The organism is Pseudomonas sp. GW460-LB5 (genome assembly GCF_059423245.1).
In genome coordinates this window covers 1-55,783 of the sequence record NZ_JBWKXT010000026.1, presented here as the reverse complement: position 1 = coordinate 55,783, position 55,783 = coordinate 1, and the positions used below count along the sequence as shown (strand labels likewise).

The window sequence follows — 55,783 nt, the reverse complement described above, 5'->3', positions numbered from 1 at the left end:
CTTTTGCTTACAAACAATGCAGAAGAAACTGTCATCAAAAATTAGTTTCATAGGAAATAAGACAATGGCTGAGCGTCAGAACGGTACCGTCAAGTGGTTCAATGACGAAAAAGGTTACGGCTTCATCACCCCAGAAAGCGGTCCGGATCTGTTCGTGCACTTCCGCGCAATCCAAGGTAACGGCTTCAAGAGCCTGAAAGAAGGCCAGAAAGTGACCTTCATTGCTGTGCAAGGCCAAAAGGGCATGCAGGCTGACGAAGTCCAGGCAGAAGGCTGAAACTTCTATAAAAGAGCCCCTGCGTTGACGCGCAGGGGCTTTTTTTTGCTTGCAATTCCATAGAATGAGCCTTTTCCATTCGGAGCTGCCCAGCGATGCCCAAGCCCCACCTTCTCCCACAGGGTGACTTCCCCGCCGCTGGCTTTGGCCGACGACTGGCCGCGATGTTCTACGACTTCCTGCTGTGTACTGCACTGCTGATCGTGACCGCCGGTGCCTACAAGCTGATCCAGATGGCGATCATTGGCGAAGCGCGCATGCGTGAGCTGACCGAGGCCGGTGCACTGGATGGCGACCCGCTACTGTCGACGGTACTGCTGTTCGCCTTGTTCGGCTTCTTTGCCAAGTTCTGGACCCATGGCGGGCAGACGCTGGGCATGCAGGTGTGGGGCGTGCGCGTGCAGAATGCCGATGGCTCAGCCATCAGCCTGTGGCAGGCATTGTTGCGCTTCGTGGTATCCATTGCCTCATGGCTGTGCCTGGGGCTGGGTTTTTTCTGGGTGTTGATCGACAAGCGAAAGCGTGGCTGGCATGACATCTATTCGGAAAGCCAGCTGGTGCGGGTACCGAAGCAAAAGAGATGACTTGAGCGTTGTGTTGCCTGCTCCGGCCATAGGGCCATCAGCCACAAAAAAGCCGACTCTGAGGTCGGCTTTTTCATGCAGCTCAGGCCATCAACCCGCCCGACGCAACAGCCAGACACCGGCCAAGGCACAGATCCCCGCCGGGATCACCACCGCCAGCAGCGGCGGGAAGCCGAACACCTGGCTAGAAGGCCCCAGCAGGTCCTGGGCAATACGGAACACGAAACCCACCAGCACACCGGTGAACACACGCTGGCCCAGGGTGACCGAACGCAGCGGGCCGAAGATGAACGAGATCGCCATCAGCACCAGCGCCGCGGTAACCATCGGCTGCAGCACCTTGGTCCAGAACGCCAACCAGTAACGGGCATTGTTCAGGCCTTGGTCGGACAGGTAGTGGATGTAATCCCACAACCCGGTAATGGACAGCGACTCCGGCGCCAGGATCACGGTATTGAGCAGTTCTGGCGTGAGCGAAACGTCCCAGCGCTCCTGCGGCGCGCCGACCACTTCGGTGTGGTCGCCACGGAAGTAGGTGGTACGCACGTCGGCGAGCAGCCAGTGGTCGTTCTGGTACTGCGCGCGGCGGGCGAAGCTTGAGGTGACGATCTTGCGCTCGCTGTCGAAGCGGTAACGGGTCACACCCAGCAGCAGGCCGTTGGGCTGTACGGAGTTGATGTGCACATATTCTTCACCCTGGCGGTGCCACATGCCGCGCTTGGAGCTCTGCGCCTCACCACCGCCCTGGGCCAGGGAACGGTCGGCCTGGGCCTTGTTCTCGGTCACCGGTGCCACGTATTCGCCGATCAGCAGCCCTACCAGCATCAGCACCAGCATCGGCTTCATCACCGCCCAGACGATGCGGCCGATAGACACCCCGGCCGCACGCATGATGGTCAGTTCGCTGCTGCTGGCCAGGCTGCCCAGGCCGATCAGGCAGCCGATCAAGGCCGCCATCGGCAGCATGTCATAGAGCCGCCGGGGTGCTGTCAGCAGGACGAAGTTGCCGGCCTCCATCAACGTGTAGGTATCACTCAGGTCGCCCATCTCGTCGATGAAGGCGAACAGCGAGGCCAGGCCGAGGATGATGCCCAGCACGGCCAGAATGGCCAGCAGCACGCTCTGGCCGATGTAGCGGTCCAGCTTACCCATGGGCCACCTCCGCACGACGGGCGGCACGCTTGAGGCGCAGCGGTTCCCAGTACAACAGGCCAAGGCCGATCAACAGGAACAGGCCGTGGACCCACCACATGCCCAGGCCAATCGGCAATTTGCCCTTCTCGAGGGCACCACGTACGGAAATCAGCATTGTCAGGTAAGCCATGTACAAAAGAATTGCCGGCAGCAGCTTGAGGAAGCGGCCCTGACGGGGGTTGACCCGGGACAGCGGCACCGCCAGCAAGGTAACGACGAATACCAGGATCGGCAGCGACAACCGCCACTGCAGCTCGGCGCGCTCTCGCAGGCCCTCCTTGCCGATCAGCTCGGAAGTGGGAATGGCTTCGCGCTCGGTCACTTCTTCGGCCACTTCCGGTTTGGGCAGCTGCACGCCATAGGTGTCGTACTTGATCGCACGGTAATCGGCCTGACCAGGATTGCCGTCATAGCGGTAGCCGTTTTCCAGCACCAGGTAGCGGTTACCGTCGGCCTGGATCTCCTGGTGACCCTTTTCAGCGACCAGTACCGACGGGGCACGGTCCTTGGTCTTGTCCTGGTTGAAGCGCTTCTCGGAGATGAACACCCCGGACAGGTTGACGCGGTCGTCCGACAGCTGCTCGGTGTAGGTCACCCGCGAACCGTCACGCAGGGTCTGGAAGCGGCCCGGCACCAAGGTGTCGAACTCGGTAAGCGTGTCCTGCTGGGCAATGATCTGCTGCACCTGGGCAACGCCCAACGGCGCAAGGCTCAGGCTCAGCCAGGCCACCAGCAGGGCAACCAGGGCCGCCGGCGCCATGGTCAGCCCCAACAGGCGCTGCTGGCTCATACCGGTTGCGGACAGCACGGTCATCTCGCTTTCCAGGTACAGCCGCCCGTAAGCCAGCAAAATGCCGAGGAACAGCCCCAGAGGCAGGATCAGTTGCAGGAAACCCGGCAGCCGGAAGCCCATGATCAGAAACAGCACGCCCGGATCGAGCACGCCCTGAGCGGCCTGGGCCAGATATTTGATGAAGCGCCCACTCATGATGATCACCAGCAGCACTGCGCTGACGGCGCTCAAGGTCACCAGGACCTCGCGGGACAGATAACGAAAGACGATCAAACCAGACACTCCTGGGTTGTCAGGGCGGACTGCCATGCAATGGCGCCAAACAATGACTTAGTACAGCCAAGACCAATGCAGGTTCGCCAAAGGCGAACCTCCATGTAAAGTGCGCGCATTATCCTGTGATTGACCGCGCCTGTCACTTGGCCGCGCATGAAGGCGCATATCGGGGTTGTCAGCACGCTTGCCGCAGGCTCAAACTGGCAGCTTTTCCGCTGGCGCGCGACTACGCGGCCAAGCCCGTCCTGAGCGCTGGAACACACAGCGCCACTTGTATCGATCATTCGGGGACCCTGACATGGAACTGGTTGTAAAAAGCGTAGCTGCTGCATCCGTAAAAACTGCCACTCTGGTCATTCCGGTAGGTGAAAACCGCAAGCTTGGCGCCGTTGCCAAGGCGGTCGACCTGGCCAGCGAAGGTGCCATCAGCGCTGTGCTCAAACGCGGCGACCTGGTTGGCAAGCCAGGCCAGACCCTGCTGCTGCAGAACCTGCAGGGCCTGAAAGCTGAGCGCGTGCTGCTGGTGGGCAGTGGCAAGGACGAAGCCCTGGGTGACCGCACCTGGCGCAAACTGGTCGCCAGCGTGGCCGGCGTGCTCAAGGGCCTGAATGGCGCCGATGCCGTGCTGGCCCTGGACGATGTCGCAGTCAACAACCGCGATGCCCACTACGGCAAATACCGCCTGCTGGCAGAAACCCTGCTCGACGGCGAGTACGTGTTCGACCGCTTCAAGAGCCAGAAGGTCGAGCCACGCGCCCTGAAAAAAGTCACCCTGCTGGCCGACAAGGCCGGCCAGGCGGAAGTCGAGCGTGCCGTCAAGCACGCCAGCGCCATTGCCACCGGCATGGCCTTCACCCGCGACCTGGGCAACCTGCCGCCTAACCTGTGCCACCCAAGTTTCCTCGCCGAACAGGCCAAGGACCTGGGCAAGGCGCACAAGGCGCTGAAGGTCGAGGTACTGGACGAGAAGAAGATCAAGGACCTGGGCATGGGCGCGTTCTACGCCGTGGGCCAGGGCAGCGACCAGCCACCGCGCCTGATCGTGCTCAACTACCAGGGCGGCAAGAAGGCTGACAAGCCGTTCGTGCTGGTGGGCAAGGGCATCACCTTCGATACCGGCGGCATCAGCCTCAAGCCAGGCGCCGGCATGGACGAAATGAAGTACGACATGTGCGGCGCTGCCAGCGTGCTCGGCACCCTGCGTGCAGTGCTTGAACTGCAACTGCCAGTCAACCTGGTATGCCTGCTGGCCTGCGCCGAGAACATGCCAAGCGGCGGCGCCACCCGCCCGGGTGACATCGTCACCACCATGAGCGGCCAGACCGTGGAAATTCTCAACACCGACGCCGAAGGCCGCCTGGTGCTGTGCGACACCCTGACCTACGCCGAGCGCTTCAAGCCGCAGGCGGTGATCGACATCGCCACCCTGACCGGCGCCTGCATCGTCGCCCTGGGCAGCCACACCACCGGCCTGATGGGCAACAACGACGACCTGGTCGGCCAGTTGCTCGACGCTGGCAAGCGCGCCGACGACCGTGCCTGGCAATTGCCGCTGTTCGACGAATACCAGGAGCAGCTGGACAGCCCGTTCGCCGACATGGGCAACATCGGCGGGCCGAAGGCCGGGACCATCACCGCAGGCTGCTTCCTGTCGCGCTTCGCCAAGGCCTACAACTGGGCGCACATGGACATCGCCGGTACCGCCTGGATCAGTGGTGGCAAGGACAAGGGCGCCACAGGCCGCCCGGTGCCCCTGCTGACCCAGTACCTGCTGGACCGCGCTGGCGCCTGATGCCGTGAGGCCGGTGGTGTCTAGCGCACCATCGGCCGGCGATGACCACCATGAGCAAAGTCGACTTCTACATCTTGCCCACCGACTCGCTGTCGGCGCGGCTCGATTTCGCCTGCAAACTGTGCGAAAAGGCCTGGCGCCTCGGTCACCGGGTCTATCTGCATTGCCAGGATGCCGAGCAGCGCAACGAGCTGAACCTGCGTTTGTGGCGCTTCAAGGGTGAGGCCTTCGTGCCCCACGACCTGGCCGAGCTGCATGCCGATGCCGGCGTGGCCCTTGGCCTGGATGACAGCGCGGGCGATCACCGCGACCTGCTGATCAACCTGGGGGCCGGCGTGCCGGGCTTCGTCGGCCAGTTCGAGCGCGTGGCCGAAATCGTGGTGGAAGAGCCTGGCATTCGCCAATCCGCCCGTGAACGATTCCGTTTCTACCGCGAACAGGGCTATGCTCTGCAAGACCACCGCTTACAGCGACTTTGACGACGATGGACAAGCCCTCCCCTTTGCCCGACTCCGCCCATCTGCTCGATGACCTCGAGTCGATCCGCCAGCTGCTTGGCGATGCCGACCTGCAACCGCCGCTGCTGACCGAGACGGTAGAGCAGATCCCGTTGCTGCTGGAAGAACCTGCCGGTCACCCTGCACCTGATAGCAAACCGATCGCTGTCGAGCCCGAGGAAGACCCGCAGACCCGCCGGCAGGACACCCTGCTGCACCTGGAAAGCGAGCTGCGCGCAGCGGCGCAGATGATCATGCAGGACGTGATCAACGACTTCACCCCGCATATCGAAAACGAAATCAAGCGCCGGCTGGATGCGCGGATCGAGCGCTTGATCAAGCGTACCGAGTGATATTCCGGGGCCGCTTTGCGGCCCATTCGCGGCACAAGGCCGCTTCTGCAGGCACCGCGATCCCTGTAGGAGCGGCCTTGTGCCGCGAATGGGCTGCAAAGCAGCCCCAGCGGCTGTCGCCTCAACACCCCAGCTTGGTTATACTTCCCGGCTTTCCCGAATAAATGCACAGGGTCCCGCCGCGCATGGATAAGACCTACCAGCCGCACGCCATCGAAACTTCCTGGTACAACACCTGGGAGTCCGAGAACTATTTCGCCCCACAAGGTGCAGGCGAGTCCTACACCATCATGATCCCGCCGCCGAACGTGACCGGCAGCCTGCACATGGGCCACGGGTTCAACAACGCGATCATGGATGCCCTGATCCGTTTCCGCCGTATGCAAGGCCGCGACACCCTCTGGCAGCCAGGTACCGACCACGCCGGTATCGCCACCCAGATGCTGGTCGAGCGCCAGCTCGAAGCCAAGGGCCAGAACCGGCATGACCTGGGCCGCGAAAAGTTCCTGGAAAAGGTCTGGGAATGGAAGGACCAGTCCGGCGGCAACATCAGCCGCCAGATCCGCCGCCTGGGCTCGTCGGTAGACTGGAGCCGCGAGCGCTTCACCATGGACGACGGCCTGTCCGAAGCGGTCAAGGAAGCTTTCGTGCGCCTGCATGAAGACGGCCTGATCTACCGCGGCAAGCGCCTGGTCAACTGGGACACCAAGCTGCACACGGCCATCTCCGACCTCGAAGTGGAAAACCACGACGAAAAAGGCCACCTGTGGAACCTGCGCTACCCGCTCGCCGACGGCGCCAAGACCGCCGAAGGCCTGGACTACCTGGTCGTCGCCACCACCCGTCCGGAAACCCTGCTGGGTGACGCAGCCGTTGCGGTCAACCCGAACGACGAACGCTACCAGGCACTGATCGGCAAGTTCGTCGAACTGCCGCTGGTCGGCCGCCGCATCCCGATCATCGCCGACGACTACTGCGACCCCGAGTTCGGTACCGGCTGCGTGAAGATCACCCCGGCTCACGACTTCAACGACTATGAAGTCGGCAAGCGCCACAACCTGCCACTGCTGAACATCTTCGACAAGAACGCCTTCGTGCTGGCCAGTGCCCAGGCCTTCAACCTCGACGGCAGTATCAACGAGCAGGTCGACACCCGCCTGCCTGCCCAGTACGCCAACCTCGACCGCTTCGTCGCGCGCAAGCAGATCGTTGCCGACCTCGACGCCCAGGGCCTGCTGGTGAGCATTGACGACCACGCCCTGAAAGTGCCGAAAGGCGACCGTTCGGGCACCGTCATCGAGCCGTGGCTGACCGACCAGTGGTACGTTTCCACCAAGCCGCTGGCAGAACCTGCCATCGCTGCCGTGGAAGATGGCCGCATCCAGTTCGTGCCCAAGCAGTACGAGAACATGTACTTCTCCTGGATGCGTGACATCCAGGACTGGTGCATCAGCCGCCAGCTGTGGTGGGGCCACCGCATCCCGGCGTGGTACGACGAGGCCGGCCAGGTCTACGTTGGCCGCGACGAAGCCGAAGTGCGTGCCAAGCACAACCTGGGCGCCGACGTGGCCCTGCGCCAGGACGACGACGTACTCGACACCTGGTTCAGCTCGGGCCTGTGGACCTTCTCCACCCTGGGCTGGCCGGAACAGACCGAGTTCCTCAAGAAGTTCCACTCCACCGATGTGCTGGTAACCGGCTTCGACATCATCTTCTTCTGGGTTGCGCGCATGATCATGCTGACCATGCACCTGATCAAGAACGAAGATGGCACCCCGCAGGTACCGTTCAAGACCGTGTATGTGCACGGCCTGGTACGCGACGGCCAGGGCCAGAAGATGTCCAAGTCCAAGGGCAACGTCCTCGACCCGCTGGACATCGTCGACGGCATTACCCTCGACGCCCTGCTGGAAAAACGCACCAGCGGCATGATGCAGCCCAAGCTGGCCGAGAAAATCGCCAAGCAGACCAAGGCCGAGTTCCCCGAGGGTATCGCCAGCTACGGCACCGACGCCCTGCGCTTCACCTTCTGCTCGCTGGCCTCCACTGGCCGCGACATCAAGTTCGACATGGGCCGCGTCGAAGGCTACCGCAACTTCTGCAACAAGATCTGGAACGCCGCCCGCTATGTGCTGGACAAGGGCGAGGACTGCGGCCAGAACGGCGAAGCCTACGAGCTGTCGCTGGCTGACCGCTGGATCATCTCGCAGCTGCAGCGCACCGAAGCCGAAGTGACCCGCCAGCTGGAGCAGTTCCGCTTCGACCTGGCCAGCCAGGCGCTGTACGAGTTCATCTGGAACCAGTACTGCGATTGGTACCTGGAACTGTCCAAGCCGGTACTGTGGGACGAAAACGCCCCGGTCGAGCGCGCCCGTGGCACCCGCCGCACTTTGGTGCGCGTACTGGAAGTGGCGCTGCGCCTGGCGCACCCGTTCATGCCTTTCATTACCGAAGAAATCTGGCAGCGTATCGCGCCGCTGGCCGGTATCGAAGGCAAGACCATCATGCTGCAGCCTTGGCCAGTGGCCAATGAAGCCCGTATCGACGCGGCTGCCGAAGGCGACATCGAGTGGCTGAAGGAGCTGATGGTCGGCCTGCGCAATATCCGCGCCGAAATGAACATCGGCCCAGGCAAGCCACTGCCGCTGTTCCTGAAGAACGCCAACGCCGACGACCAGCGCCGCCTGCAGGAAAACGAAGCGCTGCTGAAGAAACTGGCCAAGGTCGAGTCGTTCACCGTCCTGGGGGATGCTGATGAGGCGCCGTTGTCGGCCACTGCCTTGGTCGGTGACCTGCAAGTGCTGGTGCCTATGGCTGGCCTGATCGACAAGGATGCCGAGCTGGCGCGCCTGAACAAGGAAATCCAGCGTCTGCAAGGCGAAGTGCAACGCGTGGGCGGCAAGCTCTCCAACGCCGCCTTCGTCGACAAGGCACCGCCTGCGGTCATCGAGAAGGAACGCGCCAAGCTGGCCGAGTCCGAACAGGCCCTCGCCAACTTCACCGAGCAGCATGCGCGGATTGCTGCGCTGTAACTTGACAATGCTGACCTGACCCGCGAGGGCTTTGCCCTCGTTCGCGGCACAAGGCCGCTCCTACAGGGACGGCGCCGGTTTGAAGGGCGCCGCTATCCTGTGGGAGCGGCCTTGTGCCGCGAATGGGCCCACAGCGGCCCTCTGGCCAGCACCTGCAGCACCGGACCCGAGCATGACCCAAAACAAACCCACCTTGCACCCGCGCAACCGCCACCAGGGCCGTTACGACTTCCCCAGCCTGATCAAGGCCCACCCTGACCTGGCCCGTTTCACCATTACCAACCCACACGGCAAACCCAGCATCGACTTCGCCAACCCCGAAGCCGTGCGGGTGTTCAACCGTGCCCTGCTCAAGGCCCAGTACGGCATTCAGCACTGGGACATCCCCGCCGACTACCTGTGCCCGCCCATTCCCGGCCGCGCCGACTACATCCACGTGGCCGCCGACCTGTTGGCCGACGACAATGCGGGTGAAATCCCCAAGGGCGCCAAGGTGCGTGCGCTGGATATCGGCGTTGGCGCCAACTGCATCTACCCGCTGCTGGGCTACAGTGACTACCGCTGGCGCTTCCTCGGCTCGGACATCGACCCCGTGGCCCTGGCCTCGGCCAAAGCCATTGTCCAGGCCAATGGCCTGGGCAAGGCCATCACCCTGCGCCAGCAGGCCAACCGCGCGCATATTCTCAGCGGCTTGCTGCAGGACGACGACCGCTTCGACCTGACCCTGTGCAACCCGCCCTTCCATGCCTCGCGCGAGGAAGCCACCCGTGGCAGCCAACGCAAGTGGAAGAACCTGGGCAAGCAGGACCCCAAGCGCAAGCTGCCGGTGCTGAACTTCGGCGGCCAGAACAATGAACTGTGGTGTGAAGGCGGTGAAATCCGCTTTGTCAGCCAACTGGTTGGCGAAAGCGTGCAATACGCCGAGCAGGTGTTGTGGTTCACCAGCCTGGTATCCAAAGCCAGCAACCTGCCGGGTATCGAGGCTGCGCTCAGCAAAGCAGGCGCCAAAGCCGTGCGCATCCATGACATGGGCCAGGGCCAGAAGCAGAGCCGCATGGTCGCCTGGAGCTTCCAGGACGACGCCGCGCGCAAGGCCTGGCACGCCCGGCGTAAAACCCAGGCATGAAAAAACCGCGCCTGGGCAAGCCAGGCGCGGTTTTTGTCAACGCTTCAACAATTACTTGTTGATGGCATCGGTCAGCACTTTGGCTGGAACGAACTTGACGACTTTCTTGGCAGCGATTTCGATGGCAGCGCCAGTCGAAGGGTTGCGGCCGGTACGGGCAGGACGCTCGGAGACTTTCAGCTTGCCGATGCCTGGCAGAGTGATTTCAGCGCCGTTTTCCAGCTGGTCGGCAACGATCTGGCCCAGTTGCTCCAGAGCGTTCTTGGCGGTGGTTTTTGGCGCGGCGATCGATTCGGCGATGTCGGCAATCAGTTGGTCTTTGGTCAATGCCATGGTGGTGTTCCTTCCCTATCAAATTCGATGGTTATGCAGCGAACTACGACGTTATCGGGCCAGCCCCTTACAGTGGAGGGCCGCGCCAATTGCGTATGTAGATACATAAATCGGCGTTTGGTTCGACACGACGACAGCACGCTGCCAGCACTGCGCCACACGAGGGGCGCAAGACCGCGCAAAACTACCACAGGAATGGATAAATATCCGCTGCGCACTTCGATTTAATGCAGGTTTTTCGGGGGTTTTAGCCTAAAACGCAGAAAACTGAACAAAAAACGAACAACCGACATATCTGCCAACATACGGCCACTGCATCACCTTGTGTCTAGGGTAAACTTGCCAACTTTTGCAGCTCGCCGAGAATCCCATGCCAATCCGTCATTGCATCGTTCACCTGATCGACAAAAAGCCCGATGGCAGCCCTGCTGTACTGCATGCCCGCGACGCCGAGCTGGCCGCATCCGATGCCATCGAAAACCTGCTGGCAGACCTCAACGACAGTTACAACGCCAAGCAAGGCAAGGCCTGGGGTTTTTTCCACGGTGAGTCTGGGGCCTACCCGCTCAGTGGCTGGCTGAAGCAGTACCTCGATGAGGAAAAGGACTTCACCGCCTTCAGCCGCGTGGCGGTGGAACACCTGCAAAAGCTGATGGAAGAGTCCAACCTGTCCACCGGCGGGCACACCCTGTTTGCCCATTACCAGCAAGGCATGACCGAGTACCTGGCGATTGCCCTGCTGCACCACAGCGAAGGCGTGGCAGTGAACGCCGAGCTTGATGTAACGCCTTCGCGCCACCTAGACCTTGGCCAGCTGCACCTGGCAGCGCGCATCAACCTGTCGGAATGGCAGAACAACAAGAGTTCCAAACAGTACATTTCGTTCATCAAGGGCAAGAACGGCAAAAAGGTCTCGGACTATTTCCGCGACTTCATCGGCTGCCAGGAAGGCGTCGACGGCCCAGGCGAAACCCGCACCCTGCTCAAGGCTTTCAGTGACTTCGTCGAGAGCGAAGACCTGCCGGAAGCGTCTGCCCGCGAAAAGACCCAGACCCTGGTCGATTACGCCACCACCCAGACCAAGCTGGGCGAACCGGTCACGCTGGAAGAGCTGTCCAGCCTGATCGACGAGGACCGGCCCAAGGCGTTTTACGACCATATCCGCAACAAGGATTACGGCCTGTCTCCGGAAATCCCCGCAGACAAACGCACCCTCAACCAGTTCCGTCGCTTCACTGGCCGGGCCGAAGGCCTGTCGATCAGCTTCGAGGCGCACCTGCTGGGGGACAAGGTTGAATATGACGAAGAGGCTGGTACCTTGGTCATCAAGGGCCTGCCAACGCAGCTGGTCGATCAGCTCAAGCGCCGCAAGGACTGATCAGCTGCCTGCATAGGAGGCGACCAGCGCCTCCTTGGCCGACTTGCGCAGCCGCTTCACCAGGCGCTCCTGGCGCAATGCCTCGCCTTTGTTCGGCCACTGCTCCACATACACCAGCGCCTGCGCGGGGCTGGTCTTGAAATACCGCGCGCCCTGCCCTTTCTGATGCGCCACGAAACGCCGCTGCGGGTCGTCACTGATGCCGCAGTAGAGCGAACCATTGGCGGCACGCACAAGGTAGACATACCAGGGTTTCGCTACCGGTTGCGGCAATTCTTCACTCACGACGCCAGCTCTTTCGATGATTAATTTGGTGAGCCCAACGCTTGAGGGCTACATCATGTTCCGCACACTACCGCAAATACTGCTCGGTGCAACGCTGTCGACCATCGCCGTTACCGCCAACGCCTCGATCGGCGCAAAGGTCGCCCAAAAAATGCAGGCCAACTACGACGCGACCCCGCCACAATGCGAGGGCGAAGCCGTACCCGCCCATGCCTGTTCCGGGGTGCTGCTAAGGTCGACCCGGCCCTCGCCCGCGTATCACACCTGGCACCACAGCCCCAACTCCAAGGCCAAAGGTGCGGTGTCGTTTTCCTACCTGCGCGCAGATATTCCGGTGACCCGCCTGGCAGAAGATGGCCGCAGCGGTTTCACCCTGCACCCCATGCTGCAAAGGCCCAAAGGCACCCTGCGCTATGAAATGCTCTGCGCCATGCCCAGCGATGGCGATACCTGGGAACGCGGCTCCCGCGGCTGCGGCGACAACCGCCAGACGGCGGATGTCGAAACCGTCTGCCATGAGCAAGGCATCCTGACGGCCGAGGACTGGATCGCGCAGTTCAGGAAAACCGGTGACTACAAACAGCAATGTGCCTTCGACATCCAGCGCGCCCGGGTGCCGGAGCGGGCAGAGGCTTTCCACCAAAGCCTGCGGGTCAAGCAATTGTTCGCCGCTGAAATGCCATTCCCGTGGAACGAGGTGATGATCGGCGCGTGGGACGAAGCACGCTCCGGCAGCTTGCCCATCCAATCGTTCTTCTACATCGACGGCCCATACGGCGCGCTTGAGCAGGCTCAGGCGGACCAACGCGACTGGCACCAGACCCACGGCAGCTTCATTCCCGTCATCCGCATACAACTGCCGAAGTCACTGCAGGACGGTGCCAGGTTCAGCTACCACGACGGCGATCAGGCTGTAGCGCTGCCCTGACTGTGCTGGTAAGCGCGCAGGCCCTTGAAGGCCTGCTGGCGCACCTTGTTCTTGAGCATGGGTGACCACCCCAGCAACATACCCGGCACACCCAACGCCTGCCGCGACCAGCGCCACAAGTCGAAGGTATCGTCATGCTGGCAGATCAACCCATCGCGAATCACAAACCGTGCCTGGATGTCGTTGACCACAACACGGCCGGTCTGGCTGAACAGGTAGGTCGCCACCCAGTGCGCGCCGCCACTGCGCTCGTCGGCGCGCACACTGTCGAATGCCAGGGTGAAGTTTTTGGCCCGGGTAGTGAGCATCCGCCACATGTCGCCCACATCCCTGCCGCGCAGGGTGCCGAAAACCGGGTCGCTGAAAACGATATCGTCGCTGTAACAGGCCACCATGGCCTCGGCGTCCAGGCGCTGGAAAGCCTGGTAGAAGCGGGTGATCAGGTCGCGGTTGGCGTCGCTCATGGGGCAGATCCGTCCAGGGCTCGAAAACAGCACCATAATCTGCTCCGCAGGCTTATGCCAGTGCCGGCCCCACAGGGATCACGCTGCCCGCAAAATGTGTGCAATGCCAGCGGGAGCGGCTTTACCCGCGATAGCGCCGGCAGTGCCAGCACATGCCTCAAACTTTCTCGCAGGTCACCTGCACATGCAAAGCACGCCCGGCACCCAGCCCGAATACGATGGCGCCAATGCCCAGGACGGCAAAAATCCAGCCCAGTGCCGCCCAGCCCCCGGTGATGTCGTGCACCAGGCCCACCGCAAACGGCCCCATCGACGCCAGGGTGTAACCTACCCCCTGGGCCATGCTCGACAGGTTCGCCGCCACATGGGCATCTTTCGAGCGCAGCACGATCAAGGTCAGCGCCAGGGCAAAGGTGCCACCTTGCCCCAGGCCCAGCACCACGGCCCATCCCCACAACCCGGACAACGGTGCATACAGGCAACCGAACAGGCCGGCCAGGGTGATGAGCATGACCAGCACGATGGCCAGCCGCTGGTCCTTGCCACGGGTGGCCAGCCAGGGCGCACTGAGCGAGCTGACCAGTTGCACGATCACCGACCCCGACAACACCAGGCCTGCGTCGGTCGGGCTCAGGCCGCGGCCGATGAGGATCGACGGCAACCAACCGAACACGATGTACGCCAGCGATGACTGCAGGCCCATGTACAGGGTTACCTGCCAGGCCAGCGGGTCACGCCACAGGCCACGCACGCGATAGGCCACCTTGTGCAGGCCATGCCCCCGTCGCGCCTGCGGCAGCCACACCAACATGGCCAGCAACGCCGGCAACGCCCAGAAGCCCAGCCCCATTGCCCAGCCACCCTCAAAATGCTGGGCCAAAGGCACCGTCGCCCCCGCCGCCATCGCCGCACCCAGGCACAACGCCATGGTGTAGACGCCAGTCAGCGTGCCAGCATGTTGCGGGAAGTCGCGTTTGACGATACCTGGCAACAAGACGCCGATGATGCCGATGCTGGCCCCCGCCATCAGGCTGCCGAGAAACACCCCGACAGCCCCAAAGGCGCTTCGTACCACGATGCCTAGCGCCAGGGTGACGAGAATGCCGAGGATCACCCGCTCGCTGCCAAAGCGCCGCGCGAGCACCGGTGCCAGCGGGGCAAACAAGCCAAGGCAAAGTACCGGCAAGGTGGTCAGCAAGCCGGCCTGCGAGGCATTAAGCCCGAGGCCCTCGGACACCTGCCCCAGCACCGGCGCCATGCTCGACAGCGCCGGGCGCAGGTTCAATGCAACCAGCACCAGGCCAAGCAGCAACAGCCAAGGCCGCCGCAACACCACAGGTTGCTGCTGAACCTGCTCATCGTCAGCTTCGGCATCGATCAAAAGCTCATCGAGGTCGCGCTCGTTGCGCGGGGTGTTATGGGTTATGGATTCAGCCATGGCCTTCTCGGAGTCAGGATTCGATGAGGGTACGGCTCAGGCGCTTGGCCCGCTCCGCATCACGTTGTTCGATGGCGTCGAGGATCTGCCCATGCAGATCGAACGTGGCCTGGCAACGGGGCACGGTTGCCATGTTGTGCTTCAGAGCAGCCGCCACCACCCCGGCAAAGTACCGGTACAGCTCGCTTAACGCCGGGTTGTGCGCGGCATCGACCAGCCGCTGGTGAAATACCAGGTCGCACGCTACATATTCATCGACATCCCCGTGAAAGTGCCCGGCACTGCCGGCCAAGGCATCACGCAGCGCTTGCAGGTCAGTATCCGTTCGGCGCAGCGCCGCCAGGCCAACGGCTTCAGCCTCAAGGATATGGCGGGTTTCCCGGGCCTGCTCCGGGGTGCAGCGCGACATTGCCTGCACCGCCTGCAAGGGGTCATGCGCCGTGCGCAAGTAGCTACCGTCGCCCTGACGAATTTCCACCAGGCCACTGAAAGCCAGCACGCGCATCGCCTCGCGCACGGTGTTGCGGCTTATGCCCAGCTGATGGGCCAGCTCCGGCTCAGTCGGCAAGCGCTGCCCGACCTGCCAATCGCCCATCACGATACGCTCGCGCATGCGCTCCACGGCCAGCTCCACGAGAGAGCGCTTGGTCAACTCGGTACCCATCTCACTCAACCAATCATCCGATGAATCGACAGAGCTTAGTGGATATCGGGCAGCCGGGCAAACCACCAGGTATTTGAACCCAGGCGTTCGGGGTCGAAGAGAGCAGCCGTTAGGCTGTGGGCATGCCCTGCGAATAGGGGGCGCGGTGCCTGGCACCGGCTTCGCCGGTGTTCGCGGGGCAAGCCCGCTCCCACAGGGCGACTGCTAAATCAGGCAGTTAGCAGCTGCTCTGTGGAAGCGCAGGGCCATCAATCACGTCAGTTCAACGCATCGAGCAGCGCCTGGTTCATGTCTGGCGTGCCGATGGTAATGCGCAGGAACTGGGCAATGCGCGGCTGCTTGAAGTGGCGCACGATCACACCTTGCTCGCGCAGGCGTGCAGCCAGTTCGCCGGCATCTTGGTGCGGGTGGCGGGCAAAGATGAAGTTGGCGGCCGAAGGCAGTACCTCGAAACCCTTGGCCTCAAGCTGCCTGACCAAGACCTCGCGGCTCTCGATCACCTTGCGGCAGGTTTCCTCGAAATACTCGCGGTCTTCGAATGCCACCGCCGCGCCAACGATCGCAGCACGGTCCAAGGGATAGGAGTTGAAGCTGTTCTTGATCCGCTCCAGCGCCTCGATCAGGTCCGGATGCCCTACCGCCAGCCCCACCCGCAAGCCAGCCAACGAGCGCGACTTCGACAACGTTTGGGTAACCAGCAGATTGTCGTAGCGGTCCACCAGGCTGATGGCCGTCTCGCCACCGAAATCGATGTAGGCCTCATCGACCACCACCACCGAGTCACGGTTGGCCTGCAGCAACTGTTCCACCGCCTGCAGCGGCATCAGGCAGCCAGTCGGCGCATTGGGGTTGGGGAAGATGATGCCGGCATTTGGCTTGTTGTAGTCCTCGATGCGGATCTGGAACTGCTCATCCAGCGCCACCTGCTCGAAGGCAATACCGTACAGGCCGCAATAGACCGGGTAGAAGCTGTAGCTGATGTCCGGGAACAACAGCGGCGCATCGTGCTGGAACAGGCCGTGGAAGATGTGCGCCAGCACCTCGTCCGAGCCGTTGCCGACAAACACTTGCGCCGGGGTTACGCCGTAGTACTCGGCGACCGCCTGCTTCAGCCGGTCACCGTTCGGGTCCGGGTACAAGCGCAGGTTGTCGTTAAGCTCGCCACGCATGGCCTCCAGCGCCTTGGGCGACGGGCCGTAGGGGTTTTCGTTGGTGTTCAGCTTGACCAGACGGGCCAGCTTGGGTTGCTCGCCCGGCACATAAGGCACCAGGTCCTTGACGAAGGGGCTCCAGAATCGACTCATGCTCAGTTCCCCTTCTCTTGGGTCAGGATACGGTATTCGGCGCTGCGGGCGTGGGCGGTCAGCGACTCGCCACGGGCCAGGACCGAAGCCGTGTGGCCCAGCTCGGACGCGCCCTGCTCGGAGCAGAAAATGATCGACGAACGCTTCTGGAAGTCATACACCCCCAACGGCGACGAGAACCGCGCGGTGCCGGAGGTAGGCAGCACGTGGTTGGGCCCGGCGCAGTAATCGCCCAGCGCTTCGCTGGTGTGACGGCCCATGAAGATCGCGCCAGCGTGGCGAATGTGCGGCAACCAGGCTTGCGGGTCGGCCACCGACAGTTCCAGGTGCTCCGGGGCAATGCGGTTGGCCACGTCCATGGCCTGTTGCATGTCACGCACCTGGATCAGTGCACCACGGCCATTGATCGACTTCTCGATGATGTCGGCACGTTCCATGGTCGGCAGCAGCTTGCTGATGCTGGCCGCAACACGGTCGAGGAATGCGGCATCCGGGCTGACCAGGATGGCCTGGGCGTCTTCATCGTGCTCGGCCTGGGAGAAGAGGTCCATGGCGATCCAGTCCGGGTCGGTCTGGCCGTCGCATACCACGAGGATTTCCGACGGGCCGGCGATCATGTCGATGCCTACCTGGCCGAATACGTGGCGTTTGGCGGTGGCTACGTAGATGTTGCCCGGGCCGACGATCTTGTCCACCTGCGGCACGCTTTCGGTGCCGTAGGCCAGTGCAGCAACCGCCTGGGCACCACCGACGGTGAATACGCGGTCCACACCGGCGATGCAGGCGGCAGCCAGCACCAGTTCATTGACCTCGCCACGCGGGGTCGGCACTACCATTACCACTTCGGCCACGCCGGCAACCTTGGCCGGAATGGCGTTCATCAGCACCGACGAAGGGTACGACGCCTTGCCGCCCGGCACATACAGGCCTGCACGGTCCAGCGGGGTGACCTTCTGACCCAGCACGGTGCCGTCGGCCTCGGTGTACTGCCAGGAGTCCTGCTTCTGCCGTTCGTGGTACATGCGCACGCGGTTGGCGGCCTTTTCCAAGGCTTCGCGCTGGACCGGGGTAATGCGGGTCAGGGCCAGCTCCAGGCGCTCGCGACCGAGGATCAGGTCATCGATGCTGTTGGCCGAAACGCCGTCGAAACGCTGGGTGAACTCTACCAGTGCCGCATCGCCGCGCTCGCGCACGCCCTTGATGATGTCGAGCACGCGCTGGTTGACCGCGTCATCGGACACACTCTCCCAGCTCAGCAGATGATCCAGATGTCGGGCGAAATCCGGATCAGCAGCGTTGAGACGGGCAATTGCAGTGGACACGGTCATGGCGAGGGCCTCGATTATTAGCGAATGCTCAGGCACCCTAGGCTACCAGTCCATCCGCGCGGGCACCCGAGAAAAGTGGCTATGACGCGGATAGACGGGCGCGACGGCGAAAGCCGCGCGCAGTCGGTAGAGAGTCAGCCGCGGTGTCGCGATTCGACTGCTTGACGCAGCGTGTCGATCAGGCTCTGGATACGGGCGTGCTGCATTTTCATGGAAGCCTTGTTGACCACCAGGCGCGAGCTGATCGTGGCGATCAGGTCCTGGGGCTCCAGGCCGTTGGCACGCAGAGTGTTGCCAGTGTCGACCACGTCGATGATCTTGTCGGCGAGGTTGATCAGCGGTGCCAGTTCCATCGAACCGTACAATTTGATGATATCGACCTGACGGCCCTGTTCGGCGTAGTAGCGTTTGGCTACGTTGACGAACTTGGTGGCCACGCGCAGGCGGCCCTTGGGCTCGGGTGCGCCGACCACGCCGGCAGTCATCAGCTTGCACTGGGCAATCTGCAGGTCCAGGGGTTCGTACATACCCTGGCCGCCGTACTCCATCAGCACGTCCTTGCCGGCCACACCCAGGTCGGCGGCACCATGCTCGACATAGGTCGGCACATCGGTCGCACGCACGATCAGCAGGCGCACATCGTCCTGCGTGGTGGGGATGATCAGTTTGCGGCTCTTGTCCGGGTTCTCGGTCGGCACAATACCGGCCTCGGCCAGCAACGGCAGGGTGTCGTCGAGAATACGGCCTTTGGAAAGCGCGATGGTCAACATTGGAACGTCGGTCCTTAAGCGGCTGCTGCCGGCCAGGTCATCGACCTGGCCGCATTCAATTCGAAAGGTGCATCCTTGCACCTGCGGGCTATTAGCCCGGTACGCGGCGGATTTTCGCGCCGAGCATCTGCAGTTTCTCTTCGATGCACTCGTAACCACGGTCGATGTGGTAGATGCGGTCGATCAGGGTATCGCCTTCGGCAACCAGCGCCGACAGCACCAGGCTGGCGGACGCACGCAGATCGGTGGCCATGACCGGGGCACCTTTGAGCGACTTGACGCCAGTGACGATGGCAGTGTTGCCCTCGACCTGGATCTGCGCGCCCATGCGGTGCATTTCGTAAACGTGCATGAAGCGGTTTTCGAAGATGGTTTCGATCACCGCGCCGGTGCCTTCGGCAATGGCGTTGAGCGAAATGAACTGCGCCTGCATGTCGGTCGGGAACGCCGGGTACGGGGCGGTACGCAGGTTGACGGCCTTTGGCCGCTTGCCATGCATGTCCAGCTCGATCCAGTCTTCGCCGGTGTTGATGTCGGCACCGGCTTCCTTGAGTTTTTCCAGTACGGCTTCAAGGATGGTCGGGTCGGTGTCCTTGACCTTGACGCGGCCACCGGTCACGGCAGCAGCGACCAGGTAGGTACCGGTCTCGATGCGGTCCGGCATGACGCGGTAGCTGGCCGAATGCAGGCGCTCGACGCCATCGATGGTAATGGTGTCGGTACCGGCGCCCTGGACATTGCCGCCCATGGCATTGATGAAGTTGGCCAGGTCGACCACTTCAGGCTCGCGCGCGGCGTTCTGCAACACGCTGCGGCCCTTGGCCAGGGCAGCGGCCATCATGATGTTCTCGGTACCGGTGACGCTGACGGTGTCGAAGAAGAAGTGCGCACCGCGCAGGCCACCCTCAGGCGCCTTGGCCTTGATGTAGCCACCTTCCACTTCGATCTTCGCGCCCATGGCCTCGAGGCCGCGGATGTGCAGGTCGACCGGGCGCGAACCAATGGCGCAACCGCCAGGCAGGGCCACTTCGGCTTCGCCGAAACGGGCAACCATCGGGCCCAGTACCAGGATCGAGGCGCGCATGGTCTTGACCAGCTCGTAAGGCGCAACCAGGGTCTTGATGGTGCGTGGGTCGATCTCCACCGACAGCTTCTCGTCGATCACAGGCTCGATGCCCATGCGGCCGAACAGCTCGATCATGGTGGTGATGTCGTGCAGGTGTGGCAGGTTGCCCACGGTGACCGGGCCATCGGCCAGCAGGGTCGCCGCCAGAATCGGCAAGGCTGCGTTCTTCGCGCCCGAAATGCGGATCTCGCCGTCAAGGCGAGCGCCGCCAGTAATAATCAGTTTGTCCATTGGAGTCTCGCCGCCAAGTTGGCTCAGGTGCGCTCAGCCCAGGCTGCGCTGCTGAAAAATTTCATGGTTACCGCATGGATGCTGCCATTGGCGATCCATGGGTTCAGGTGAGCATAGATCGCCTGCTGGCGTTTGACCGGGCTCAGGCCAGCCAACTCGTCGCTGATCACGTTCAACTGGAAGTTGCAGCCTTCGCCTTCAACTTCGACCCGGGAACCCGGCAATTTCTCTTCAAGGAAGCTTTTAACTTCTACGGCCTGCATGCTCAACCTCAATCGGCGCCCGATGCGCACGGGTCGGCCATCATACAAAAAAGCCCCCCGCCTGCGAAGCCCAACGAGGGCTTCGCTGACCGAGGGGCCATCATCCGTGCCGGGCCATCAGGTCGCCAGCACTTCATCAAGGTCATAGACCTCGGCAATTTCCCGCATGTCGTCAGGCATGCCGCGGACCTCGCAGGCCTTGCCGGTGGCTTGGCCATCGCGAATGAACGCAAGCAACAGCGACAGGCCAACGCTCGACGACTTTTCGACAGCCGAGCAATCCAGCACCAGGTGCGGCTCGCGGGAGGCGTCGATCAGCGACTTGCCCTGCTTGCGCAAGGCGGGGCCGGTACGGTAGTCCAGCACGCCGGCCAGGCGCATAACGCCTGGCTCAGCCATGCTTACGCCGGCCTCACTCATTTCACTTCCTTGTCAGGCGAGCTGTCTGCTGCCTGCTTGGCCTTGGCCACTTCACCCGCCCAGCCGTCGATGGTCTTGTCCAGGTTGTTGCCATTGCGCTGCATGGCATCGGCAAACTGGTCACGGAACAGCTTGCCAATGTTGATGCCGTTGACGATGACGTTACGCACCTTCCACTCACCACCGATGTTTTCCAGGGTGTACTGCACCGGGTAAACGGCACCGTTGTTACCGGTGACCTTCATGCCTACGCTGGCGCGCTTGCCGTCATCGGCTTTGGCCGGGTCGACGACGATGCCCTGGTTGTTGTATTCGAGCAGCGCATTGCCATAGAACTGCATCAGGCTGCGCTTGAAGTTTTCCTGGAAGCGCTGCATCTGCTCAGGTGTGGCCTTGCGCGAGTACTTGACGGTCATGATGCTGCGGGAAATACCGTCAGCGTCCACCACCGGGCCCAGGATGCGGTTGAGCGCATCGTAGAAGGCGCTGGGGTTGGACTTGTACTGCTCCTTGTTGGCCTTGAGGTCACCCAGCAGTTCATTGGTCGTGCCCTGAACCACCTCGTGAGGCGACTGCGCCGCCAGGGTCAGCAGAGGGAAGGCCGCCAGCAGGACCAGCAGGCCACGTCGCAGGATCGAAATCATGGATACTCCTTAATTAGCCGGTTGCGCTTCTTTCGGTTCCTTGCCAACGGAGTTGAGCAGGAACTTGCCAATCAGATCTTCCAGCACCAAGGCCGACTGGGTGTCGTGGATGGTCGCGCCATCCTTGAGCACCTGATCTTCGCCGCCCACGCTGATGCCGATGTACTTCTCGCCAAGCAGACCGGCAGTCAGGATCGAGGCCGTGGAGTCGGTCGGCAGGTTGTCCACCGACTTGTCCAGCTGCAACGTCACCCGACCGGTGTAGGAATCCCGGTCCAGATCGATGGCGGTGACCTTGCCGATGGTCACACCGGCCATGGTCACTTTAGCTCTGACCGTCAAACCGGCGATATTGTCGAAGTAGGCATAAACTTTATAGGTATCGCTGCTCGGGCTGGCCGACAGCCCGCTGACACGCAGGGCCAGCAGCAGCAGCGCCAGGATCCCGGCCAGGAGGAACAGGCCGACACCGATTTCCAGGGTGCGGTTTTGCATCAGAAATCTCCAAACATCAAGGCGGTCAGAATAAAGTCCAGACCCAGCACTGCCAACGAGGCATAGACCACGGTCTTGGTGGTGGCACGGCTGATCCCTTCTGAGGTGGGCTCGCAGTCGTACCCCTGGAATACGGCAATCCAGGTTGTGACGAAGGCGAACACCAGGCTTTTGATCAGCCCGTTAAGCACGTCGTCAGTAAAAGAAACACTGTTCTGCATGTTGGCCCAGAACGAGCCTTCGTAGACGCCCAGCCAGTCCACGGCCACCCACGAGCCACCCCAGATGCCGACCACGCTGAAGATCAGCGCCAGCAACGGCAGCGAGATGAAACCGGCCCACAGGCGCGGCGCGACGATGTACTTGAGCGGGTCGACGCCGATCATTTCCAGGCTCGACAGCTGCTCGGTCGACTTCATGTTGCCGATTTCGGCGGTCAGGGCGGACCCTGCACGGCCGGCGAACAGCAACGCCGTTACCACCGGGCCGAGCTCACGCAGCAGGGTCAGGGCGACCATCTGCCCCACTGCCTGCTCCGAACCGTACCTGGCCAGGATGCTGTAGCCCTGCAGCGCCAGCACCATGCCGATAAACACCCCGGACACGACAACGATCGCCAGCGACAACACGCCCACCGAGTACAGCTGCCTGGTCAGCAGCTGGAAGCCGCCGCCGATACCGCCACGGCCAACCAGCGCATGGAACAGGAACAGGCAGGAACGCCCGAGCACGGCCAGCACATCGATTGCCGAACGGCCCAGCAGGCGAACACGTTCGAGTAAGGATTTTCTGCGCATCAACGCGCTCCCAGCAGGTCGGCGCGGTAGTCAGGCGCAGGAAAGTGGAAGGGTACCGGGCCGTCCGGGTCGCCCTTCATGAACTGGCGAATGCGAGGGTTGTCCGAGCCCATCAGCTCGTCGGGCGTCCCCTGCCCCAGCACCTGGCCGTCGCCTACCACGTAGAGGTAGTCGGCGATGCTGGCGGTTTCCGCCAGGTCGTGGGAAACGACGATGCTGGTAATGCCCAGGGCATCGTTAAGCAAGCGGATCAGGCGCACCAGTACGCCCATGGCGATCGGGTCCTGGCCGACGAACGGCTCGTCGTACATAAGGATCTGCGGGTCCAGGGCAATTGCCCGCGCCAGCGCCACACGGCGCTTCATGCCACCGGACAATTCGTCAGGCATCAGGTCGATGGCACCCCGCAGGCCCACGGCCTGCAGCTTCATCAGCACGATGTCGCGGATCATTTCGTCCGACAGCTGGGTGTGCACGCGCAGCGGGAACGCGACGTTCTCGAACACATCGAGGTCGGTGAACAGCGCGCCACTCTGAAACAGCACACCCATCTGTTTGCGGGCGTCGAACAGGTCGCTGCGCGACAGCGTCGGCAGATTCTGGCCAGCAACCCATACCTCACCGCTGGAGGGGCGCAATTGCGCACCCATCAGGCGGAGCAACGTGGTCTTGCCGCAACCCGATGGCCCCATGATGCCGGTGACCTTGCCGCGCGGGATGCGAATGTCGACGTTGCTGAAAATGCTGCGCGAACCACGTTTGAAGGTAACCCCCTTCAACTCGACCGCGTAGGCGCTATCCACACTCATCTAGACTCCTTGCTAGTGCAGCCTCGTCCTAATGGACGCCGGCCTCCATCAGGAAGGCACAAGCGCCCCTGGCAGGCCGAATAGCGGCGAACTATAGCACCGCTGACAGTGCCGCCCCAAGGCCGGACAAGCAGTCGTTCAGCCCCGTGACAGGCTTTGATGACATTCGCTACAGCAATCGAAGGGGTGAGGGTTTTCGTCATTGCGCGTATAATCGCGACCTTTTCATCAGGCATTGCTTTCTCGACATGAGCCAATCCAGCGAGCTGATTCAATCCGCCCAACGCACCCTGCGCCTGGAACTCGAGGCCGTAGAGGCCCTGCTGGCGCGCATCGACGACAATTTCGTCAAAGCCTGCGAGCTGATCCTGGCCAGCAAGGGCCGGGTGGTCGTGGTCGGCATGGGCAAGTCCGGGCATATCGGCAACAAGATCGCCGCCACCCTGGCCAGCACCGGGACCCCGGCGTTTTTCGTGCACCCGGCCGAAGCCAGCCATGGCGACATGGGCATGATTACCCGCGATGATGTCATCCTTGCGCTTTCCAATTCCGGCAGCACTGCCGAAATCGTCACCCTGCTGCCGTTGATCAAGCGCCTGGGCATCAAGCTGGTCAGCCTGACCGGCAACCCGGACTCGCCCCTGGCCCAGGCCGCCGAGGTCAACCTCGACGCCCGCGTCGCGCAAGAGGCCTGCCCGCTTAACCTCGCACCCACCTCCTCCACCACGGCATCGCTGGTGCTGGGCGACTGCCTGGCCATCGCCCTGCTCGAAGCCCGCGGCTTCACCGCTGAAGACTTTGCCTTCTCGCACCCGGGCGGTGCACTGGGCCGTCGCCTGCTGCTCAAGGTCGAGAACGTGATGCACAGCGGCGACGAGCTGCCCCAGGTAGCCCGCGGCACCCTGCTCAAGGATGCGCTGCTTGAAATGTCCCGCAAAGGCCTGGGCATGACCGTGATCGTCGAAGCCGACGGCACGCTGGCCGGGATCTTCACCGACGGCGACCTGCGCCGCAGCCTGGACCGCAACATCGACGTACACACCACCCTGGTCGACCAGGTCATGACCGTGCACGGCAAAACGGCCCGCGCCGACATGCTCGCTGCCGAAGCCCTGAAGATCATGGAAGACCACAAGATCAGCGCACTGGTGGTGGTGGACCGCGAGGGCCGCCCGACCGGCGCCCTGAACATGCACGACCTGCTGCGCGCCGGTGTAATGTAAGGAGCGATGGAATGAACCAGGACCTCATGCAACGCGGCAAAGCCATCAAGCTGGCAGTGTTCGACGTAGACGGCGTGCTCACCGACGGGCGCCTGTACTTCCTCGAAGATGGCAGCGAGTTCAAGACCTTCAATACCCTCGACGGCCAGGGCATCAAGATGCTCATGGCCTCGGGTGTGACCACCGCGATCATCAGCGGGCGCAAAACCCCTGTGGTCGAGCGCCGGGCGAAAAACCTCGGCATCCCGCACCTGTACCAGGGCCGCCAGGACAAATTGGTCGTGCTTGACGGCCTGCTCGCCGAACTGGGCCTAAGCTATGATCAAGTGGCCTACCTGGGCGATGACCTGCCCGACCTGCCGGTCATTCGCCGGGTGGCATTGGGCATGGCCGTGGCCAGCGCCGCCCCGTTTGTTCGCCAGCACGCTCACGGCGTGACCCAGGCACGCGGCGGCGAAGGCGCAGCCCGTGAATTCTGCGAACTGATCATGCAGGCCCAGGGTACCCTGGACGCTGCCAACGCCAACTACCTGTAAGGCTGCCCATGTTCAGCAAGAAAGCCCGCAATATTGCGCTGCTAGCAGTGATCGCCGCCCTGCTGGCGGCGGTCGGCTACTGGAATGTCAGCCCGGAAAGCTTCCTCGACAAGCCGGTGGCCCAGGTCGACGAAAGCGCCATCGACTACTATGCGATCAACGCCCACAGTGTGCAATTTCTGCCCGACGGCAAGCTGCAGTACGAAATGACCGCCGACAAGGTCGAGCACATGAAGACCAGCGAAATCACCTTGGTGACTACGCCGGACCTGCACCTGTACCGCGGCACCCAATACCCGTGGCACGTGCAAAGCACCCGCGCCGAGGTCAACCCGGACGGCACCGAGGTCGAGCTGATCGACAAGGTACGGATTGCACGCATCGACGAAAAACAGCGTGAAACCATCATTACCAGTTCACGCATGACCGTGTTCCCGCAGAAGCAATATGCGCAGACCGAGCAAGCCGTTAGAATCGACGGCGCCGGTGGCACGACTACGGGCAAAGGAATGAAAGCGTATTTGAAAGAAAGCAGGATGGACCTGCTCTCTAACGTAAGAGGACAGTATGAGGCTCGTTAAAACCCTCCCCCTTTTGCTCAGCCTGAGCGCAGCACTGGGAAGCGCGAGCGCCTTCGCACTGCCGAATGACCGTGATCAGCCGATCCGCATCCAGGCCGACCAGGCCCATCTGGATGACAAGCAAGGCGTGGCCACCTATACCGGTGACGTGATCATCACCCAAGGTTCGATGATGATCAAAGGCAACACCGTGACCATGACCCGCGCCGCCAACGGCGACATCGATGTAGTCACCTCGGTCGGCAACCTGGCCTACTTCGAGCAACAACAGAGCGCTGCCAAGCCAGACAAGATGAAAGGCTGGGCAGTGACAATCCAGTACCAGGCGCAGAAAGACACCGTGATCCTCACCGACCGCGCCAAGGTCGAAAACGAGGGCAACACGACCGAAGGCGAGAAGATCGTCTACAACACCAAGTCCCAGGTGGCGACCGCCGGTCGTGGTGGCAACGTGACCCAGCCACGTCAGCGCATCGACATGGTGATCCAGCCCAAGAAGAAGGCCGAGTAAATGGCAACCCTCAAAGCCCAGCATCTGGCCAAGAGCTACAAGGGGCGGCAGGTCGTACGTGATGTCAGTCTGTCGATCGACAGTGGCCAGATCGTCGGCCTGCTCGGCCCCAACGGCGCCGGCAAGACCACCTGCTTCTACATGATTGTCGGGCTGGTCCAGGCCGAGCAGGGGCGCGTGCTCATCGACAACCTCGATGTCAGCCACCAGCCCATGCACGGCCGCGCCCGTGCCGGCATCGGCTACTTGCCGCAGGAAGCCTCGATCTTCCGTAAACTGTCGGTGGCCGACAACATCATGGCCATTCTCGAGACCCGCAAGGACCTCGACCGCGACGGCCGCCGCAAAGAGCTGGAAAGCCTGCTGCAGGAGTTCCACATCAGCCATATTCGCGACAACCTCGGCATGAGCCTTTCCGGTGGTGAACGCCGCCGCGTCGAGATTGCCCGCGCCCTGGCAACCGCACCCAAGTTCATCCTGCTGGACGAACCCTTCGCCGGTGTCGACCCGATCTCGGTTGGTGACATCAAGCAGATCATCCACCACCTCAAGGCCAAGGGCATCGGTGTGCTGATTACCGACCACAACGTGCGCGAGACGCTGGATATCTGCGAGACCGCCTATATCGTCAATGATGGCCGGCTGATCGCTGAAGGCGATGCCGAGACCATCCTGGCCAACGACCTGGTCAAAGAGGTTTACCTGGGCCACGAGTTCCGGCTCTGACCCAGGGGATGCGCCTGGAGCACTGGCACATAGCCGTGAAACCGCGGGTAAAGTTGTTACAGTGCTCTAGGCAAACGCTACAATTTAAGGCATAAAACTTGCTTGATCTGGCGCCCCGGCGCCCTCGTGTAGTGGATGGCGCATGCGCGCCGGCGAACAAGGTATTAAGCCCCAGCCATGAAACCATCGCTCGTCCTAAAAATGGGCCAGCAACTGACGATGACACCGCAGTTGCAACAGGCCATCCGTCTGCTCCAGCTTTCCACCCTGGACCTCCAACAGGAAATCCAGGAAGCGCTGGAGTCGAACCCGATGCTCGAACGTCAGGAAGACGGCGAGGACTTCGACAACAGCGACCCGATGGCGGACAACGCCGAGAACAAGCCGGCAGCCGAAGCCCAGGACAACAGCTTTCAGGAAAGCACCGTCAGTGCCGACAACCTGGAAGATGGCGAGTGGGGCGAGCGGATCCCCAACGAGCTTCCGGTCGATACCGCCTGGGAAGACATCTACCAGACCAGCGCCAGCAGCCTGCCGAGCAACGATGACGATGAGTGGGACTTCACCACCCGCACATCGGCCGGCGAAAGCCTGCAAAGCCACCTGCTGTGGCAACTGAACCTGGCGCCGATGTCCGACACCGACCGCCTGATCGCCGTTACCCTCATCGACAGCATCAACGGCCAGGGCTACCTGGAAGACACCCTTGAGGAAATCTGCGCCGGTTTCGACCCGGAGCTGGATATCGAGCTGGACGAGGTCGAAGCGGTGCTGCACCGTATCCAGCAGTTCGAACCGGCCGGCGTCGGCGCCCGTAACCTGGGTGAATGCCTGCTGCTGCAACTGCGCCAGCTGCCTGCCAACACTCCGTGGATGACCGAAGCCAAGCGCTTGGTCACCGATTTCATCGACCTGCTCGGCAGCCGCGACTATAGCCAGCTGATGCGGCGCATGAAAATCAAGGAAGACGAGCTGCGCCAGGTCATCGAGCTGGTACAAAGCCTCAACCCGCGCCCTGGCTCACAGATCGAGTCCAGCGAACCCGAGTACGTGGTGCCCGACGTCATCGTGCGCAAAGACAGCGACCGCTGGCTGGTGGAGCTGAACCAGGAAGCCATCCCGCGCCTGCGGGTCAACCCGCAATACGCAGGCTTCGTGCGCCGCGCCGACACCAGTGCCGACAACACCTTCATGCGCAACCAGTTGCAGGAAGCGCGCTGGTTCATCAAGAGCCTGCAAAGCCGCAACGAAACCCTGATGAAGGTTGCCACGCAGATCGTCGAGCACCAGCGCGGTTTCCTCGACCATGGTGATGAAGCAATGAAGCCGCTGGTGCTGCATGACATCGCCGAAGCGGTGGGGATGCATGAGTCGACCATCTCTCGGGTTACCACGCAAAAATACATGCACACCCCGCGTGGCATCTACGAACTGAAATACTTTTTCTCCAGCCACGTCAGCACCTCCGAAGGCGGAGAATGCTCGTCTACAGCGATCCGCGCGATCATCAAAAAACTGGTTGCAGCGGAAAATCAGAAAAAGCCATTGAGTGACAGCAAGATCGCTGGTTTACTGGAGGCACAAGGCATCCAGGTAGCCCGTCGCACCGTCGCCAAGTACCGCGAGTCGCTCGGCATAGCACCGTCGAGCGAACGCAAGCGACTGATGTAGCCCCTGAGATGCGCCACAGCGTTTGTGGGGCAGGTGCAAGACCTGCCTCTTTATGCACGGGCAATAAAGGAGAAGCTGTATGCAAGTCAATATCAGTGGACAGCATGTAGAAGTCACCCAGCCACTGCGCGATTATGTGCTTGAAAAGCTCGCCCGCGTGGAAAGTCACTTCGACAAGATCACCAACGTGCAGGTCATCATGAAAGTCGAGAAGCTGCAGCAGAAGGTCGAAGCGACCCTGCAGATTCCTGGCGGTGAAGTGGTTGCCAATGCCGAAGACCAAGACATGTATGCAGCCATCGACGCCTTGGCCGACAAGCTCGACCGCCAACTGAAAAAACACAAGGAAAAACAGCAAAGCCTGCTGCAAGGTGCAGCTGCCCGCTGATCCCCCTCATCCATGATCCGACTTGAAACCATCCTGACCCCCGGCCGTTCCCTCGTGAACGTGCCGGGCGGCAGTAAAAAGCGCGCCTTGGAAACGGTTGCGAACCTCATCGCCGATCAAGTGCCAGAACTGGAGATGCAAGACGTCTTCGAAAAACTGGTCGCCCGCGAAAAACTCGGCTCGACCGGTTTCGGCAATGGCATCGCCATCCCTCACTGCCGGCTTGAAGGTTGCTCCGCACCGGTCAGTGCCCTGCTGCACCTGGACGCCCCAATCGAATACGACGCCATCGATGGCGCGCCCGTGGACCTGCTGTTCGTCTTGCTGGTGCCTGAAGCCGCTACCGATGCCCACCTGGAACTGCTGCGCCAGATTGCCAGCATGCTTGATCGCAAGGAAGTTCGTGATCGCTTGCGTAGCGCCAGCAGTAACGAGGCCCTCTTCCAGGTAGTCCTGGACGAACAGAACGAGCACTGAACATGCGCTTGATCATTGTCAGCGGCCGGTCCGGCTCCGGCAAGAGTACCGCCCTCGATGTCCTGGAAGACAATGGTTTCTACTGCATTGACAACCTGCCCGCCGCGCTCTTGCCGGAGCTGGCGGAAGAGGCGCTGATCAACACCGAACTGCTGCAACCGAAGGTTGCAGTGTCGATCGACGCACGTAACCTGCCCAGCCACCTGACGCGCTTCCCCGAATTGCTCGAAGAAGCCCGCGCGCGCAATATCCAGTGTGATGTGCTGTTCCTGGATGCCGACGAAGGCATGCTGCTCAAGCGCTTTTCGGAAACCCGCCGACGCCACCCATTGACCAATGCCAACCGCTCGCTGGCCGAGGCGATCCGCGTCGAGAGCGAGCTTTTGGGGCCGATCGCCGACCTGGCTGACCTGAAGATCGACACCACCAACCTGAACCTGTATCAACTGCGTGATTCGATCAAGCTGCGCCTGCTCAACCAGCCCGAGCCTGGCACCGCGTTCCTTGTCGAGTCGTTCGGTTTCAAGCGGGGCATGCCGGTCGATGCGGACCTGGTGTTCGATGTGCGCTGCCTGCCCAACCCTTACTGGAAGCCTGAACTGCGCGAACACTCCGGCCTCGAGCAACCGGTCATCGACTACCTGGGCGCACAGCCAGATGTCGAAGACATGTTCAGCGACATTTCCAGCTACCTGCTCAAGTGGCTCCCCCGCTTCGCCGCCAGCAACCGTGCCTACGTTACCATTGCCATCGGCTGCACCGGCGGCCACCACCGCTCGGTGTACATAACCGAGCGCCTTGGCCAGTTGCTGCAGCAATCCCTGAAAAACGTCCAGGTCCGCCACCGCGACCTCTAGCCCAAGGATCCGCCCCACGATGCCCGCCCGCGAAATCACCATTATCAACAAGCTGGGCCTGCATGCCCGGGCGGCAGCCAAGTTCGTCGGCGTGGCTGGCCGTTATCCCTGCCAGGTGCGCGTTGGGCGCGCGCCGGACACGCTGGTGGACGGCAAGAGCATCATGGCGGTGATGATGCTGGCAGCCGGCAAAGGCACCCAGGTGCACCTGCATACCGAAGGCGAGCAGGACAACGAGGCGATGAATGCGTTGGTCGAGCTGATCAACAACTTCTTCGACGAAGGCGAATAGAAGCCTGCACGGTCCTGCTAGGAACGCGTAAACCTGATCATGAATCAGGACAGCGCGGTGTCCATCACCATCATCAGGCAAAACCCGATGCACAGCCCCAGGCTGGCCAGACGATGATGGCCGTTACTGCGCGATTCCGGGATGATCTCCTGGGTCACCACCAGCAGCATCGCCCCTGCCGCGCAGGCAAGGCCCAGCGGCAACAGCAGTTCGGCGATGTTCACCAACCAGGCACAGATCACTGCGGCCAGCGGCTCGACCAAGCCTGACGCAGCGCCAATCAGAAAAGCGTTGAAACGCGACATGCCCGCCCCGGCCAACACCAGCGCAATCACCAGTCCCTCGGGCACATCCTGCAACGCAATGCCCATGGCCAGGCTGTCGGCGTCGGCCATGCCCCCACCTGCCGACACACCGATGGCCATGCCTTCGGGGATGTTGTGCGCAACGATGGCAATGACAAACAGCCAGATACGCGCAGCAATCACCGGCTGGTTGCCAGTGCCGACCAGTGCTTCTGGCGAGGCGCCAGACACCTTGAGGTCAACCAGAAACAGGCACAGCGCACCGAACAACAAGCCAAAGCTGATCAGGCCACCGGCGGCCCATGGGCTGAAACCTACGGACCGGGCCGCGTCCAGGCCCGGAATGATCAGGGAAAATGCGGTGGCTGCCAGCATCACGCCTGCGCCGAAGCCCAGCAGCGTGTCGGCCAGCGCCACCGGCATGTTGCGAATGACCAGTACCGGTACCGCCCCCAGCGCCGTCCCCAGTGCGCATAATGCGCCGCCCTCCAGGGCGCGCAACATGCGTGGCTCCAGGTCCAGCCACGCAAGGCCGCGCGCGACCAGCAGCGCGGTGCCGGTCAGCAACAGCAAAGTCCCAAGCGCCAGACGAAACAGGCGCACACTGCTGACAGACATCACTTCAGAGCGCATACCGGTCCGGCTCACTTCAGGGCTTCAACATAACGACGTTCCACTTCCGCCCAGTCAATGACGTTGTAGAAAGCACCGATGTATTCCGGACGACGGTTCTGATACTTCAGGTAATAGGCATGCTCCCACACGTCCAGACCAAGAACTGGCGTATTGCCGTGCATCAGCGGGCTGTCCTGGTTACCGCTGCTTTCCACCACCAGGGTTTTCTGCGGCGTCACGCTGAGCCACGCCCAGCCACTGCCGAAACGGGTCAGCGCCGCTTTGGTGAAGGCGTCCTTGAAGGCGTCGAAACCGCCCAGTTGCGACGAGATGGCCTGCGCCAGCTGGCCCTGCGGCTCGCCGCCCCCCTGCGGTGACATTACGGTCCAGAACAGGCTGTGGTTGGCGTGGCCGCCGCCATGGTTGGTCACCGCACCCCGCAGGTTTTCCGGCAGTTGCTTGACCGCACCGACCAGCTTTTCCACGGGCCACTCGGCCCACTCGGTGCCTTCGATGGCGGCATTGAGGCCATTGACGTAGGTCTGATGGTGCTTGCTGTGGTGGATCTCCATGGTCTGGGCGTCGATGTGCGGCTCCAGTGCATCGTAGGCGTAAGGCAAAGCAGGCAAGGTATGGGGCATGTCAGTGAATTCCGTAGGCATGGGTTCTGGGCGCCACGTCCGGCCGGGCAGCGATCTCGCTGCCCCCGGCATTGTGGCGGTGGAGCAGGCGCTCGGTACGTGGGTACTGACCGTACTCGGCGATGAAGCTCAGCAGTTCGGTATAGGTTCTCCCACTGTGGCGCAGGGCCGCGTCACGCAGAGCCTGGGGCAAACGCGCCTCCTGGCTGGCCTGCAGCAGCCGCTGGTGGGCGGCGCACAGGTAGTCGGCGCTTTCGTGCGGCTGATTCAGGCGCAGGTGCAGGTCAGCCAGGTTGTGGTGGGCGATGACCAACGCGGCCACCGCTTCGTCAACGTCATGCCAGCGCTCGAACAGCACCTGTGCCAGCGCCAGTGCCTGCAGGTAATGTTCCCGGGCGTCTACCAGCTCGCCTTGGTCGAACAGGCGGTTGGCTGTTTCGGTCGTGCGTTTCCAGTGCTGCATGGCATTGCTACTCCGCGCTGATGGCGCTAAGGCGGTGACGCAGGGTCAGATACCGCCGGCAGTGAGCTTTTCCGGGTCCAGCAGCGCTTGCAGCTGGTCACGCGAAAGATCGGTGTGCGCCAACGCCACCTCGATGATCGGGCGGCCCTGCTTGTAGGCGGTCTTGGCGATTTCGGCGGCCTTGAGGTAACCAATGATCGGGTTCAGCGCAGTGACCAGGATCGGGTTGCGCGCCAGGGCTTCCTTGAGCTTGTCCTCGTTGACCTTGAAGCTGGCGATGGCCTTGTCGGCCAGCAAGCGGCTGACGTTGGCCATCAGCTCGATGCTCTCCAACAGGTTGCGGGCGATCACCGGCAGCATCACGTTCAGCTCGAAATTGCCGGACTGGCCAGCAACCGCGATGGTCGCGTCGTTACCGATCACCTGGGCAGCAACCATGGCAGTGGCCTCCGGGATCACCGGGTTGACCTTACCAGGCATGATCGAAGAGCCCGGCTGCAAGCCTTGCAGCTCGATTTCGCCCAGGCCGGCCAGTGGGCCGGAGTTCATCCAGCGCAGGTCGTTGGCGATCTTCATCAGTGCCACGGCCGTGGTCTTGAGCTGGCCAGACAGCGCCACGGCGGTGTCCTGCGAGCCGATCAGGGCGAACAGGTTCTGCCCCGGGGTAAACTCGACCTGGGTCAGGCCGCTGAGCTGCCGGGCAAAGCCGGCAGCGAACTGAGGGTGGGCATTGATGCCGGTACCCACGGCGGTACCGCCCTGGGCCAGCGCCTGCAGGCTTGGCAAGGTGGCTTCGATGTGCCCCTTGGCACCGTTGATCTGCGCCGCCCAGCCGTCCAGCACTTGGCTCATGCGTACCGGCATGGCGTCCATCAAGTGGGTGCGACCCGTTTTCACATACTGATGCACTTGCGCCGACTTGGTCTCGATCACCTGTACCAGGTGGCTCAGCGCCGGCAGCAGTTGCTCGTGCAAGGCCAGTGCAGCACTGACATGAATGGTGGTGGGGATGATGTCGTTGCTGCTCTGGCCACAGTTGACGTGGTCGTTGGCGTTGACAGCGTCACCCAGCACGCGGCTGGCCAAGGTGGCAATCACCTCGTTGGCGTTCATGTTCGAGCTTGTGCCAGAGCCAGTCTGGAACACATCCACCGGGAAGTGCTGGATGAAGTCCTCCGCCAAGAGTTGCTCGACAGCCTTGACGATGGCCTGGCCCTGCGCCGCAGACAGTTGTTCCAGCTCGACGTTGGCCTTGGCGGCGGCAGCCTTGGCCAGCAACAGGGCACGAATGAACTGGGCCGGCATGCGCAGGCCACTGACCGGGAAGTTGTCGACCGCGCGCTGGGTCTGTGCACCGTACAAGGCCTTGGCCGGCACCTGCAGCTCACCCATGCTGTCACGCTCGATACGGGTATCACTCATCATCAAATCCTTGCATCAATTCATCGGGAGAAAGGGAGGGCAGCAGACGGCAATTGGCCAACTGCAGGGCGTAGGGCTGCCAGCGCTGGTTTTCTTCGTGGCGATCGAGGTTGCGCAACACCAGCAGGGGGCGCCAGGCCTGATCCAGGCACAGGCAACGCCAGTGCCAGGGCAGCATGCGGTCGCAGGCGGTATCCAGCAGCAGGCGGAAGGAGGTCAATGCCACCGTCCATGGCGAGGTCTCGGTGCAGCACACCAGATAGCGGCCTTCGGCCAGGTAATGCTCGATCAGGCGCGGCTCGTCGGGCTCGAGCGCACAGCGAATGCGCCGGCTGAGCCAGCGCCAGTTTTCCAGGTAGGGGAGTTCGCGCAGGACGGGTTTCATGAACATCATCGCCGGGTTACTGGATAATGATATTCATTATTAAGTGATAAATAGAATCACTTCAAGGGAAGGTGACGAAAAAAAACCCGGCGCAGGGGCCGGGTTTTCAGTGACATTGAAATTTCTGCTAAAGATCAGCTACCCGCAACAGTCATCCGCTCAATCAATACCGAGCCCGTATGGATATTGCTACGGGTTTCAAGATCGCTACCAATCGCGACAATCTGCTGGAACATATCCTTCATATTGCCGGCAATGGTCACTTCCTGCACAGCGTGCTGAATCTCGCCATTTTCGACCCAGAAGCCTGCCGCACCACGGGAGTAATCACCCGTCACCATGTTAAGGCCATGCCCCATCAATTCGGTCACCAGCAGCCCGCGGCCCATACGGCGGATCAGTGCGGCCTGGTCTTCGACACCGTGAGTGACGAACAGATTGTGCACACCACCGGAGTTGGCTGTGCTTGGCAAGCCCAGCTTACGCCCGGAATAGGTACCCAGCAGGTAAGACACCAGCTCGCCCTTGTCGACGAAAGGCTTGGCATAGGTCGCCAGGCCATCACCGTCAAACGCCGCGCTGCCCAGTGCCCGTGGAATGTGAGGGCGCTCGTCGAGGGTCAGCCAGGTGGGGAACAGGCGTTGACCAATGGTGCCTTCAAGGAACGACGACTTGCGGTAGAGATTGCCGCCGGAAATGGCCGAGAGGAAGCTGCCGAACAGGCCACCCGCCAGTTCGGCGGAAAACAGCACCGGTACTTCGCAAGTCGGTACCGGACGCGCGCCCAAGCGGCTGGCTGCGCGCTGGGCCGCGCGTACGCCGATGCTGCGCGGGTCGGCCAGCAGGTTGCCCTGGCGGTTCACGTCGTACCAGTAGTCACGCTGCATCTGGCCGTCGCCTTCAGCGATCATCACACAGCTCAGGCTGTGCCGGGTCGAAGCATAACTGCCAATGAAGCCATGGCTGTTGCCATACACGCGGCAGCCCTGGTGGGTATTGAGTGTGGTGCCGTCGGCGTTGAGGATGCGCGGGTCCTCATCGAACGCCGCCGCTTCGCAGGCCAGGGCCATCTCGATGGCCCTTTCGGGCTCGATAGCCCAGTCGTGATAGAGGTCCAGGTCCGGGATTTCACGGGCCATCAGCGCCGCGTCGGCCAGGCCGGAGCAATCGTCCTCGGACGTATGTTTGGCAATGGCCAAGGCTGCCGCAACGGTCTCACGGATCGCCTCCGGGCCACTGGCCGAGGTGCTGGCCGAGCCTTTGCGCTGGCCAACATAAAGGGTGATACCAAAGCCCTGGTCGCGGTTGAACTCAACTGTTTCAACCTCGCGCTGGCGTACTGTGGTGGACAGGCCCTGCTCCAGCGATACCGCCACTTCGCAGGCGCTGGCCCCCTGGCGGCGCGCCTCGGCAATGATTGCCTCGACCTGCTCCTGCAATGCTGGCAGGTCTTTCGGACCTACGCTCTGGACTGCACTCATGGTTCTCTCCACTCAAATTCTGCGTACGGCTTGGGGTCATTCTACGACCGGGCCGGACAAGCGGCCCCCGACTGGTTATCATGGCGGCGATTTCTAGCGGACTGCCACCATGGTTGATTCAAACAACGACGCCTTCGACGGCGAAAAAAGCAAAACCCAGATCAAGCGCGAACTGCATGAGCTGGTCGAACTCGGCGAGCGCCTTACCACGCTCAAAGCCGATACCCTGGCCCGCCTGCCGTTGACCGACGAGCTGCGCAAGGCCCTGGCCGAGGCCAGCAAGCACACCGCTCATGGCGCCCGCAAACGCCATATGTCGTTTGTCGGCAAGCTGATGCGCGTGCAGGACCTGGATGCCATCCACGCCTTGCTTGAGCAGATGGACAGCTCGACCCGCCAGTACAACGAGCGCTTCCACGGCCTGGAGCGCTGGCGCGACCGGTTGATCGACGGCAACGACGAAGACCTTGAGCGCTTCGTCAACGAGTACCCCGACACCGACCGCCAGCAGCTGCGCTCGCTGGTGCGCCATGCCCAGCACGAGAAGGCCCGCAACAAGCCGCCTGCCGCCGCACGCAAGGTGTTCAAGTACATCCGCGACCTCGACGAGCTGCAACGCGGCTTGCGCTGACGGATTGCTCTGGGGCCCTGTGGGAGCTGGCTTGCCCCGCGAACACCGGCAAAGCCGGTGTCAGCCACCATTATGTGGCCTTCTTCGCGGGGCAAGCCCGCTCCCACAAAAGCCCCCGAAGCTATCAAGCCCCGGTCCCACCCACGGTAATCGCATCCAGCTTCAAGGTAGGCTGCCCTACCCCGACCGGCACCGACTGCCCGTCCTTGCCGCACGTCCCTACTCCGCTGTCCAGCGCCAGGTCGTTACCGACCATCGACACCCGGCTCATCGCCTCCGGCCCATTGCCGATCAGGGTCGCGCCCTTCACCGGGGCGGTAATCTTGCCGTCTTCGATCAGGTAGGCCTCACTGGTCGAAAACACGAACTTGCCACTGGTGATGTCCACCTGACCACCACCCAGGCTGGCGCAGTAGATACCTTTTTTCACCGACGCGATGATTTCCTGAGGGTCGGTTTGCCCTGCTCGCATGTAGGTGTTGGTCATGCGCGGCATCGGCAGGTGCGCGTAGGATTCACGGCGGCCGTTGCCGGTGACCGCCATACCCATCAGGCGTGCGTTGAGCTTGTCCTGCATGTAACCCTTGAGCACACCGTTCTCGATCAGCGTGGTGCATTCGGTCGGGGTGCCCTCATCATCTACGCTCAGCGAGCCACGGCGGCCTTCGAGCGTGCCATCGTCAACGATGGTGCACAGGCTCGATGCCACTTTCTCGCCAATGCGGCCGCTGAACGCCGAACTGCCCTTGCGGTTGAAGTCACCTTCTAGGCCATGGCCCACCGCCTCGTGCAGCAACACGCCCGACCAGCCCGAACCCAGCACCACCGGCAAGGTGCCGGCAGGTGCCGGGATCGCCTCCAGGTTCACCAGCGCCTGGCGCAATGCCTCGCGGGCATAGCCCATCACCCGTTCCTCGGTGAAGAAGCGGTAGTCGGTACGCCCGCCACCGCCCTGCCCGCCGCGCTCGCGGCGGCCGTTCTGCTCGACGATGACGCTGACGTTGAAGCGCACCAACGGGCGCACGTCGGCGGCCAGGCTGCCATCGGCCGCAGCGATCAGGATGCGCTCCCAGACCCCGGCCATGCTTACGCTGACCTGCTGGATGCGCGGGTCCAGGGCGCGGGTGGCTGCATCGACACGCTTGAGCAGCTCAACCTTCTCGGCACGGCTCAGTACATCCAGCGGGTTGTCTGCGCCATACAGGGCGGTCACTTCCTGGCTGCGGAAGGCCTGGACCGTGCCGTTCTGCCCGGCCCGGGAAATGGAACGGGCGGCGCGTGCAGCCGAGGTCAACGCCTCGAGGTTGATCGCATTGCTATAGGCGAAGCCGGTCTTTTCACCGGACTGGGCACGTACGCCCACGCCCTGGTCCAGGTTGAAGCTGCCCTCTTTGACGATGCCGTCTTCCAGTGCCCAGGTTTCCGAGATCTGACCCTGGAAATACAGGTCGGCGGCGTCGATGCCGGGGCCGGCCAACTCACCCAGCACGCTCTGCAGGCTGTCCAGGGTCAAGCCGCCTGGGGCCAGGAGCTGCTCGCTGACGGTGGATAACATCTGGCTCATAGTCACTCCGAGGTATGCGCAGGTCGCAACGCGCCCTGCGAGAAAAAGCGCCGGTGCGTTACCACCGGCATGCGCGCCCGGATGGACGCTTGTTCATCAATGTTGCGCTCGGCAAGCAGCACCGCTTCGCCTTGCGCCTGCTCTACGACGATGCGCCCCCAAGGGTCGACGATCGCCGCATGGCCATGGGTTTCCCGTGGGCCTGGGTGGGTGCCGCCCTGTGCAGCAGCCAGCAGGTAACACTGGGTTTCGATCGCGCGGGCGCGTATCAGCACTTCCCAATGTGCCGCGCCTGTAACGGCAGTAAAAGCCGCTGGTGCAGTGATCAGTTCGGCGCCGGCGGCGCGCAGTGCGCTGTACAGCTCGGGGAATCGCAAGTCGTAGCATACGCTCAGCCCCAACCGCCCAACCGGCGTGTCCGCCACGACCACCTGGGTGCCATGGGCGTAGTCATCCGACTCACGGTACCGACCGCGGTTGTCGACAACGTCCACGTCGAACAGGTGCAGCTTGTCATACCGTGCCGCCACCTCGCCGTGCTCGTCGATCAGCAGCGAGCAGGCATGAGCCTTGGCCTCGGGCTGGCCGACCGGCGGCAATGGCAAAGTACCGGCGACAATCCATAACTTGAGGTCGCGGGCGGTGCGTTTCAACCATGGCAGGATCGGCCCTTCACCCAATGCTTCGGCGCGGCCGATGGCAGCGGCGTCCTTGCGGCCCATGGCGGCGAAGTTTTCCGGCAGCACCGCCAGCCGTGCGCCGCCAAAGGCGGCCTGCTCCAACAGAACACCGGCACGCTGCAGGTTGGCCAGCACATCATCCTGGCTGACCATCTGGATTACCGCTGCCTTCATGGGCACTCCTAGCGGGATTTCTCGAAAGGTTTCACAAATGTGATTCTAGGCTCTTTCCACGGCCCTTCTACACGGTAGTGCACGCTGGCAAAGCGCGAGACACGGTCACCGATCAACCGGTCGACCAGGAACAGCGCGCCGCCCACGGCCGGCGCGCCGATAATCAGTGCCGCCAGCGGCAGGTTGTTGGTTACCGGCAAGCTCACCTGCAGGTTGGCATCGACCCGGTCGCGTACCATGTCCAGCGTGCCCTCCAGCTCGAAGTTGCTCGACGGGCCAGTCACACTGATCGGCTCGCGGGTCACATAGACACCATCACTGGCCACCAGCAGGCCTTTGACCCGGTCATAGGCCAGGCCCTTTTCGAACAAGTCGGAGAAGTCCAGGCGCAGACGCCGGCCGATGGAGTTGAAGTTGAGCAGGCCGAACACGCGCAGTGCCTGTGCGCCGCCCTCGACTTCAACGAACTGGCCGGTGCGCAGTGCCGCGTCCATGCTGCCAGAGAACCGCTTCAGGCCCACCGCAGCAGGCGACCCGGGCCAGCGGCCGTCCACATCCAGGCGGAAGTCACGGCTGGTCACGGTAGGGGCGAAGCCCCAGGCTTTGAGCACATCCCCCAGGTTCTTGCCGTCCAGGCGCCCTTTGTACCAACTGCTGGTACGGCCTTGCGCGCCCTCCCAGCCACCACCACCGTCGATGCGCAGCCCTTTGAAGTCAAGGTCGATGTCGCTGGCGGTCACGCCGCGCGTTGTCGGTCGCAATTTGATCGCCGCGCTGCCGAACAGGTCGTCGCCGCGGTAGAGCTTGTCGATGCTCAGGTCCAGCGCCGGCACCTTGCGCGGGTCGAACGAGGCCAAGGGGTCCGGGCCGTCTTCGGCCTCAGCCTGGGCAGGGTCGGCAGCGGGCAGACGCAGCGTCTGCATGCGCACGACCATGGGCGCACCCTTGGCATCCGGCACCCGAGCGTTGCCAATCACTTCCCTGCTGTCGAGGCGCAGGTCCCAGGCCGCACCGCCACGGGCCATGCGTACCACGGCCTGGTTCAGGTCCATGCCGAAGGCCTTCAGCTGACCAATGCTCAAGTCGACACTTTGCAGGTTCTGTCGCGCGCTCCCCCCCGGGTCGTCGCCAGCAAGACGGGCCGCCTGTTCCTGCCAGGGTGCCAGGTCCAGCGACTCCAGGCGACCGCGCACGCGCAAGCCCTGGCCAGCGGGCAGCTGGGCGTCACCGGTGCCAAGCAACAACTCACCACGGCCCTGGGCCAGCTTGTCGGCCGGTGCGGCGTAGGCAAAGCGTGCAAGGTCGGTGTACGCCGCATCGAAACGCCGCTCCTGGCCCTGCAGGCTCATACTGAACCGGCTGTCGCGAGAGTCTGCAGCAGCTTTGCCGAAGGGTACCGGCAGGTCGATGGCCAAGCCCTTGAGGGTGGAGTTGACGCTCAGCCGGTTATCCCGGCTACCCAGGCTGAGCTGCAACTGGTAAGGGATGTCGCCGGATGCTGGCAAGGCCTGCTTGAACTGCAGCCAGTCGGTCAGTGCCTTCAGCGATACCTGGCCATTGGCGTCGATGCGCGTCTGCATCTGCCCCGGCTGGCCTTCGGCGGTAATTTGCGCCGTCACCGGCTTGCCGAACGCCTGCAGGCTGATGCCCTTGCCACTCAGACCCTTGTCAAAATCGAAGCTGAAGTCACCCTTCAAGCGGCTCAATTCCAGGCTCGGCGGGGCCACTTTCAGGCGCGCATCGCGGGTGGCGAAGTCCACCTGGACCTTCGGCCGCTCTCCGTGGGCCAGCGGGATGTCGAGCTTGAGCTTGCCCTGCAACGGCCCTTCGCCCTCCCAGCCGGCGAAGATCTCGCCCGTGCCGATCGGCGCTTCCTTGAGTATTTTCAGGCCATCGCCCAGGCTGCCGTCGAAGTCGCCATCCAGGTAAAGACGGCTGTGCTGGTCACCCTCGACATGCGGAATATCGACGCTGACATCACTCACCTTGGTGTCGAGCAACACGCCACGCTGAGCCTTGATGCGCACCCCGCTGTCTTCGATGAACACATCGCCATCGACGTGCTGCACCTGCGGCCAGCCAGGCTGGAAGTCCAAGGCTGCGTCTCGCACCTTGAAAAACAGGCTGATGCTGCGAGCCTCTGGCGCGGCGCCGTGGTTCAGCGAGCCCTGGTACTGGAAGTAGCCTTCATCCACCGTGCCTTTGACGATGGCGCTGCGCAGCCATTCGTCGAGGGCCGGGCTTAGCACTTCAGGCAGGTACTTGGCGGTGTAGCGGCCATCGCCCTCGGTCAGGCCGACACGCAGGTCCATGTAGTCCTCGCGGCCTTCTTCGAACAACAGGCGAATAAGGAAGTCACCGGCAATCTTGCCCTCCTCGCCCAGTACCTTGAGGTAAGGCGCAACGAGGGTAAAGCCTTCCTTGTCCAGCGCCCAGGTCAGGCGCGCATTGGCTTGCTGGTAGTGCCACGGTTTGGCGAAGATCGGGTACAGGTGCAGCATGAACGCATCGGTATCCAGGCGCAGTTCACCATGCCCCAGGTCGCCGCTGATGCTGCCACTGACGTTACCGGCCGCCGGGGCACCGTGGTATGCATTGAAACCGATCTTCTCCAGGTTGGCGTCGAACAGAAGGCGTTGGTCACCCTCGGCCTTGGGCCGGGCCTCCAGCCGTACATTGCGCAACGCGCCGGTTACCTTCAGGCCATCGACCACGGCCATGACATTGTCAGGCAGCGGTGCCAGCGCGTCGATCAGCGGGGTCAAGGGCGTAAGGTGGAGCCGGTCGGCCTGCAGCTTCCAGCTTTCATCGGCAGCGTTCTCGCCAGGGCGCTGCTGCAACTGCAGGTGCGACTCCCAACGGGTCTTGCCGATGTCCATGGCCAGGGAGTCGACAACTACATCAAAGCCTTGAGCCTGACGCTGGAACCAGGCGCCCAAGGCCAGGTTGTTCAGTGTCGCGGCCTTGCGCCCGGCATAACCGCCCTGCAGCTCTGGTGCGTTGAGCCGCACCACTGCCTGCTGCAATTGCCCTTTGCGCCAGTCGACCCAGAACTCGCCGCCCGCTCGCAGCGTGTCGGCATGCCACTGCCCCAGCAGCCGCGGGGGCAACCATCGCGCCCAGTCACTCTGCGGGAGGCTCAGGTAGGCATTTACCTGGCCGTCACGCCAGGCCTCGGCCGACATACGGCTACGCAGGTTCAGCGCCAGGGGCTGGCCATCGGGCAGGGTTGCACGCAGGTTCACAACCTGGCGCGAAGCACCTGCCTGCAGCCCGGCGCTCACATACGTCAGGGTAAGCGGGTCACGCTGCCACGGGTGCAAAGTGACCTGGCTGTCGAACACATCAATGCGGCCCAACTGGCGAAGGCGCTGCAGCAGTTCGGCGGGATCAAGTGGCGCATCGTCCTTCTTCGGCAGGCCTTCAAGGTGCCAGGCACCCTGCTCGTTCTCGCGCAGGATCAGTTGCAGGCCGCCCAGCTGTATTCGCGCCAAACGCACTTCGCGGGCAGTGAGGCTGGCCCAGACATCGGGAACCACCTTTACCTCGTCCAGGCGCAGCGCCGTTGCACCTTCACCCAGTTGCAGGTCACGTACCCGCAACACCGGCGCCAGGCCGCTCCAGCGCCCTTCCAGGGCACCGACATGCACCGGCAGGCCCAATGCCTCTTCGGCTTTGCGCTCCACATCGGCACGGTACTCGGCCACCAGCGGCACCAACTCGCGGCCGAGGCTGACATACAGCGCCACCAATACCGCCAGCAGGGCGCAAAAGCCCAGCCCCCAGCGGGTCAAGGCGACAAGAACGCGGGTCAGACGTCCCATGGCCATGGCCCTCCAAGTCGTTTATCCATGATGGCCGGTAGTGGCGATTTTGCCAGCCCGGCCATCCAGCGGCGCGTTCGAGAAGACCTCAGAGCAGCACCACGTCGTATTGTTCCTGCGAATACATCGACTCGACCTGGAAGCGAATGGTTCGACCGATAAAGGCTTCCAGTTCTGCCACGTTGCCGGACTCCTCATCCAGCAGGCGGTCGACCACCTTCTGGTTGGCCAGCACGCGGTAGCCCTCGGCCTGATAGGCACGGGCCTCGCGCAGGATCTCGCGGAAAATTTCGTAACAGATGGTCTCGGGGGTTTTCAGCTTGCCACGGCCCTGGCAGGCCAGGCACGGCTCGCACAACACCTGCTCCAGGCTTTCACGGGTGCGCTTGCGGGTCATCTGCACCAGGCCCAGTTCGGTGATGCCGATGATGTTGGTCTTTGCGTGGTCCCGTTCCAGCTGCTTTTCCAGTGTGCGCAGCACCTGGCGCTGGTGTTCTTCATCTTCCATGTCGATGAAGTCGATGATGATGATGCCGCCGATATTGCGCAGGCGCAGTTGCCGGGCGATGGCGGTGGCAGCCTCCAGGTTGGTCTTGAAGATGGTCTCTTCAAGGTTGCGATGGCCAACGAATGCACCGGTGTTCACGTCAATGGTGGTCATCGCTTCGGCCGGGTCGACTACCAGATAGCCGCCGGACTTGAGCGGGACCTTGCGCTCCAGCGCGCGCTGGATTTCATCTTCGACACCATACAAGTCAAAGATGGGCCGTTCACCAGGGTAGTGTTCAAGGCGGTCGGCGATCTCCGGCATCAGTTCGCCGACAAACTGCGTGGTCTTCTGGAAGGTTTCACGCGAGTCGATGCGGATCTTCTCGATCTTCGGGTTGACCAGGTCACGCAGGGTACGCAGGGCGAGGCCAAGGTCCTCGTAGATGACCATGGGGGCGCCGCAGGTCTTGATCTGCGAGCCAATCTGCTCCCACAGGCGACGCAGGTACCGGATGTCCTGCAAGATCTCTTCGGCACGCGCGCCTTCGGCGGCGGTGCGCAGGATGAAGCCGCCGGCATCCTTGATGTTTTCGCTTTCCATACAGTTGCTGACCACCTGCTTCAGGCGGTCCCGCTCGGCTTCGTCTTCGATCTTGAGCGAAATGCCGACATGACTGCTGCGCGGCATGTACACCAGGTAGCGCGAAGGGATCGACAGCTGGGTGGTCAGGCGCGCACCTTTGGTACCGATCGGGTCCTTGGTCACCTGCACCACAAGGGCCTGCCCTTCATGCACCAGTGCAGTGATGGTCTCGACTGCCGAGCCTTCACGCTGGGAGATCTCCGAGGCATGGATGAACGCGGCACGCTCCAGGCCGATGTCGACGAAGGCCGCCTGCATGCCCGGCAGCACACGCACCACCTTGCCCTTGTAGATATTGCCGACGATGCCACGGCGCTGGGTGCGCTCGACGTGCACTTCCTGCAGTACCCCGTTTTCCACCACCGCCACGCGTGACTCCATCGGGGTGATGTTGATCAGGATCTCTTCACTCATGGCCGGCTCTCGTCAAAGGTCTTTTGTAATGATGGATGGCGTACGCCGTGCTGGCTACCGCGGGTTTGTTACCTCTGGCGTATGCACGGGCGATTGCCAACAGGCGATACCAAACGTGCCAAGCAACTCGGCCGTCTCACTGAGGGGCAGGCCTACCACGGCCGAATAACTGCCGCCAAGGCCGGTGACGAACACTGCGCCCAGGCCCTGGATGGCGTAGCCACCTGCCTTGTCCACAGGCTCACCGCTGGCCCAGTAGCGTTGCGCTTCATCGGCGCTGATGGCCCGGAAGCGCACCTTGCTGGTGACGCACAGGCTTTGCGTAAGCAGCCCATTGCTGAGGGCAACCGCAGTCAATACCTGGTGCTCGCGGCCCGACAGGTCGGCCAGCATGGCCAGGGCCTCTTCGCGGTTTTCCGGCTTGCCCAGAATACGCCCGTCGAGCACTACGGCAGTGTCTGCCCCCAGCACCACTGCCGGGCCCTCGACACGGGCCAGACCGGCAGCAGCCTTGGCCCGGGCCAGGCGCTCAACGTAGGCCGGGGCGTTTTCACCGGGCAGCGGGGTTTCATCGATGGGCGCACTGACGACAGTGAAGGGCACACCGATCTGGGTCAGCAATTCGCGACGGCGGGGCGAGCCAGAGGCCAGGTATAGCGGGTTCATGCAGACATCTCCCTGTCAGTTGCGGCGTCGCCGTCAGTTGATATGCAAGCGTCGGCGCAGATCGCGCAGGGCGAAACTGATCCATGGCCAGAGCAAGGCACTGATTACCGCCGACCAGACCAGCGCCAGGGTCGGCAGGCGGTTGCCGGTCAGCGCGCTGAGCCACAACTGGATGAGTTGGGCAATGCCGAATATGACCAGGATCACCAGGCTCTGCTGCCACATGGGGAACATGCGCAGGCGCTGCTGCAGGGACAGCACCAGGAAGGTGATGAGGGTGAGGATCAATGCGTTCTGCCCCAGCAGAGTACCGTATAACACGTCCTCGGCCAGGCCCAGCACGAATGCCGTGGTCATACCGACCTTGCCCGGCACCGCCAGGGTCCAGAACGACACCAGCAAAGCCAGCCACATGGGGCGGAACACTTCCATGAACTGCGGCATGGGCGAGACGCTGAGCAGCAGGCCGATGGCGAAAGTCAGCCAGATGACCCAGCCGTTGTTGCGGCGTGAAGCAGCCATCATTGTCTCCGGGTGTTAGCGGGTGCGGCAGGCGCTGCGGCAGGCGTGGCAGGGGTAGCTGCCGGGGCTGCTGGCTGGGCGGCCGGCGCTGCGGGTGTGGCTGGCGCCACAGGCGTATTGCTGGCCGGTGTGCCCTGCTCACCTGTGCTGGCCGGTTGGCCGAGGACCGAGGTGCCCTTGCGGTCCGCCTCTTCCTGGGCGATGGCGGCGTCGGTAGCGCGCTGCTCCGGGGTACGCCGGTCACTGAATACCAGCAGCATGTAGCGGCTGCGGTTGAGCGCGGCAGTGGGGATGGCGCGCACGATGGCGAAAGGCTGCCCGGAATCGTGGATCACCTCGTTGACCGTCGCCACCGGGTAGCCGGCCGGGAACCGTTGGCCCATGCCGGAGCTGACCAACAGGTCGCCTTCCTTCACGTCGGCGGTGTCGGCCACATGGCGCAGTTCAAGGCGCTCCGGGTTACCGGTGCCGCTGGCGATGGCACGCAGGCCGTTGCGGTTGACCTGCACCGGGATGCTATGGGTGGTATCGGTCAGCAGCAGCACCCGCGAGGTGTAGGGCATCAGCTCGACTACCTGGCCCATCAGGCCGCGCGCATCGAGTACCGGCTGGCCAAGGAACACACCGTCACGCTCGCCCTTGTTGATCAGTATGCGGTGGGTGAACGGGTTGGGGTCGACACCGATCAGCTCGGCCACTTCGACTTTTTCGTTGACCAGCGCCGAAGAGTTCAGCAATTCACGCAGGCGCACGTTCTGCTCGGTCAGGGCTGCCAGCTTCTGCAGGCGCCCCTGCAACAGCAGCGCTTCGGTCTTGAGCTTTTCGTTTTCGGCAATCAACTCGGTGCGGCTGCCGAACTGGCCGGCCACGCCTTGCCACGCACGTTGCGGCAGGTCGGTGATCCAGTACGACTCCATCAGCACCAGCCCCATCTGGCTGCGCACGGGCTTGAGCACGTCAAAGCGCGCGTCGACAACCATCAACGCGACCGACATTACCACCAGAACGAGCAGGCGAACGCCCAGCGAAGGGCCCTTGGAGAAAAGCGGTTTAATGGGCCGTTCCTCGTGGACGACTCAGGAGGTCATTGGACATGGGACAACGCACCAGCCTGGTTGCGGGTTGACGGATACGGCGCCCTTAACGGGCGCCAGCCCAGCACATACAGGTAGCACTGTGCGTAGTACCTGTAAACCGGGCGCTCGTGAACAGCGAGTGGGATCACTCGCTGGAGAGCAGGTCCATCGCGTGCTTGTCCATCATCTCCAGGGCGCGACCGCCGCCACGGGCGACACAGGTCAGCGGGTCCTCGGCGACAATTACCGGCAGGCCGGTTTCCTGGGCCAGCAGTTTGTCGAGGTCGCGCAGCAGCGCACCACCACCGGTCAGCACCAGGCCACGTTCGGCGATGTCCGAAGCCAGTTCGGGCGGCGATTGCTCCAGGGCGCTCTTCACGGCCTGGACAATGGTCGCCAGCGATTCCTGCAACGCTTCGAGCACTTCGTTGGAGTTAAGGGTGAAGGCACGCGGTACGCCCTCGGCCAGGTTGCGGCCACGCACATCGACTTCGCGTACCTCGCCGCCCGGGTAGGCGGTACCGATTTCCTGCTTGATGCGCTCGGCAGTGGACTCGCCGATCAGGCTGCCGTAGTTGCGGCGCACGTAGGTGACGATGGCCTCGTCAAAGCGGTCGCCGCCAACGCGGACGGATTCGGCATAGACCACGCCGTTCAGGGAGATCAGCGCGATTTCAGTGGTACCACCACCGATATCGACGACCATCGAACCGCGGGCCTCTTCAACCGGCAAGCCAGCACCGATGGCAGCAGCCATCGGTTCTTCGATCAGGAACACTTCACGGGCACCGGCACCCAGGGCCGACTCGCGAATGGCGCGGCGCTCTACCTGGGTCGACTTGCACGGTACGCAGATCAGCACGCGCGGGCTTGGCTGCAGGAAGCTGTTCTCGTGAACCTTGTTGATAAAATACTGCAACATTTTTTCGCAAACGCTGAAGTCGGCGATGACGCCGTCCTTCATCGGACGAATGGCAGCAATGTTGCCAGGCGTACGGCCCAGCATGCGTTTGGCTTCGGTACCGACGGCGACGACGCTTTTCTGATTGCCATGGGTACGGATGGCAACAACCGAGGGCTCATTCAGGACGATACCGCGCTCACGCACGTAAATAAGGGTGTTGGCAGTACCCAGGTCGATGGAAAGATCGCTGGAAAACATGCCACGCAGTTTCTTGAACATGGGAAAGTGACCCTGGGGAAAGCGTGGGTAAAAAAGTGCGGCAAACTCTAACAATGGCAGGGATTTTGGGCAAGGAGCCAATATGTTAAATTGGCTGTTTTTCCGAGCACGCCAGCCGATGATCGCGGCCGTTGGACCGCCAGAAAGCTGACATGTTCCTCACCGCGGACCCAAATTCCGTTCTTTGTTTCCCTTGGAGATCCTCATGGCGCTTGAACGCTGCGACGTGGAAAAGATCGCCCATCTGGCCCGTCTGGGGCTGAATGATGGCGAACTGCCACGCATTACCGAAGCCCTGAACAGCATCCTCGGGCTGGTCGACCAGATGCAAGCGGTCGATACCACTGGCATCGAGCCCCTGGCCCACCCGCTGGAAGCCAGCCAGCGCCTGCGCCCCGACCAGGTCACCGAAAGCAACCAGCGCGATGCCTACCAGGCTATCGCGCCCTCGACCGAAAGCGGTCTGTACCTGGTTCCCAAAGTCATCGAGTAAGGGATAGAGCCTGCCATGCATCAATTGACCCTGGCCGAGATCGCCCGCGGACTCGCCGACAAGTCGTTTTCCTCCGAAGAGCTGACTGGCGCCCTGTTGGCGCGCGTCAAGCAACTCGACCCGCAGATCAACAGCTTCATCAGCGTCACCGAAGACCTGGCCCTGGGCCAGGCGCGTGCCGCCGACGCCCGTCGCGCCGCAGGCGAAACCGGCGCGCTGCTGGGTGCGCCCATCGCCCACAAGGACCTGTTCTGCACCAACGGCGTACGCACCAGTTGCGGCTCGAAGATGCTCGACAACTTCAAGGCACCCTACGACGCCACCGTGGTCGCCAAGCTGGCTGAAGCCGGCATGGTCACCCTGGGCAAAACCAACATGGACGAGTTCGCCATGGGTTCGGCCAACGAATCCAGCCACTACGGCGCGGTGAAAAACCCATGGAACCTCGAACACGTCCCGGGCGGTTCGTCGGGCGGTTCGGCCGCTGCCGTGGCCGCGCGCCTGCTGCCAGCCACCACCGGCACTGACACCGGCGGTTCGATCCGCCAGCCGGCAGCACTGACCAACCTCACCGGCCTCAAGCCGACGTACGGTCGTGTGTCGCGCTGGGGCATGATCGCCTACGCCTCCAGCCTCGACCAGGGCGGCCCGCTGGCCCGCACCGCCGAAGACTGCGCCCTGCTGCTGCAAGGCATGGCCGGTTTCGACGCCAAGGATTCCACCAGCATCGAAGAGCCGGTGCCGGACTACAGCGCCAACCTGAACGCTTCGCTGCAGGGCCTGCGCATCGGCCTGCCAAAAGAGTACTTCGGGGCCGGCCTCGATCCACGTATCGCCGAGCTGGTCCAGGCCAGCGTCAAAGAGCTGGAAAAGCTCGGCGCGGTGGTCAAGGAAATCAGCCTGCCGAACATGCAGCACGCCATCCCGGCCTACTACGTGATCGCCCCGGCGGAGGCCTCATCCAACCTGTCGCGCTTCGACGGCGTGCGCTTCGGTTACCGCTGCGAAGCGCCGAAAGACCTCACCGACCTGTACAAGCGGTCCCGTGGCGAAGGCTTCGGCATTGAAGTGCAGCGCCGCATCATGGTCGGCACCTACGCCCTGTCGGCCGGCTACTACGACGCCTACTACGTGAAGGCGCAGCAGATCCGCCGCCTGATCAAGAACGACTTCATGGCCGCTTTCAACGATGTCGATCTGATCCTCGGCCCGACCACGCCAAACCCGGCCTGGAAGCTTGGCGCCAAGAGCAGCGACCCGGTCGCCGCCTACCTCGAAGACGTCTACACCATCACCGCCAACCTGGCGGGCCTGCCGGGCCTGTCGATGCCGGCTGGCTTCGTCGACGGCCTGCCGGTCGGCGTGCAGCTGCTGGCGCCGTATTTCCAGGAAGGCCGCCTGCTCAACGTCGCGCACCGCTACCAGCAAGTGACCGACTGGCACACCCGTGCCCCCAACGGCTTCTGAGGAGTTCACACATGCAATGGGAAGTTGTGATCGGGCTTGAAATCCACACTCAGCTCGCCACCCAGTCGAAGATCTTCTCCGGCAGCGCCACCACCTTCGGCTCCGAGCCGAACACCCAGGCCAGCCTGGTAGACCTGGGCATGCCCGGCGTACTGCCGGTGCTGAACCAGGAAGCCGTGCGCATGGCGTGCATGTTCGGCCTGGCCATCGATGCCGAAATCGGCAAGCGCAACGTGTTCGCGCGCAAGAACTACTTCTACCCGGACTTGCCCAAGGGGTACCAGATCAGCCAGATGGACCTGCCGATCGTCGGCAAGGGCCACCTGGATATCGCCCTGGAAGACGGCACCATCAAGCGTATCGGGGTCACCCGCGCGCACCTGGAAGAAGACGCCGGCAAAAGCCTGCACGAAGACTTCAGCGGCTCCACCGGCATCGACCTTAACCGTGCCGGCACCCCGCTGCTGGAAATCGTCTCCGAGCCTGACATGCGCAGCGCCAAGGAAGCCGTGGCCTACGTCAAGGCGATCCACGCACTGGTGCGCTACCTGGGCATCTGCGACGGCAACATGGCCGAAGGCTCGCTGCGCTGCGACTGCAACGTGTCGATTCGTCCGAAGGGTCAAGCCGAGTTCGGCACCCGCTGCGAGATCAAGAACGTCAACTCGTTCCGCTTCATCGAGCGCGCGATCAACAGCGAAATCCAGCGCCAGATCGACCTGATCGAAGACGGCGGCAAGGTGGTGCAGGAAACTCGCCTGTACGACCCGAACAAAGATGAAACCCGCTCCATGCGCAGCAAGGAGGAAGCCAACGACTACCGTTACTTCCCCGACCCGGACCTGCTGCCGGTGGGGATCGAGGACAGCTTCCTCGAAACCATCCGCGCCGGCCTGCCGGAGCTGCCGCCGCAGAAGGTCGAACGCTTCCAGCGCCAGTATGGCCTGTCGGCCTACGACGCCAACGTGCTGGCTTCGAGCCGCGAACAGGCGGACTACTTCGAGGAAGTGGTAAAAATCGGTGGCGACGCCAAGCTGGCGGCCAACTGGGTCATGGTCGAGCTGGGCAGCCTGCTCAACAAGCTGGGCATCGAGATCGACCAGGCACCGGTCAGCGCCGCGCACCTGGGTGGCATGCTGCTGCGCATCCGCGACAACACCATCAGCGGCAAGATCGCCAAGACCGTATTCGAGGCGATGGCTGCCGGTGAAGGCGATGCCGACAGCATCATCGAAAGCAAAGGCCTGAAGCAGGTGACCGACACCGGTGCCATCGACAAGATGCTGGACGAGATGCTGGCGGCCAACGCCGAGCAGGTCGAACAGTACCGTGCGGCCGACGAGGCCAAGCGTGGCAAGATGTTCGGCTTCTTTGTCGGCCAGGCGATGAAAGCCTCCAAAGGCAAGGCCAACCCGGGGCAGGTGAACCAATTGCTCAAGGCCAAGCTCGAAGGCTGAGCTGAAAAAGCGGCGAGGGCCTTGCCCTCGTTCGCCGGCAAGCCAGCTCCCACAGGTACAGCGCCGCTTTTGAGGGCGATGAGGTACCTGTGGGAGCTGGCTTGCCGGCGATGGGCCGCGCAGCGGCCCCAATAGCACCGGAGCAAGAACTTGCTAAAAAAATCCCTCGGCACGCTAGCCCTCTTCTCTTTCCTGGCCGGCTGCGCCAGCCATGACATCGACCCGCGTGGTTACGACCAGACGGGCACCGCTTCCTATTACGGGTCGCGCCACCACGGCAAACGCACCGCCAGTGGCGAGCCGTTTAACCAGCACGGTTTTACCGCCGCCCACCGCAACCTGCCGTTCGGCACCCGCGTACGGGTCACCAACACGGCCAACCAGCGCAGTGTGGTGGTGCGCATCAACGACCGTGGCCCGCACACCCGCGGCCGCCTGATCGACCTGTCTCGCGCCGCTGCAGAAAAAATCGGCATGCTCCGTAGCGGAACGGCACGCGTGCGAGTACAAGGGCTTAGCGACTGACGCGACAGGAGTCCGACCATTTTCGACTTGGCCACCCTTCCCACCTTCAGCCTGTTGCAACTGGGCATTGCCCTGCTGCTGCTGGTCGGCGGCGCCGAATTGCTGGTGCGCGCAGCGCTGCGCCTGGCTCAGCGCCTTCATGTTCGCCCGTTGATCATCGGCCTGAGCCTGGTGGCCTTCGGCAGTACAGCACCACAACTGACCGTGAGCCTGCAGGCGGCCTATCAGGGCGCGCCGGATGTGGCGGTCGGCAGCGTGATCGGCAGCAACATCTTCAACGTACTGGTCATTCTTGGCCTGGCCGCGCTGATCATCCCGCTGCGTGTGTCGCGCCAGCTGGTGCGCCTGGACATTCCGCTGATGATCCTCGCCAGCGGCCTGGTCTATGCCTTGTCCGCCAACGGTTACCTGGGCCGGGTGGAAGGGGGGCTGCTGCTGCTTGGCCTGGCCGGCTACCTGGCAATGCTCTGGCACCAATCGCGCCACTACGCACGCACTTACCCCGCGCCGGACACGGCAAAATCCAGCGCCAGGCGCTTCTGGTCAGGCACGCTGCTGCAGGTGCTGGCCGGCTTTGGCCTGCTGAGCCTGGCGGGCCACCTGCTGCTGGAGGCCGCCGTGGAGGTTGCCACAGACCTGGGGCTGTCCGAGCGCATCATCGGCCTGACCGTCGTCGCCATCTGCACATCCTTGCCAGAGCTCGCCGCCGCGCTGATCGCGGCCCTGCGTGGCGAACGGGAAATCGCCGTGGGCACCGTGATCGGCAGCAACCTGTTCAATCTGCTGGCAGTGCTGGGCCTGACCGCGCTGATCACCCCTGTGCCGCTGTCGATCTCGCCCAACGCCCTGGCCTTCGACCTGCCGGTTATGCTCGGCGTCGCCGCGCTAAGCCTGCCGGTGTTCTATTCCGGTTACCGCATCACCCGCGCCGAAGGCCTGGTGTTCCTGTGCCTGTACCTGGCCTACGGCCTGCACGTGGCGGCGTTCACCATGGGCATGCCGCTGGCCGGGCGCCTGGAGCGGTTGATGCTGTTCTATGTGCTGCCTGTGCTCGCGGTGGTGCTGCTGTATACCACCGTGCGCGCCTGGCGCCGGCAGCATTGATCGGGCCATGTCATCTGGCGCATGCCTTAAGCCTTGTGTCGCCCTTTAGATCGAGCGCCGCCCGCGCGGCGCTCGTTCTCACAGGCGATACAAATCTAACAGCGAACCTGCCGAGCCTTCTTCAGCTTGAAGGCCACCCACAGCACGGCAATCCATGCCGGGATCAGCATCACCGAGATGCGAATCGGCGGAGTCAGGTACATCACCACCAGAATCAGCACAATGAACGCCAGGCACAGGTAGTTGGTCAGCGGGTGCCCCAGGCTCTTGTAGAACGGGGTAATACCGGCCGCCAGCTTGGCCTTGCGGAACTTCAAGTGGGTAATGCTGATGCTCGCCCAGTTGATCACCAGCGCCGACACCGCCAGGGCCATCAGCAAGCCAAAGGCCTCGCCCGGCATGAGGTAGTTGATCACCACGCACAGCCCGGTGGCGAAGGCGGACACGCCCAGTGCAGTCAGCGGCACGCCGCTGCGGCTGACTTTCAGCAACTGGCGCGGTGCGTCACCCTGGCTGGCCAGACCAAACAGCATGCGGCTGTTGGCGTACACGCAGCTGTTGTAAACCGACAGCGCAGCCGTCAGCACCACGATGTTGAGGATGGTTGCCACCAGGTCGCTGTCCAGCTCGTGGAAAATCATCACGAACGGGCTGCCACCCTGCACGACCTTCTGCCACGGGTACAGGGACAGCAGCACCGCCAGGGCACCGATGTAGAAGATCAGGATGCGGTACACCACCTGGTTGGTGGCCTTGGGGATACTCTGGCGCGGGTTGTCTGCCTCGGCAGCAGTGATACCCACCAGCTCCAGCCCACCGAACGAGAACATGATCACCGCCAGCGCCATCACCAAGCCGCTGACACCGTTAGGGAAGAAGCCGCCGTACTGCCACAGGTTGGCCACGCTGGCATCCGGGCCGCCATGGCCGCTGCTCAGCAACCAGGCGCCGAAGCCGATCATGCTGACGATGGCCACTACCTTGATCAGGGCGAACCAGAATTCCATTTCGCCGTAGACCTTCACCTGGGTCAGGTTGATCAGGTTGATCACCACAAAAAATATCGCCGCCGTGGCCCAGGTGGGGAATTCCGGCCACCAGTACTGCACGTAGATACCCACGGCCGTCAGCTCGGCCATGCCAACCAGTACATACACCACCCAGTAGTTCCAGCCCGACACGAAGCCTGCAAACTCGCTCCAGTACTGGTGGGCAAAGTGGCTGAAGCTACCGGCCACCGGCTCTTCCACCACCATTTCACCCAGCTGGCGCATGATCAGGAAGGCCATCAGGCCAGCGATGGCATACCCCAGCAGTACGGAGGGCCCGGCCAGCTGGATGGTCTGGGCGATGCCCAGGAACAAGCCGGTACCGATGGCCCCGCCCAGCGCGATCAGCTGGATATGGCGATTCTTCAGCCCGCGCTGTAACTGCTCGGGCTTGCTCTGGTCTTGCATGAAGTGTCCTTTAGCTCAGTGAGGCTGTTTTTGTGTTGTTTGCAGTCAAGGATCTAGATCCATCCGCCCCACTGCAAGATGAAAATGCCGATATTGGTGGTGATTGCCGCCATTAAGGTGGTGATCACGATGATCGACGCAGCCAGCTCATGGTTGCCGTTGGCCGCCCGCGCCATGACGTAACTGGCAGCTGCGGTCGGGCTGCCGATGTACAGGAACAGGATACCCAGTTCGGCCCCGCGAAAGCCGCACAGCCAGGCACCGAGGGTGCCGGCCAGCGGCAGCCAGACCATCTTTACCAGGCTGGCGTCGATGGCCAGCCGGCCGCTGTCGCGCAGCGCCGCCAGCGACAGGGTGCCGCCAATACACATCAATGCCAGCGGCAGGGTCATCTGTGCCAGGTAATCACCTGAAGTCAGCAGCCAGTTAGGGAGCGGCACCTGGCCGTAAGCCATGGGTGTCGCGACCAGCACGCTGATGATCAGCGGGTTGCTTAAAATGCTCTTGCAGATGCTCCACGGGTCGGACTTGAGGTCCGGGCTGTACACCGCCAGCACCACTGCCGACAGCGAGTTGTACATCAGGATGACCAGGCCGGCGAGCACTGCACCCAGCGAAATACCGTAGTCGCCGTAAAGGCTGGCAGCCAGGGCCAGGCCGATCACGCCGTTGTTGCCGCGGAACGCGCCCTGGGTATAGATGCCCCGGTCGGCCTGCGGGCTACGCCAGATGGCCATGCCCCAAGCGACGCCGAAGCCCACCAGAGTGGCGACGATGAAGTAAAGGATGACACCGGGCTTCACCGCAGCAGCCAGGTCGGCGTGGTAAATGCCGAGGAACAACAGCGCAGGCATGCAGACGTTGAACACCAACTGCGAGGCAACGCGGTTGAAATTATCGTCGATCAGACGGATGCGTTTGAGCAGCACGCCCATGAACAGCATGGCGAAGACAGGTGCCGTGATGTTCAGCGTCTGGATAAGAAGGGCGAGCATGCGCAAGCGATCCTGGAGAGGTTGCCGTTAGGTGGCTAATGATACGCCAACGGCTGGTATTTGCGGGGATCGCGGGCTTGTAGAAAAATTTCTGTCAGTGCCGGCCTCTTCGCGGGACAAGCCCGCTCCCACAGGTATCGCACAAATCTCCAGACCTGTTCAGGGCCTGTGGGAGCAACTGTCTTCTTGTGGAAGCTGGCCTTGCCGGCGATGGGGCGAGTAGCGCCCCAAGCCCGGCTCTGCC

At 62.7% G+C, this 55,783-nt stretch carries 58 protein-coding genes; 25 read left to right on the top strand and 33 right to left on the bottom strand.

Annotation, left to right across the window (positions count from 1 at the left end; genetic code table 11):
• The first annotated feature begins 64 nt into the window (after nt 1–64).
• Nucleotides 65–277, top strand: coding sequence for a cold-shock protein (locus AC07XM_RS16870; protein ID WP_096425634.1), 213 nt, complete (start codon nt 65–67; stop codon nt 275–277).
• Nucleotides 278–372: 95 nt separating this feature from the next.
• Nucleotides 373–861, top strand: coding sequence for an RDD family protein (locus AC07XM_RS16865; protein WP_023046957.1), 489 nt, complete (start codon nt 373–375; stop codon nt 859–861).
• A 90-nt stretch (nt 862–951) separates the two neighbouring features.
• Here AC07XM_RS16865 and lptG read toward each other — a convergent pair whose 3' ends face one another.
• Entirely contained in the window at nt 952–2,013 is a 1,062-nt protein-coding gene (gene lptG / locus AC07XM_RS16860) for an LPS export ABC transporter permease LptG (RefSeq protein ID WP_016485066.1), read from the bottom strand.
• The gene (gene lptF / locus AC07XM_RS16855) at nt 2,006–3,121 is read right to left on the bottom strand and encodes an LPS export ABC transporter permease LptF (protein WP_016485065.1); all 1,116 of its coding nucleotides are present in this window, start codon (nt 3,119–3,121) and stop codon (nt 2,006–2,008) included. The genes lptG and lptF overlap by 8 nt, the downstream gene beginning before the upstream one ends.
• Before the next feature lie 301 nt (nt 3,122–3,422).
• Between lptF and AC07XM_RS16850 the strand changes: the two genes are divergently transcribed.
• From AC07XM_RS16850 to rlmF, 5 genes are all read left to right on the top strand, one after another.
• Nucleotides 3,423–4,916 carry a leucyl aminopeptidase gene (locus AC07XM_RS16850; RefSeq protein ID WP_016485063.1) on the top strand — a complete coding sequence of 498 codons (1,494 nt, stop codon included), beginning with the start codon at nt 3,423–3,425 and terminating at the stop codon, nt 4,914–4,916.
• 50 nt (nt 4,917–4,966) lie between these two features.
• On the top strand, nt 4,967–5,395 hold the full coding sequence (locus tag AC07XM_RS16845) for a DNA polymerase III subunit chi (protein WP_096426934.1): 429 nt from the start codon (nt 4,967–4,969) through the stop codon (nt 5,393–5,395).
• 5 nt (nt 5,396–5,400) lie between these two features.
• Entirely contained in the window at nt 5,401–5,766 is a 366-nt protein-coding gene (locus AC07XM_RS16840; protein ID WP_016485061.1) for a hypothetical protein, read from the top strand.
• 185 nt (nt 5,767–5,951) lie between these two features.
• Nucleotides 5,952–8,798 carry a valine--tRNA ligase gene (locus AC07XM_RS16835; RefSeq protein WP_060517599.1) on the top strand — a complete coding sequence of 949 codons (2,847 nt, stop codon included), beginning with the start codon at nt 5,952–5,954 and terminating at the stop codon, nt 8,796–8,798.
• Between the two features lie 172 nt (nt 8,799–8,970).
• A complete protein-coding gene (gene rlmF / locus AC07XM_RS16830) occupies nt 8,971–9,924 on the top strand; it encodes a 23S rRNA (adenine(1618)-N(6))-methyltransferase RlmF (RefSeq protein WP_016485059.1) in 954 nt (317 codons plus the stop codon).
• A 51-nt stretch (nt 9,925–9,975) separates the two neighbouring features.
• On the opposite strand, the gene AC07XM_RS16825 is transcribed toward rlmF, so the two are convergent.
• Nucleotides 9,976–10,257 (bottom strand): HU family DNA-binding protein, encoded by a 282-nt coding sequence (locus tag AC07XM_RS16825; protein WP_023046954.1) that lies wholly within the window; start codon nt 10,255–10,257, stop codon nt 9,976–9,978.
• Nucleotides 10,258–10,627: 370 nt separating this feature from the next.
• Between AC07XM_RS16825 and yejK the strand changes: the two genes are divergently transcribed.
• Nucleotides 10,628–11,635, top strand: a complete 1,008-nt coding sequence (yejK, locus tag AC07XM_RS16820; RefSeq protein WP_016485058.1) for a nucleoid-associated protein YejK — start codon at nt 10,628–10,630, stop codon at nt 11,633–11,635.
• Here the strand turns inward: yejK and AC07XM_RS16815 are convergent, their stop codons facing one another.
• Nucleotides 11,636–11,920 (bottom strand): GIY-YIG nuclease family protein, encoded by a 285-nt coding sequence (locus AC07XM_RS16815; RefSeq protein ID WP_016485057.1) that lies wholly within the window; start codon nt 11,918–11,920, stop codon nt 11,636–11,638.
• A 28-nt stretch (nt 11,921–11,948) separates the two neighbouring features.
• On the opposite strand from AC07XM_RS16815, the gene AC07XM_RS16810 reads away from it, so the two are divergent.
• The gene (locus AC07XM_RS16810; RefSeq protein WP_143499763.1) at nt 11,949–12,848 is read left to right on the top strand and encodes a hypothetical protein; all 900 of its coding nucleotides are present in this window, start codon (nt 11,949–11,951) and stop codon (nt 12,846–12,848) included.
• Here AC07XM_RS16810 and AC07XM_RS16805 read toward each other — a convergent pair.
• The 13 genes from AC07XM_RS16805 to AC07XM_RS16745 form a co-directional block, all read right to left on the bottom strand.
• Entirely contained in the window at nt 12,827–13,312 is a 486-nt protein-coding gene (locus AC07XM_RS16805; protein ID WP_016485055.1) for a nuclear transport factor 2 family protein, read from the bottom strand. The two genes, AC07XM_RS16810 and AC07XM_RS16805, sit on opposite strands and share 22 nt — an antisense overlap.
• A gap of 157 nt (nt 13,313–13,469) precedes the next feature.
• Nucleotides 13,470–14,750: a CynX/NimT family MFS transporter gene (locus tag AC07XM_RS16800; protein WP_060517603.1), complete on the bottom strand. Its 1,281-nt coding sequence runs from the start codon at nt 14,748–14,750 to the stop codon at nt 13,470–13,472.
• 13 nt (nt 14,751–14,763) lie between these two features.
• Nucleotides 14,764–15,414 (bottom strand): FadR/GntR family transcriptional regulator, encoded by a 651-nt coding sequence (locus AC07XM_RS16795; RefSeq protein WP_060517605.1) that lies wholly within the window; start codon nt 15,412–15,414, stop codon nt 14,764–14,766.
• A 257-nt stretch (nt 15,415–15,671) separates the two neighbouring features.
• Nucleotides 15,672–16,718, bottom strand: a complete 1,047-nt coding sequence (gene hisC, locus AC07XM_RS16790; protein WP_016485052.1) for a histidinol-phosphate transaminase — start codon at nt 16,716–16,718, stop codon at nt 15,672–15,674.
• Nucleotides 16,719–16,720: 2 nt separating this feature from the next.
• Nucleotides 16,721–18,046, bottom strand: coding sequence for a histidinol dehydrogenase (gene hisD, locus AC07XM_RS16785; protein WP_023046950.1), 1,326 nt, complete (start codon nt 18,044–18,046; stop codon nt 16,721–16,723).
• A gap of 134 nt (nt 18,047–18,180) precedes the next feature.
• Nucleotides 18,181–18,816, bottom strand: coding sequence for an ATP phosphoribosyltransferase (gene hisG, locus AC07XM_RS16780; RefSeq protein ID WP_016485050.1), 636 nt, complete (start codon nt 18,814–18,816; stop codon nt 18,181–18,183).
• Between the two features lie 91 nt (nt 18,817–18,907).
• Entirely contained in the window at nt 18,908–20,173 is a 1,266-nt protein-coding gene (murA, locus tag AC07XM_RS16775; protein WP_016485049.1) for a UDP-N-acetylglucosamine 1-carboxyvinyltransferase, read from the bottom strand.
• Between the two features lie 23 nt (nt 20,174–20,196).
• Nucleotides 20,197–20,436: a BolA family protein gene (locus tag AC07XM_RS16770; protein WP_003255121.1), complete on the bottom strand. Its 240-nt coding sequence runs from the start codon at nt 20,434–20,436 to the stop codon at nt 20,197–20,199.
• Nucleotides 20,437–20,553: 117 nt separating this feature from the next.
• Nucleotides 20,554–20,856: an STAS domain-containing protein gene (locus AC07XM_RS16765; RefSeq protein ID WP_016485047.1), complete on the bottom strand. Its 303-nt coding sequence runs from the start codon at nt 20,854–20,856 to the stop codon at nt 20,554–20,556.
• Nucleotides 20,853–21,500 carry an MlaC/ttg2D family ABC transporter substrate-binding protein gene (locus tag AC07XM_RS16760; protein WP_016485046.1) on the bottom strand — a complete coding sequence of 216 codons (648 nt, stop codon included), beginning with the start codon at nt 21,498–21,500 and terminating at the stop codon, nt 20,853–20,855. The genes AC07XM_RS16765 and AC07XM_RS16760 overlap by 4 nt, the downstream gene beginning before the upstream one ends.
• A gap of 9 nt (nt 21,501–21,509) precedes the next feature.
• Nucleotides 21,510–21,995, bottom strand: a complete 486-nt coding sequence (gene mlaD, locus AC07XM_RS16755) for an outer membrane lipid asymmetry maintenance protein MlaD (RefSeq protein WP_016485045.1) — start codon at nt 21,993–21,995, stop codon at nt 21,510–21,512.
• Nucleotides 21,995–22,792 carry a lipid asymmetry maintenance ABC transporter permease subunit MlaE gene (gene mlaE / locus AC07XM_RS16750; protein WP_016485044.1) on the bottom strand — a complete coding sequence of 266 codons (798 nt, stop codon included), beginning with the start codon at nt 22,790–22,792 and terminating at the stop codon, nt 21,995–21,997. The genes mlaD and mlaE overlap by 1 nt, the downstream gene beginning before the upstream one ends.
• Nucleotides 22,792–23,601, bottom strand: a complete 810-nt coding sequence (locus tag AC07XM_RS16745) for an ATP-binding cassette domain-containing protein (protein ID WP_016485043.1) — start codon at nt 23,599–23,601, stop codon at nt 22,792–22,794. Before AC07XM_RS16745 ends, mlaE begins: the two co-directional genes overlap by 1 nt.
• A 248-nt stretch (nt 23,602–23,849) precedes the next feature.
• Here AC07XM_RS16745 and AC07XM_RS16740 point away from each other — a divergent pair, with 248 nt between their 5' ends.
• From AC07XM_RS16740 to AC07XM_RS16695, 10 genes are all read left to right on the top strand, one after another.
• Entirely contained in the window at nt 23,850–24,824 is a 975-nt protein-coding gene (locus AC07XM_RS16740) for a KpsF/GutQ family sugar-phosphate isomerase (protein ID WP_016485042.1), read from the top strand.
• A gap of 11 nt (nt 24,825–24,835) precedes the next feature.
• Nucleotides 24,836–25,360, top strand: a complete 525-nt coding sequence (locus AC07XM_RS16735) for a KdsC family phosphatase (RefSeq protein WP_102689429.1) — start codon at nt 24,836–24,838, stop codon at nt 25,358–25,360.
• Between the two features lie 8 nt (nt 25,361–25,368).
• Nucleotides 25,369–25,941: an LPS export ABC transporter periplasmic protein LptC gene (lptC, locus tag AC07XM_RS16730; protein WP_016485040.1), complete on the top strand. Its 573-nt coding sequence runs from the start codon at nt 25,369–25,371 to the stop codon at nt 25,939–25,941.
• On the top strand, nt 25,928–26,452 hold the full coding sequence (gene lptA / locus AC07XM_RS16725; protein WP_016485039.1) for a lipopolysaccharide transport periplasmic protein LptA: 525 nt from the start codon (nt 25,928–25,930) through the stop codon (nt 26,450–26,452). The genes lptC and lptA overlap by 14 nt, the downstream gene beginning before the upstream one ends.
• Nucleotides 26,453–27,178: an LPS export ABC transporter ATP-binding protein gene (gene lptB / locus AC07XM_RS16720; protein ID WP_003255132.1), complete on the top strand. Its 726-nt coding sequence runs from the start codon at nt 26,453–26,455 to the stop codon at nt 27,176–27,178.
• Between the two features lie 177 nt (nt 27,179–27,355).
• Nucleotides 27,356–28,849 (top strand): RNA polymerase factor sigma-54, encoded by a 1,494-nt coding sequence (locus AC07XM_RS16715; RefSeq protein ID WP_024717623.1) that lies wholly within the window; start codon nt 27,356–27,358, stop codon nt 28,847–28,849.
• Between the two features lie 79 nt (nt 28,850–28,928).
• The gene (gene hpf, locus AC07XM_RS16710; RefSeq protein ID WP_016485037.1) at nt 28,929–29,237 is read left to right on the top strand and encodes a ribosome hibernation-promoting factor, HPF/YfiA family; all 309 of its coding nucleotides are present in this window, start codon (nt 28,929–28,931) and stop codon (nt 29,235–29,237) included.
• A gap of 12 nt (nt 29,238–29,249) precedes the next feature.
• Entirely contained in the window at nt 29,250–29,714 is a 465-nt protein-coding gene (ptsN, locus tag AC07XM_RS16705; RefSeq protein ID WP_016485036.1) for a PTS IIA-like nitrogen regulatory protein PtsN, read from the top strand.
• A 2-nt stretch (nt 29,715–29,716) separates the two neighbouring features.
• Nucleotides 29,717–30,571 carry an RNase adapter RapZ gene (rapZ, locus tag AC07XM_RS16700; protein ID WP_016485035.1) on the top strand — a complete coding sequence of 285 codons (855 nt, stop codon included), beginning with the start codon at nt 29,717–29,719 and terminating at the stop codon, nt 30,569–30,571.
• A 19-nt stretch (nt 30,572–30,590) separates the two neighbouring features.
• Nucleotides 30,591–30,863 (top strand): HPr family phosphocarrier protein, encoded by a 273-nt coding sequence (locus tag AC07XM_RS16695; protein WP_016485034.1) that lies wholly within the window; start codon nt 30,591–30,593, stop codon nt 30,861–30,863.
• Between the two features lie 44 nt (nt 30,864–30,907).
• Here the strand turns inward: AC07XM_RS16695 and AC07XM_RS16690 are convergent, their stop codons facing one another.
• From AC07XM_RS16690 to pmbA, 6 genes are all read right to left on the bottom strand, one after another.
• Nucleotides 30,908–31,801: a ZIP family metal transporter gene (locus tag AC07XM_RS16690; protein WP_016485033.1), complete on the bottom strand. Its 894-nt coding sequence runs from the start codon at nt 31,799–31,801 to the stop codon at nt 30,908–30,910.
• Between the two features lie 11 nt (nt 31,802–31,812).
• Nucleotides 31,813–32,424 (bottom strand): superoxide dismutase, encoded by a 612-nt coding sequence (locus AC07XM_RS16685; protein WP_023046948.1) that lies wholly within the window; start codon nt 32,422–32,424, stop codon nt 31,813–31,815.
• Between the two features lies 1 nt (nt 32,425).
• Entirely contained in the window at nt 32,426–32,887 is a 462-nt protein-coding gene (locus AC07XM_RS16680; RefSeq protein ID WP_023046947.1) for a DUF2753 family protein, read from the bottom strand.
• 45 nt (nt 32,888–32,932) lie between these two features.
• Nucleotides 32,933–34,309 (bottom strand): class II fumarate hydratase, encoded by a 1,377-nt coding sequence (locus AC07XM_RS16675; RefSeq protein ID WP_024717622.1) that lies wholly within the window; start codon nt 34,307–34,309, stop codon nt 32,933–32,935.
• Nucleotides 34,302–34,703 (bottom strand): hypothetical protein, encoded by a 402-nt coding sequence (locus AC07XM_RS16670; RefSeq protein ID WP_016485029.1) that lies wholly within the window; start codon nt 34,701–34,703, stop codon nt 34,302–34,304. Before AC07XM_RS16670 ends, AC07XM_RS16675 begins: the two co-directional genes overlap by 8 nt.
• Before the next feature lie 125 nt (nt 34,704–34,828).
• Nucleotides 34,829–36,175, bottom strand: coding sequence for a metalloprotease PmbA (gene pmbA / locus AC07XM_RS16665; protein WP_095115789.1), 1,347 nt, complete (start codon nt 36,173–36,175; stop codon nt 34,829–34,831).
• 109 nt (nt 36,176–36,284) lie between these two features.
• Here pmbA and yjgA point away from each other — a divergent pair, with 109 nt between their 5' ends.
• A complete protein-coding gene (gene yjgA / locus AC07XM_RS16660) occupies nt 36,285–36,806 on the top strand; it encodes a ribosome biogenesis factor YjgA (RefSeq protein ID WP_016485027.1) in 522 nt (173 codons plus the stop codon).
• Between the two features lie 124 nt (nt 36,807–36,930).
• Here yjgA and tldD read toward each other — a convergent pair whose 3' ends face one another.
• From tldD to mreB, 8 genes are all read right to left on the bottom strand, one after another.
• Nucleotides 36,931–38,370, bottom strand: coding sequence for a metalloprotease TldD (gene tldD / locus AC07XM_RS16655; RefSeq protein WP_102689430.1), 1,440 nt, complete (start codon nt 38,368–38,370; stop codon nt 36,931–36,933).
• A 2-nt stretch (nt 38,371–38,372) separates the two neighbouring features.
• Nucleotides 38,373–39,224: a carbon-nitrogen hydrolase family protein gene (locus AC07XM_RS16650; RefSeq protein WP_060517611.1), complete on the bottom strand. Its 852-nt coding sequence runs from the start codon at nt 39,222–39,224 to the stop codon at nt 38,373–38,375.
• An 8-nt stretch (nt 39,225–39,232) separates the two neighbouring features.
• Nucleotides 39,233–43,054, bottom strand: coding sequence for a YhdP family protein (locus tag AC07XM_RS16645; RefSeq protein ID WP_102689431.1), 3,822 nt, complete (start codon nt 43,052–43,054; stop codon nt 39,233–39,235).
• Nucleotides 43,055–43,136: 82 nt separating this feature from the next.
• On the bottom strand, nt 43,137–44,594 hold the full coding sequence (gene rng / locus AC07XM_RS16640; RefSeq protein ID WP_016485023.1) for a ribonuclease G: 1,458 nt from the start codon (nt 44,592–44,594) through the stop codon (nt 43,137–43,139).
• A 54-nt stretch (nt 44,595–44,648) separates the two neighbouring features.
• The gene (locus AC07XM_RS16635) at nt 44,649–45,260 is read right to left on the bottom strand and encodes a Maf family protein (RefSeq protein WP_016485022.1); all 612 of its coding nucleotides are present in this window, start codon (nt 45,258–45,260) and stop codon (nt 44,649–44,651) included.
• Nucleotides 45,261–45,293: 33 nt separating this feature from the next.
• Entirely contained in the window at nt 45,294–45,782 is a 489-nt protein-coding gene (gene mreD, locus AC07XM_RS16630; protein ID WP_016485021.1) for a rod shape-determining protein MreD, read from the bottom strand.
• Nucleotides 45,782–46,777 carry a rod shape-determining protein MreC gene (mreC, locus tag AC07XM_RS16625; protein ID WP_016485020.1) on the bottom strand — a complete coding sequence of 332 codons (996 nt, stop codon included), beginning with the start codon at nt 46,775–46,777 and terminating at the stop codon, nt 45,782–45,784. Before mreC ends, mreD begins: the two co-directional genes overlap by 1 nt.
• Nucleotides 46,778–47,003: 226 nt before the next feature.
• Nucleotides 47,004–48,041: a rod shape-determining protein MreB gene (gene mreB, locus AC07XM_RS16620; protein WP_003255163.1), complete on the bottom strand. Its 1,038-nt coding sequence runs from the start codon at nt 48,039–48,041 to the stop codon at nt 47,004–47,006.
• A 205-nt stretch (nt 48,042–48,246) separates the two neighbouring features.
• Between mreB and gatC the strand changes: the two genes are divergently transcribed.
• The 5 genes from gatC (at nt 48,247) to AC07XM_RS16595 (ending at nt 53,087) form a co-directional block, all read left to right on the top strand.
• Nucleotides 48,247–48,534, top strand: a complete 288-nt coding sequence (gene gatC, locus AC07XM_RS16615) for an Asp-tRNA(Asn)/Glu-tRNA(Gln) amidotransferase subunit GatC (RefSeq protein ID WP_016485019.1) — start codon at nt 48,247–48,249, stop codon at nt 48,532–48,534.
• Nucleotides 48,535–48,549: 15 nt separating this feature from the next.
• Nucleotides 48,550–50,001: an Asp-tRNA(Asn)/Glu-tRNA(Gln) amidotransferase subunit GatA gene (gene gatA, locus AC07XM_RS16610; protein WP_016485018.1), complete on the top strand. Its 1,452-nt coding sequence runs from the start codon at nt 48,550–48,552 to the stop codon at nt 49,999–50,001.
• An 11-nt stretch (nt 50,002–50,012) separates the two neighbouring features.
• Nucleotides 50,013–51,458, top strand: a complete 1,446-nt coding sequence (gene gatB, locus AC07XM_RS16605) for an Asp-tRNA(Asn)/Glu-tRNA(Gln) amidotransferase subunit GatB (RefSeq protein WP_102689432.1) — start codon at nt 50,013–50,015, stop codon at nt 51,456–51,458.
• Between the two features lie 150 nt (nt 51,459–51,608).
• Nucleotides 51,609–51,983 (top strand): septal ring lytic transglycosylase RlpA family protein, encoded by a 375-nt coding sequence (locus tag AC07XM_RS16600; protein ID WP_016485016.1) that lies wholly within the window; start codon nt 51,609–51,611, stop codon nt 51,981–51,983.
• A 60-nt stretch (nt 51,984–52,043) separates the two neighbouring features.
• Complete coding sequence (locus AC07XM_RS16595; protein ID WP_102689434.1) at nt 52,044–53,087, top strand: calcium/sodium antiporter; 1,044 nt, start codon at nt 52,044–52,046, stop codon at nt 53,085–53,087.
• Between the two features lie 95 nt (nt 53,088–53,182).
• Here AC07XM_RS16595 and AC07XM_RS16590 read toward each other — a convergent pair whose 3' ends face one another.
• Both AC07XM_RS16590 and AC07XM_RS16585 read right to left on the bottom strand, forming a co-directional pair.
• Nucleotides 53,183–54,544 carry an amino acid permease gene (locus tag AC07XM_RS16590; RefSeq protein ID WP_102689433.1) on the bottom strand — a complete coding sequence of 454 codons (1,362 nt, stop codon included), beginning with the start codon at nt 54,542–54,544 and terminating at the stop codon, nt 53,183–53,185.
• 53 nt (nt 54,545–54,597) lie between these two features.
• A complete protein-coding gene (locus AC07XM_RS16585; RefSeq protein WP_016485013.1) occupies nt 54,598–55,539 on the bottom strand; it encodes an AEC family transporter in 942 nt (313 codons plus the stop codon).
• Nucleotides 55,540–55,783: the final 244 nt, after the last annotated feature.

Bases quoted from the DNA above. Each gene is read 5' to 3' on its own strand.
- AC07XM_RS16635 (WP_016485022.1), bottom strand. From the start codon at position 45,260: ATGAACCCGCTATACCTGGCCTCTGGCTCGCCCCGCCGTCGCGAATTG.
- ptsN (WP_016485036.1), top strand. From the start codon at position 29,250: ATGATCCGACTTGAAACCATCCTGACCCCCGGCCGTTCCCTCGTGAAC.
- AC07XM_RS16850 (WP_016485063.1), top strand. From the start codon at position 3,423: ATGGAACTGGTTGTAAAAAGCGTAGCTGCTGCATCCGTAAAAACTGCC.
- rapZ (WP_016485035.1), top strand. From the start codon at position 29,717: ATGCGCTTGATCATTGTCAGCGGCCGGTCCGGCTCCGGCAAGAGTACC.
- AC07XM_RS16695 (WP_016485034.1), top strand. From the start codon at position 30,591: ATGCCCGCCCGCGAAATCACCATTATCAACAAGCTGGGCCTGCATGCC.
- AC07XM_RS16745 (WP_016485043.1), bottom strand. From the start codon at position 23,601: ATGAGTGTGGATAGCGCCTACGCGGTCGAGTTGAAGGGGGTTACCTTC.
- rng (WP_016485023.1), bottom strand. From the start codon at position 44,594: ATGAGTGAAGAGATCCTGATCAACATCACCCCGATGGAGTCACGCGTG.
- AC07XM_RS16805 (WP_016485055.1), bottom strand. From the start codon at position 13,312: ATGAGCGACGCCAACCGCGACCTGATCACCCGCTTCTACCAGGCTTTC.
- lptC (WP_016485040.1), top strand. From the start codon at position 25,369: ATGTTCAGCAAGAAAGCCCGCAATATTGCGCTGCTAGCAGTGATCGCC.
- AC07XM_RS16675 (WP_024717622.1), bottom strand. From the start codon at position 34,309: ATGAGTGATACCCGTATCGAGCGTGACAGCATGGGTGAGCTGCAGGTG.
- gatC (WP_016485019.1), top strand. From the start codon at position 48,247: ATGGCGCTTGAACGCTGCGACGTGGAAAAGATCGCCCATCTGGCCCGT.
- hpf (WP_016485037.1), top strand. From the start codon at position 28,929: ATGCAAGTCAATATCAGTGGACAGCATGTAGAAGTCACCCAGCCACTG.
- AC07XM_RS16670 (WP_016485029.1), bottom strand. From the start codon at position 34,703: ATGATGTTCATGAAACCCGTCCTGCGCGAACTCCCCTACCTGGAAAAC.
- AC07XM_RS16715 (WP_024717623.1), top strand. From the start codon at position 27,356: ATGAAACCATCGCTCGTCCTAAAAATGGGCCAGCAACTGACGATGACA.
- lptB (WP_003255132.1), top strand. From the start codon at position 26,453: ATGGCAACCCTCAAAGCCCAGCATCTGGCCAAGAGCTACAAGGGGCGG.
- AC07XM_RS16760 (WP_016485046.1), bottom strand. From the start codon at position 21,500: ATGATTTCGATCCTGCGACGTGGCCTGCTGGTCCTGCTGGCGGCCTTC.
- AC07XM_RS16795 (WP_060517605.1), bottom strand. From the start codon at position 15,414: ATGGGTACCGAGTTGACCAAGCGCTCTCTCGTGGAGCTGGCCGTGGAG.
- hisD (WP_023046950.1), bottom strand. From the start codon at position 18,046: ATGACCGTGTCCACTGCAATTGCCCGTCTCAACGCTGCTGATCCGGAT.
- AC07XM_RS16870 (WP_096425634.1), top strand. From the start codon at position 65: ATGGCTGAGCGTCAGAACGGTACCGTCAAGTGGTTCAATGACGAAAAA.
- AC07XM_RS16740 (WP_016485042.1), top strand. From the start codon at position 23,850: ATGAGCCAATCCAGCGAGCTGATTCAATCCGCCCAACGCACCCTGCGC.
- mreB (WP_003255163.1), bottom strand. From the start codon at position 48,041: ATGTTCAAGAAACTGCGTGGCATGTTTTCCAGCGATCTTTCCATCGAC.
- AC07XM_RS16735 (WP_102689429.1), top strand. From the start codon at position 24,836: ATGAACCAGGACCTCATGCAACGCGGCAAAGCCATCAAGCTGGCAGTG.
- mlaE (WP_016485044.1), bottom strand. From the start codon at position 22,792: ATGCGCAGAAAATCCTTACTCGAACGTGTTCGCCTGCTGGGCCGTTCG.
- pmbA (WP_095115789.1), bottom strand. From the start codon at position 36,175: ATGAGTGCAGTCCAGAGCGTAGGTCCGAAAGACCTGCCAGCATTGCAG.
- hisC (WP_016485052.1), bottom strand. From the start codon at position 16,718: ATGAGTCGATTCTGGAGCCCCTTCGTCAAGGACCTGGTGCCTTATGTG.
- lptA (WP_016485039.1), top strand. From the start codon at position 25,928: ATGAGGCTCGTTAAAACCCTCCCCCTTTTGCTCAGCCTGAGCGCAGCA.
- yejK (WP_016485058.1), top strand. From the start codon at position 10,628: ATGCCAATCCGTCATTGCATCGTTCACCTGATCGACAAAAAGCCCGAT.
- tldD (WP_102689430.1), bottom strand. From the start codon at position 38,370: ATGAGCCAGATGTTATCCACCGTCAGCGAGCAGCTCCTGGCCCCAGGC.
- AC07XM_RS16650 (WP_060517611.1), bottom strand. From the start codon at position 39,224: ATGAAGGCAGCGGTAATCCAGATGGTCAGCCAGGATGATGTGCTGGCC.
- AC07XM_RS16840 (WP_016485061.1), top strand. From the start codon at position 5,401: ATGGACAAGCCCTCCCCTTTGCCCGACTCCGCCCATCTGCTCGATGAC.
- murA (WP_016485049.1), bottom strand. From the start codon at position 20,173: ATGGACAAACTGATTATTACTGGCGGCGCTCGCCTTGACGGCGAGATC.
- AC07XM_RS16585 (WP_016485013.1), bottom strand. From the start codon at position 55,539: ATGCTCGCCCTTCTTATCCAGACGCTGAACATCACGGCACCTGTCTTC.
- AC07XM_RS16690 (WP_016485033.1), bottom strand. From the start codon at position 31,801: ATGCGCTCTGAAGTGATGTCTGTCAGCAGTGTGCGCCTGTTTCGTCTG.
- yjgA (WP_016485027.1), top strand. From the start codon at position 36,285: ATGGTTGATTCAAACAACGACGCCTTCGACGGCGAAAAAAGCAAAACC.
- AC07XM_RS16770 (WP_003255121.1), bottom strand. From the start codon at position 20,436: ATGCAGGCCGTAGAAGTTAAAAGCTTCCTTGAAGAGAAATTGCCGGGT.
- AC07XM_RS16765 (WP_016485047.1), bottom strand. From the start codon at position 20,856: ATGAGTGAGGCCGGCGTAAGCATGGCTGAGCCAGGCGTTATGCGCCTG.
- gatA (WP_016485018.1), top strand. From the start codon at position 48,550: ATGCATCAATTGACCCTGGCCGAGATCGCCCGCGGACTCGCCGACAAG.
- AC07XM_RS16865 (WP_023046957.1), top strand. From the start codon at position 373: ATGCCCAAGCCCCACCTTCTCCCACAGGGTGACTTCCCCGCCGCTGGC.
- AC07XM_RS16685 (WP_023046948.1), bottom strand. From the start codon at position 32,424: ATGCCCCATACCTTGCCTGCTTTGCCTTACGCCTACGATGCACTGGAG.
- mreD (WP_016485021.1), bottom strand. From the start codon at position 45,782: ATGGCTGCTTCACGCCGCAACAACGGCTGGGTCATCTGGCTGACTTTC.
- AC07XM_RS16835 (WP_060517599.1), top strand. From the start codon at position 5,952: ATGGATAAGACCTACCAGCCGCACGCCATCGAAACTTCCTGGTACAAC.
- hisG (WP_016485050.1), bottom strand. From the start codon at position 18,816: ATGTTGACCATCGCGCTTTCCAAAGGCCGTATTCTCGACGACACCCTG.
- AC07XM_RS16590 (WP_102689433.1), bottom strand. From the start codon at position 54,544: ATGCAAGACCAGAGCAAGCCCGAGCAGTTACAGCGCGGGCTGAAGAAT.
- lptG (WP_016485066.1), bottom strand. From the start codon at position 2,013: ATGGGTAAGCTGGACCGCTACATCGGCCAGAGCGTGCTGCTGGCCATT.
- AC07XM_RS16680 (WP_023046947.1), bottom strand. From the start codon at position 32,887: ATGCAGCACTGGAAACGCACGACCGAAACAGCCAACCGCCTGTTCGAC.
- AC07XM_RS16800 (WP_060517603.1), bottom strand. From the start codon at position 14,750: ATGGCTGAATCCATAACCCATAACACCCCGCGCAACGAGCGCGACCTC.
- mlaD (WP_016485045.1), bottom strand. From the start codon at position 21,995: ATGCAAAACCGCACCCTGGAAATCGGTGTCGGCCTGTTCCTCCTGGCC.
- AC07XM_RS16645 (WP_102689431.1), bottom strand. From the start codon at position 43,054: ATGGCCATGGGACGTCTGACCCGCGTTCTTGTCGCCTTGACCCGCTGG.
- rlmF (WP_016485059.1), top strand. From the start codon at position 8,971: ATGACCCAAAACAAACCCACCTTGCACCCGCGCAACCGCCACCAGGGC.
- AC07XM_RS16845 (WP_096426934.1), top strand. From the start codon at position 4,967: ATGAGCAAAGTCGACTTCTACATCTTGCCCACCGACTCGCTGTCGGCG.
- mreC (WP_016485020.1), bottom strand. From the start codon at position 46,777: ATGTCGGTCGCGTTGATGGTTGTCGACGCGCGCTTTGACGTGCTCAAG.
- gatB (WP_102689432.1), top strand. From the start codon at position 50,013: ATGCAATGGGAAGTTGTGATCGGGCTTGAAATCCACACTCAGCTCGCC.
- AC07XM_RS16825 (WP_023046954.1), bottom strand. From the start codon at position 10,257: ATGGCATTGACCAAAGACCAACTGATTGCCGACATCGCCGAATCGATC.